Consider the following 57671-nt stretch of genomic DNA (forward strand, 5'->3'; position numbering starts at 1 on the left):
GAACGTAATGACATGGTATCTCTCGCATCCCAGGGCATAAGTGACTCCATAAACGGGTTCTTATGCCTCAGTTGTAAGTGTCTACCATGTCCCCGAACAAGCGTTCACTATGTCTCCGGACCGTACATCCCTCAGGGAGAGGGCCGGGGAGAGGGAGAAAACCGGTCGTTGCCCGGATAAGGCGCCTGCGCCGCATCCGGGGCCAGATCAGTCGTCGGATTGCAACCACCATACCGCTTCAAACGGACGCAGCGTCATCTCACCGGGCGCCGGGGAAATTTCGGCGTAATTACTCATGATCGGCTGCCACTGCCCTGGCATCTCTTTAGGTTGCCACTGCTGGCATTCACGGCTCAGGTTTGCTGCCACCACCAGCGTCTGCCCCAGCCACTGACGGCGATAACACCACAACCATGGGTGCGTGGGCAGCAAATCCTCATAATCGCCCCAGGTCAGGATCGGCTGCTCTTTACGCAAGGCGATCAGACGCAGATAGGTATAGAACACTGAATCCGGATCGTTCATCGCCGCCTGCGCGTTAACTTCGTCTCGGTTTTCACACAGGCCAATCCAGGGTTCACCGGTTGTGAACCCGGCATGTTTCTCGCCCGACCACTGCATTGGCGTGCGGCTGTTATCGCGGGATTTACTGGCCAGAATCGCCAACAGCTCGTCGGCATCGCGCCCGCTGGCCCGCAATTCGGCAAACATATTGTGGCTTTCCACGTCCCGATAATCGGTAATTCGCGTAAAATGCGGATTGGTCATCCCAATCTCTTCGCCCTGGTAAATATAGGGCGTCCCTTGCATACCGTGCAGCACCATCGCCAGCATTTTGGCGGACGGCACCCGCAGTTCGCCTTCATCACCAAAGCGCGACACAATGCGCGGCTGGTCGTGATTACACCAGAACAACGCATTCCATGCGCGATTGTGCATTCCCTGTTGCCAGTGGCTGAACAGCGATTTCAACGCCACGAAATCCGGGCGCGCCAGCTCCCACTTTTTACCGCCGGGATAATCCACTTTCAGATGGTGGAAGTTGAACGTCATCGACAGCTCGCGTCCGTCCAGCGCGGCATATTGCTGGCAATGCTCAAGGGTGGTAGAGGACATTTCGCCTACCGTCATCAGGTTACGCGGCTGGAAAACATCCCGGCTCATCTCCTGCAAGAATTCATGGGCACGCGGTCCGTCCGTATAAAAACGACGGCCATCGCCGTCATGATCGTCCGGGAAATCCTGGTCTTTGGAGATCACATTGATCACGTCCAGTCGCAGGCCGTCGACACCGCGATCGGCCCAGAATTCGCAGACTTTTTTAAGCTCCGCGCGCACCGCCGGGTTTTCCCAGTTCAGATCCGCCTGCTCCGGCGCATAAAGGTGCAGATAGTACTGCTCACTTGCCGCGTGCCAGCGCCAGGCGTTGCCGCCAAACTTTGAGCGCCAGTTATTGGGCACTTCATCCGGTGTGCCATCACGCCATATATAAAAACTGCGGTACGGGCTGGCAGGATCCTGAGACTCACGAAACCAGGCATGCTGCGTGGAGGTGTGGTTAAGCACCATATCCAGCACCAGGCGAATGCCGCGCGCTTTGGCCTGAGCGACCAGCTCATCAAAGTCTTCCAGCGTACCGTAGAGCGGGTCGATTGCGGTGTAATTGGCTACGTCGTAGCCATTATCCACCTGCGGTGAGATATAAAACGGTGTCAGCCAGATGGCATCTACGCCGAGGGTTTTCAGGTAATCGAGGCGCATAATCACGCCGCGTAAATCGCCCGTGCCGCTGCCAGTCGTGTCCTGGAAGCTCTTCGGGTAGATCTGGTAGATGACACCGTTCTGCCACCAGTGAGGAAGGGTATTCATAATGATTTCCTGGTAAAAGCGAAGGGGCGCAATCGCGCCCCAAAAAAGTTACACAATCTGCAGCGTGCCCTGGCGGAACTTACGCTGGTAAACCACCGAGGTCAGTGCCATCGGCACGATAATCGCGACGGCCATCGCCAGTGCGAACACCTGCCAGAAAGAGGGCTGAATGGAGAGGATGCCCGGCAGGCCGCCGACACCGATGCCATTTGCCAGCACGCCGTTCAGGCCACACAACAGCCCGGCAAGACCGGAGCCGACCATCGCGCAGAGCATCGGGAAGCGGTATTTCAGGTTGATACCGTACATTGCCGGTTCGGTCACGCCGAGATAAGCCGCAATGGCTGCCGGGACGGAGATTTCACGTTCGTTCTGTTTACGGCTGACAATAATGATCCCGGTTACCGCTGATGCCTGAGCAATGTTTGAGAGCGCAATCAGTGGCCACACCGGGGTGCCGCCCATGCTCTGAATCATCTGCATGTCGATAGCCAGCGTCGTCTGGTGCACACCGGTAATGACCAGCGGTGCATAGAGAAAGCCAAACAGCGCCGCGCCAATGGGCGCAAAGCTGCCGGTCATCAGGTGGCGTACCGCGAAGGCCACGCCATCGCCGATCATGCGGCCGAACGGGCCAATAAAGGCATGAGCGAGGAACACCGCCAGCAGCAGGGAACAGACCGGTACGACCACCAGATAGAGGTAATCCGGCACCCATCTTTTAAGGCGCGTTTCAATGAGCCCCAACGCCAGACCGGCCAGCAGGGCAGGAATAACCTGTGCCTGATAACCCACTTTGGCGATGCTGAACAGCCCGAAATTCCAGACTTCCGGCACCTGGGAGCCGAGCAGGTATGCGTTCATCAGTTGTGGGGAGACGAGGGTCACGCCCAGCACGATCCCGAGAATCGGCGTGCCGCCCATTTTACGCACCGCCGACCAGCAGATGCCCACCGGCAGATAGAAGAAAATCGCCTCGCCAATCAGCCACAGGAAGTCGTAGACGGTTTTGAGGCCGGGGTACATCTGCGCCAGCGTCTGGCCGTTACTCATCGGCAGATCGCCAATGACGTTACGGAAGCCAAGGATCAAACCGCCGCTGATCAACGCAGGCAAGAGGGGGAAGAAGATCTCGGCAAAGTGTGAGATCAACTGTTCGTGCCATTTCATGTTCTGGCGCGCCGCACGTTTGATCTGTTCTTTATCGGCAGAGGCCTGGCCGATAGCACTGATGAGTGCCTGATACCAGTCGCCCACGTCGGTACCAATAACAACCTGAAACTGCCCGGCGTTGGTAAAGCAGCCTTTGACCATCGGCAGCGTTTCGATGGTTTTTGGGTCGGCTTTGTCCGGTGCGTTCAGGACAAAACGCAGGCGGGTGATGCAATGACTCACCGTAGCGATGTTTTCACGTCCGCCGACCAGTTCAATAAGCCTGGCGAGATCCTCTTGTCTGACTTTGCTCATCGTGATGCCCCACTGAGAGAAATAATGACTGCTGATGAATGTGCGCAAGCATATCCATTGGCTCAATAACTGAAAATGGGAACGTTCCCGAAACCAAGCGAAGATCACAATAAACCGTGCGGGAAGGGGACTCAGGCGAGGTGGGCGGGGATCACAATTTGACGTGGATCGGTGCGGCCATTGACCTGATCGATCAGTTGCGCCGCGGCCTGGCGGCCTGCTTCGGCATAGCCGGGATCAACGGTGACGATCTCCGGGTGGAGAAACTTCATCAGCGGTGTATTCCCCACGCTCGCCAGTTGCAGATTATCAATGCGCTGTTCCTGCAAATATTTGCTGGCTCCCAGGGCAAGGGTGTCCGTTGCACAGAGCAGGGCGCTGGTGTCGGGCGTCAGCACGCTGGCGACGTTATCGTAGCCGTGTTTCATTGCGAGACCCGGCAAAATGAAATTGGGGGTGAGTTGATGGCGCTCGCAAAACGCCAGATAGGCCTCGTGGCGACGCTTGCCCGTGGTGATGTCACTGTGCGGTACGCCAATAAAACTGATGTGGCGATGGCCTTGATCATAGAGATTCTGCATCAGCAGATTTATGGCTCCTTCGTCGTCATAGCAGACGGAGGCGAACCCTTTGGCATCCCGCGCCAGCAGGACCAGCGAGGCGCGCCACGAGGATAACAACTTCTCCGTGACGCCGGTAAAGCCAAACAGCACCACGCCATCAATATTGCGGCGGCGTAGCATATGCAGATGTTCTTCGACCAAATCCGGCGAAAACTGGCTTTCCATCATGATCGGGTCATAACCCTGTTCATAGAAGGTAGGGAGCATGGTCTGGACGGCCAGGTTTTCCGAAAGAGAATCGAGACGGGAGACAATGATGGCCACCACTTTATCGCTCTGACCGCGCATGGCGCGTGCGGAACGGGAAGGTGAAAAACCGTGTTGATTGACCACCGCTTCCACGCGTTCGCGGGTACGTTCACTTACACCGCTTTCATTATTCAGCACGCGAGACACCGTTGATTTCCCAACGCCACTTAAACGCGCAATGTCTTTGATCGTCAGCCGGTTTTGCATGCGTCCTGTCCTGTTCCTCTTCTGGGCGGATAGCAGAATAAAGAAAGTTTGGTGAGTACTCAACCAAACGACAATGGGTAAAGTCTGGTTTACGTTCGGTTTAATTCACCGGAGTTATAATAACGACGCTTGAAATCGTCCCCTTTTCACCCTTACCGGAGGTTTTATGGACCCTGATCCCGCACCTCTCCCGCGACGGAGACACTCTTTCCGGTAAGCCCGCCTTTGCTGCCTTACCGGAAACGTAAGGCAGCGACGCAAAACGTCCCTGCATAACTGAAAACGCCTGCTGGCGCGGATGGCCCGTGCCTGCGGCAATGCACAACATCATTCGTGATATGTCGAGCCAACAAAGCGACATCGCGAAGGATGACGTGTAGTGGCACCCGCGTGATGCGGGGGCAAGGATGACTACTATGTTCAAAAATATCACCCGACTCCTGGCCCGGCTTAACCGCCACTTACCTCGCCGTCTCGTTCAGCGTGACCCGCTGCCTGACGCCGCTAATATTCAACACGTCGAGGTTCCGGCTTCGCTAAGCGATCGCTGCCTGGCGCTGTCGACGATGGAACTCGCCGAACTGTGGCAACAGCTCAACAGCCATCCGGAAGGGCTGAATGAAAAAGAGGTGCAGGACGCGCGGGAAAAACACGGCGTTAACCAGATCCCCGGTCAGCGCCCGGTGCCCTGGTGGGCGCATCTGTGGTCCTGCTATCGCAACCCGTTTAACCTGCTGCTGACCTGTCTGGGCATTTTCTCCTACGCGTCGGAAGATCTGTTTGCCGCCGGGGTGATTGCGCTGATGGTCGCTATCTCGACCTTCCTGAACTTTATTCAGGAAGCGCGTTCCACCAAAGCGGCGGATGCGCTGAAAGCGATGGTGAGCAATACCGCAACGGTGCTGCGTGTAGCCAATGAGCAGGGGGAAACCCGTTGGATGGAGATCCCGCTCGACCAACTGGTACCGGGTGACATCGTGAAGCTGGCGGCGGGAGATATGATCCCGGCTGACCTGCGTGTGGTGCAGGCGCGCGACCTGTTCGTGGCGCAAGCGTCGCTGACCGGTGAATCCCTGCCGGTAGAAAAAGTGGCAAAAACCCGTGCGGCGGATCAGACCAACCCGCTGGAAAGTGACACCCTCTGTTTTATGGGGACCAACGTGGTGAGCGGCACGGCGCAGGCGGTAGTTATCGCCACGGGCGGCAACACCTGGTTTGGGCAACTGGCCGGGCGGGTGAGTGAACAGGAAAGCGAGCCGAATGCGTTCCAGAAAGGCATTGGCCGCGTCAGCATGCTGCTTATCCGCTTTATGATGGTGATGACGCCGGTGGTGCTGCTGATCAACGGCTTCACCAAAGGTGACTGGTGGGAAGCGGCGCTGTTTTCGCTCTCGGTTGCCGTGGGGCTGACGCCGGAAATGCTGCCGATGATCGTCACCTCTACGCTGGCCCGCGGCGCGGTGAAACTGTCAAAACAGAAAGTGATCGTCAAGCATCTGGATGCGATTCAAAACTTTGGCGCCATGGACATCCTGTGTACCGACAAAACCGGTACGTTAACGCAGGATAAAATTGTGCTGGAAAACCACACGGATATCGCCGGTAAAGTCAGCGAACGAGTGCTGCACTGCGCCTGGCTGAACAGCCACTACCAGACCGGGTTGAAAAACCTGCTCGATACGGCGGTGCTGGAAGGGGTGGAAGCAGAAGCGGCCCGGACGCTCTCGACCCGCTGGCAGAAAATTGACGAGATCCCGTTTGATTTCGAGCGTCGTCGCATGTCGGTGGTGGTCGCCGAAACCGCGGATGCCCACCAGTTGATTTGCAAAGGGGCATTGCAGGAAATCCTCAACGTCTGCAGCCAGGTGCGTTACAACGGCGATATCGTGCCGCTGGATGAAACCATGCTGCGCCGTATTCAGCGCGTCACCGAAACGCAGAACCGCCAGGGGCTGCGGGTGGTGGCGGTGGCAACCAAATATCTCCCGGCACGCAGCGGCGATTACCATCGTGTGGACGAATCCGACCTGATTCTGGAAGGCTACATTGCGTTCCTCGATCCGCCGAAAGAGACCACGGCACCGGCGCTGAAAGCGCTGAAAGCCAACGGTGTGACGGTGAAAATTTTGACCGGCGACAGCGAGCTGGTGGCGGCGAAAGTCTGCCTGGAGGTGGGGCTGGATGTCGGCGAGGTGGTGACGGGCAACCAGATTGAGCATCTGGGTGATGACGAACTGGCAGCGCTGGCAAAACGTACCACGTTGTTTGCCCGTCTGACGCCGATGCACAAAGAACGGATTGTGACCGTGCTGCGTCGTGAAGGGCACGTGGTGGGCTTTATGGGGGACGGCATCAACGACGCGCCGGCGCTGCGCGCGGCAGACATTGGCATTTCCGTGGATGGCGCGGTAGATATTGCCCGTGAAGCGGCCGATATCATCCTGCTGGAAAAAAGCCTGATGGTGCTGGAAGAGGGGGTTATTGAAGGGCGTAAAACCTTCGCTAACATGCTGAAATACATAAAAATGACCGCCAGCTCTAACTTTGGTAACGTGTTCAGCGTGTTGGTGGCGAGCGCCTTCCTGCCGTTCCTGCCCATGTTGCCGTTGCACTTGCTGATTCAGAACCTGCTTTATGATGTATCCCAGGTGGCGATTCCGTTTGATAACGTTGATGACGAGCAGATTCGTCAACCGCAGCGCTGGAATCCTGCCGATCTCGGTCGTTTTATGATCTTCTTCGGCCCGATCAGCTCCATTTTCGACATTCTGACCTTCTGCGTCATGTGGTGGGTGTTTAAGGCGAATGTGCCGGAAGCGCAGACCCTGTTCCAGTCGGGCTGGTTTGTGGAAGGGCTGCTGTCACAGACGCTGATTGTGCATATGATCCGTACTCGCCGCGTGCCCTTTATTCAAAGCCGCGCCGCCTGGCCGCTGATCATGATGACGCTGATGGTGATTCTGGTGGGTATCGCGCTGCCGTTCTCGCCGTTGGCAAGCTATCTGCAACTGCAGGCATTGCCGCTCTCTTACTTCCCGTGGCTGATTGCGATCCTGGCCGGATACATGACGCTGACGCAGATGGTGAAAGGGTTCTACAGCCGCCGGTATGGCTGGCAGTAAATTGCTGTAATAATCGACCTGAAGCCGTTTTGTTCAGGTCGATTATCTCAAGATCAGGTGCACGAACAGATATCCCAGTGAGCAGAGGAAAAGAATAATCAGGCACCAGCTTAACTGATAAAAGACATTATCCGCTCCTAAGCCTGAACGTGCGAGGGAGATGTCTCCTTCCTTGATATGTTCTGCAGACAGCGCGCGATAGCGGCGGATGTAACGCAGGCAATAAAGTAAAACAAAGGGAATGACCCAACTGGCAACGGGCTTTGAGAAAATAAAAGCGAGCAGCAAAGTCGAAATCAAGAAGCCCAGAAAGACGTAGGACGCGGTTTTTTCTGCTTGTTTTAACTCACCGCGTATCCGTTGGGCGTGTAATTCTTGCCAGCGTCGAAGCGTGCTCGGGCTGAATCCAAATTTCTCGCACAATACGTTGTTGGGAACCCCATTTTTTGATTGCTGAAGAAAATCAGCAATCTGTTCCTCAGTGAAACGTACTTTTGCCATGATTACCCCTCCATGGCGGCTATCAATATGTATTCAGCGAGATTAGCGGCGTACCACGATGGCTTCAATCGCGATTTTTACCGCCTTTGGCAGATGAGTCACTTTAAGGCATGTATGGGAGACTTTCCCTTGTGTCGTTGCGCTAACCGGGGCTACGTGGTAGGCCGGCATTAATATTTAGTGATGGCTGCTCAGGCAGCCATTATTTTTGCAGTAGAAAGTTTTTCTTTCTTTATATTTACATTTGTCTAAACGTTTTCTGAAATGCGACATTGCTTATGTCTCCTCCCCTTAATTTATTAAATGCCGATGTTAGGATGGTGCTTTAATTATTTTTGGGGATGTTTATGCCCTAATTCAATATATTGTACTATCATACAAGGCGAGGGAAGTAGGTATGGCTGAGCGCAGATGTGCAGTCAATCTGGGAAAAGGTCTCAGAGCTATTACGGTCGGCGCTTTTTTTTATATGTTATATCTGGTTTTCGTTTGCTGGAATACAGTGAATGAGAGTAATGAGCTTATCGCGGTGCAATGGTGCCGTAATGATGATTCAGATGTGCATTATGCTGAGAGTATAGCCAGACATGGTTTATATGTATATCTGGACAGATTATCTGGGAAAATTATTATAAGAGAAATGAGCTATCCTCTTGGCAGCCCGTTTCAATCTTATCGATATGTTTATAGTACAATTGATTACGCTGATGATATCGAGCGGTCCCGAGAGTTGTGGGGGGAAATTGAATGTCTGAATGGAAATAAAGCCATGATTGGATCGTCTGGTTATGTTTTTTCATGGAGGCATAACTGATGAACAGCTTCTTACGGCGTAACAGGTTAAGCATTTTTATTTTATTTAGTATTATATTAATCTGTGTCTTTCTCATTGACTCAACGGAACGATACAATAACCTCGTTAGTTTCAGAACTTATAAAGGCAACGTTTATTCTCTTGAGAAAATAGATGATGAGGATATTAATGCGCTAAAGGTTCATGTTTATAGCTCAAGAGTTAACTGGATTTTAGGACGCGTTTGTTTCTCCAGAAACATAGCATCATACCAAAAAGGTAAAAGGGAACTGTATAGCTGGGAAATTAAACGGCTTGATCTTGAATCCATTACCTTAACAAACAATGGAAGAGAATTAGTTTTTTCAGTTACCGGCTGTTTTTAGTAAAACATAATTCAGGCCGCTGCAAAGACAGGAGCCTCATACTGTTTTGCGGTGTAATGTTATGGCTTCAATCGCGATTTTTACCGCTTTTAGTATGGCAGATGAATCACGCATGAATGCGTCAGAATATCCCCGGTGGCGCTGTCGCGGACCGGGGCTACGATCGATGGTCCGGATAAGGCGCTTGCGCCGCATCCGGGAAAGCCTTAGCGGCGTACTGCGATGGCTTCAATCTCGATTTTCACATCTTTCGGCAGACGCGCCACTTCTACGCACGAACGCGCCGGGAAGGTGGCGTTGTGCTCGGTAAAGAATGCTTCGTAGGTCGCGTTAACGGTAGCGAAGTCATTCAGATCTTTCACAAACACCGTCGTTTTCACAATATCGCCCACTTTAAGGCCTGCGGCTTCCACGATAGCTTTCACATTTTCCAGCGACTGACGCGCCTGGGCAGAAACGTCGTCCGGTACGCTACCGGTTTTCGGATCAACCGGGATCTGACCGGAGGTGATGATCATGCTGCCGAGATCAACACCCTGAACATAAGGTCCGATTGCTGCTGGTGCATTTTCCGTCGCGATAGTTTTGCTCATGATTTCTCCTGAATTACAGCGGTAATAAGGTCGGGGCTCATTATACCCGTCATACTTCAAGTTGCATGCTTGTTGGCCAGGTTTGTTCGCCCCAGTCACTGACTTGAGTACACCCTTGCATCAATTACCCTGCCAGTACCACAGAATGCGAAAACTCTTTTTCACAATATTTGCATTTCAGGGCGATATCGTGTGGGCGTTTCTTCACCGCGAAGCTGGAGGCGACCGGTTCAGCATGGCTAATGCAGTTACTGTTCGGGCAGACCAGCACGCTGTCGATGCGATCCGGCAGATTCGGATGAGACTTACTCACCACTTCATAGTTGTCGATGCGGTTTACCGTCGCCTGCGGGGCATATAGCGCCAGTTGGTTAACCTGCTCATCCGTCAGGAAGGTATTCTCGATTTTGATCAGATCCTTGCGACCCATTTCGCCTGACGGCAGGTTCAGACCAATAGTGATACGCTGTTCAGTTTCCGTCAGCTTGAATAGCGTCAGCAGCTTAAAACCTACCTGTGCCGGAATGTGGTCAATCACCGTACCGCGATTGATCGCTTCAACCTGGAGTTTATTGTCGTGTGTCATTGTCGCTTCCTCCTACAGAGCCAAATCACTATTCAGAACCAGTGCCAGCAGTGCCTGGCGCGCAAAGATGCCGTTACCGGCCTGTTGGAAGTACCAGGCGTGCGGCGTTTTATCCACGTCGGTAGTGATCTCATCAACGCGTGGCAGCGGGTGCAGTACTTTCATGTTGCTGCGTGCGCCGATAAGGTCGCTGGCGCGCAGGATGAACTGGGCTTTGACGTTGGCATATTCTGATGGATCCAGACGCTCTTTCTGCACGCGGGTCATATACAGAATATCGACCTCAGCCATCACCTCTTCGATGCTGGCGTGAATGCTCCACGCCAGTCCTTTCTCATCGAGCATGTCGAGAATGTACTGCGGCATGGCCAGCGCATCCGGGGCGATAAAGTAGAAACGGTTGCCGTTGAACTTCGCCAGCGCCTGAGCCAGCGAGTGCACGGTGCGGCCATATTTCAGGTCACCGACCATCGCGATGTTGAGGTTCTCCAGGCGACCCTGGGTTTCCTGGATGGTGAACAGATCCAGCAGGGTCTGAGTCGGGTGCTGGTTAGCTCCGTCGCCCGCGTTCAGAACAGGAATGCCGCCGGAAAATTCGGTCGCCAGACGGGCGGCGCCTTCCTGTGGGTGGCGCATCACAATCGCGTCCACATAGGTGCTGATAACTGAAATCGTATCCGCCAGCGTTTCGCCCTTCTTGCCGAGCGAGGTGTTGCTGCTGTCAGAAAAGCCCACCACGCTCGCTCCCAGGCGATGCATGGAGGTCTCAAACGACAGGCGGGTACGCGTTGAGGCTTCAAAGAAGCAGCTGGCGATCACTTTGTGCTTGAGTAACTCCGGCTGCGGGTTGGCTTTCAGCCGGGCGGCAGTATTCAGCACCAGTTCAAGTTCTTCGCGGCTGAGATCGTTTATGGAAATGATATGTTTTTGATATAGCGGGTTAGCCATGTTTATCTCCTGACGACTGCGCAAAAAAAAGCCCCTCAATAGAGGGGCTATGGAATGGGGTGGGCAACGGGAAGAAAAACGGCAGGCCTGCGTCCTTTTTCAGACGCCCAGGGACATTATGTCGAACACACTGGACCATGCTTCCTCCCGGCAAATTGTCCGCGATTATACTCAGCTACTTTTCGGTTTCAAGCGATTAATGCAACATTTGCGTCAGGCAATCGGTTTATTTGCATAAAAATGCATATTTAATAAATAAATAATTACTTTGCGGGCGCGTGGATAGTTGCACTGACCATCTGGTGGAATAAACATGCGCAAGCGCAACTCTTCGCTAAATAGGGGTGGTGAGCATCGCCATTTTTCCGTATAAAAGCTAAAAATGAAACGATGTTTTATCTTGAGGAGATAGCTATGATCGTTGGCAATATTCACCACTTACAAAGCTGGTTGCCGGAAGAACTGCGCCAGGCCATTGAACACGTCAAAACCCATGTGACGGATGCCACCCCGACCGGGAAGCATGATATTGACGGTAACAACCTGTTTTATCTTGTTTCTGAAGACATGACTCAGCCGTTTGCCGAGCGTCGCGCGGAATATCACGCCCGTTATCTCGATATCCAGATTGTGCTCAAAGGTCAGGAAGGGATGACATTCAGTACGCTGCCCGCAGGCACGCCGGACACCGACTGGCTGGCAGATAAAGATATCGCGTTCCTGCCGGAAGGCGGCCAGGAAAAAACGGTGGTGCTGAGCGAAGGGGATTTTGTGGTGTTTTACCCAGGCGAAGTCCATAAACCGCTGTGTGCCGTGGGCGCGCCCGCACAGGTGCGTAAAGTGGTTGTGAAGGTTTTAGTAGCCTGACTCGTGTTACCCGTTTCCCCTCATCCCACCAGGGTGAGGGGAGCGATCGCGCGTGGTAACCCGGGAAAACATCCGGCTACCCCTCCACCCTTATCAGAGCTACCCGAACAGCGCACCCAACGAATCTGACTTTCCACTCTCCCTCCCTGCCTGGCTTCCCCTTACCACATCGCATAACGAAAACATGATGGCGATCTCATTAATACGTATTATAACGTATTAATGTTATCCCGAATTCAATATCCCTGCGTCTAACTTATGTGGAGATTTTCAACGTTATGAATATCAAAGAAATTATTGAAAAACTGGCGGGAAATGTTAAAGACAATGGCGGGATTCGCCAGGTGTTTCTGGTGGCATGCGGCGGTTCGCTGGTGGATATGTATCCGGCAAAATACTTCTTCGACAGCGAAGCCACCACGCTGCATGTGGGTATGTACACCGCGAATGAATTTGTTTATGCCACCCCGAAAACCCTCAGTGAAAACTCACTGGTCATTGTCTGTTCGCACGGCGGCAATACGCCGGAATCGGTCGCGGCGGCAAAACTGGCGCGTGCGCACCAGGCGCAAACCGTGACCCTGACCCACAACGAACAGGCGAAGCTTATTCAGCACGCCAGCCATAATATTCTGTATGCCTGGGGCAACGATACCAATGTCGTTGATAACCCGATGGCGATTATCCTCAGCCTGTGCGTCGAGGTACTCAATCAGGTGGAAGGCTATGCGGCTTATGCGGATTTTCAGCAGGGCATGGAACAAATCAACGGCGTTATTGCAAAAGCGCGTCAACAGGTGGCTGACCGCTGCCAGCGCTTTGCTCGTCGTTATCAGGACGAAAAATTGTTTTATATCCTTTCCAGCGGTGCGTCCTATGGCCATGCTTACGGCTTCGCCATCTGTTCGTTAATGGAGATGCAGTGGCTGCACGCCGCGCCCATTCACTCCGGCGAATATTTCCACGGGCCGTTTGAAGTGACCGATAAAGAGACGCCGTTTATCTTACTGATGAACGAAGGTCGCACCCGCGTGATGGATGAGCGGGCTAGCACTTTCCTTTCCACCTACGCAGAAAAAGTGGAAGTGGTCGATGCAAAAGAGCTGGGTATTGGCGTGCTCCCTCCGCGCGTCGTGGAGTTCTTTAACCCGGTGCTGTTCTACAGCATTATGTGTGAATATCGTTCGGCGCTGGCGGATATTCGTCAACACCCGTTGGAAACACGTCGCTATATGGGACAAGTCGCGTATTAAGGAGAACATGATGAAAGTCATAGGCGTTGGCGATAATGTCGTCGATCAATATGCCCATATTCGTACGATGTACCCAGGCGGCAATGCGCTTAATTTTGCAGCTTATGCCTCCATGCTGGGCCATGAAGCGGCGTATCTGGGTATTTTTGGCAATGACAGCGCGGCAAAACATGTTATTTCCGTACTGGACGAACTGGGTGTCAGACATCCGCACTGTTTATATGTCTCCGGGGAGAATGGTTGTGCGCAGCTTAAAATAGAAGATGGCGAGCGAATATTTCTCGGATCAAATGCCGGAGGTATTCGTAAAACAACCTCAATGGATTTTATTTTCCATCATACGGACTATCTGCGGGAATATTCTCTCATTCACAGCGGTTGTTATAGCTATATGGAAGAACAGCTTCCGGCATTACAGCAACTGGGTGTGCCCGTCTCGTATGACTTCTCGGATGATTTTGTACTCGAAGAGGCGTTGCCGCTTTGCCAGTATGTCGACTTTGCCTTTTTCTCCTGCGCTGATTACAGCCTTGAGCAGACGCGAGACATTATTCAGCAGGCGCACAATAGTGGCAGTCGGATTGTCTGTGCCACGCGTGGCAGCGAAGGGGCAATTCTGTTTGATGGCAAGCAGTGGTATCAACAGGCCCCGGAATATGTCACGCCTGTGGATACGATGGGGGCAGGCGACGCGTTTATTACCGCCTTCTTGTGCCATTATCTTGCACAGACAAATACCCCGGATGAAGAAGCGATTCCTGCAAGCCTTAAGCAAGCCGCATTATTTTCGGCGAAAATCTGCCTCAAAGAGGGGGCTTTCGGCTACGGTGTTCGCTATTAAATAACGCTATCTAAATAGGTTTTTATTTCGCTCATTTTATGAGGGGAAGGGGCGCGGTTTTGCGCTTTTTCCCCAATAAGGAAAGAGTTATGCCTGAACATCATACTGCTGATCTTATTCTGCGGTCGGATAATATATTTACTGCCGACAGCGATGAATTATTTTCTGGATATATTGTTATAAACCACGGCGTTATTTCAGCGATACTTGCAAACGATGAAGATATTAGCCCGTGGCGCGGCCCCACTACCCATTTTCGCGATCTCGGCGAGCGGCTAATTTGTCCTGGTTTTTGTGATAATCACACCTTTTTCACGGGGTATATGAGCATGCATCGCGGCGTGGATCTTAGCGCCACGAACACTAGCGCGGCGGCACTATTGCTGCTCAAAAAAGCGGAGCAGGATCTGCCTGCCGGAAAAAGCCTGTACGCGTGGGGCTGGTCTGCGGCGCAGTGGGGAGCGTTACCTGCCAGTACAGAACTTGACGACGCTTTTCCCTGTCGCCCGGTGGTCGCGATTAATAGTGACAAGAGCTATTGCTGGATGAATCAGGCAGCGATCGCTCGCTACGGGTTCACGCCTGACGACTGTAGCGCGGAGTCACGTGTGCACCTGCTTACAGAAATGCTTAACGACGCGGGGCAGGTAAAAGAAGAGTTGCACGCCTTTATGGCGATGCTGGCGACGCGCGGTATAACGGCAATTAAAGATGTCTGTTTTGATGATGCTCCCGCGCTGCTGGACGCCTGGGCCGGGCTTGAGGCGAATGATGAATTGTCACTGCGCGTCAGCCTGGTCAGTGAGCCAGTGGCCAGCGCCGCTAATTTTACTTTTGCCCGCCAGGCGCGTGACCGTTTTCACTCTGACCGGCTGCGTTTTCATGGCTTTAAATTTATGGTGGATGGCGTGATTGCCGATTACACCGGCGACATGTTGCAGCCTTATACCGACCGGCCGCACACGCATAACGAAAAACCGGTGGATTACGCGCTGTTGCGCCAACAGGTGCTGGAAGCCGACCGGCTTGGGTTTAATTGCTGCCTGAACGCCGAAGGGGATGCCGCCATACGTCATTGCATCGATATTTTCGCGGAATGTCACCGCGCCAATCCTCCCCGAGTGCGCCATCACGCCTTAAGCGATCTCGAGTGCCCGCATCCGGACGATATCCCACGTCTTGCCGCACTGGGCCTTTCTGCTGAGGTCTACGCGCAGATACTGCTGCTTAATCAGAGCGCGTCTGACGCCTATATGCGTGAGCGCGGAGGCGAAGCCAGAGAGAGGCAGTTCTTTAACTATGCCGCGCTGTTTAATGCCGGGGTTCTGGTGACCATCGGCACCGATTTGCCGCTGTTTATCCCCAGTATTCCCGATGCGATCTATGCGGCCTGCTGTCGCCATTTTGCCGATGGTTCGCCACCAGAAGGATGGTATCGCGAACACGGAATGACGCGAACACAGCTTCTGAAAGCCTGGACCATCAACGCCGCCGTTCAGCATGGCATGGGGGCACAGACCGGAAGTCTGGCCGTGGGCAAGCGCGCGGATATTGCCGTGTTCGACCGCAACCTGCTCACCTGTGCCGATGATGAAGTGCGTAACGCGCGCGTGGTGCTGACCCTGATGGATGGCCGTACAACACACGATGTTTTATAGACGCCCGCCTTCACGCGCACAGACGACGTGATGACAGGCGATAAAGCAAATTCTTACCGAGGCAGATTATGCGTATTCCAACAATAAAATGGGCCGTACCCCACTGCTACGCTCTGATCTTTTTTATCATTGTCGTGGTTGCCGTTTTAACGTGGTGCATCCCCAGCGGCAGCTTTGACTATCACGCGGTCACTTTACCGGGTGGCGAGACCAAAAACCTGGTGGTGCCCGGCTCTTATCATGTACTTGAAAAAGTCACCGCTGATGGTGACTTACGACAGGGGCTTTCGGCCATTCTTGCCGCTCCCTTAGAAGGCATCATTAAAGCAGCCGATGTGATCGCCTTTGTGCTGATAGTCGGTGGCGCGTTTGGCATTATTATGCGTACCGGCGCCATTGAGCGCGGCCTGCTTGCGCTGGCGCAGCGGCTGGCAGGCAAAGGGATTCTGGTGATTCCGCTGTCGATGACGCTGTTCAGCCTGGGCGGTGCGACTTTCGGCATGAGCGAAGAGGTCATTCCGCTCTATGCCATCTTCATTTCACTGATGTTCGCACTGGGCTATGACTCCCTCACCGCTATTTTGATCTTGTTTCTGGGGACGCAGATTGGCTACGTCGGCGCGATGACCAACCCCTTTTCCGTGCTTATCGCCCAGGGCGTTGCCGGTATTCAGGGCAACCCGCAACTCTGGTTGCGTGCCATTGCCTGGGTGGTTTTTACCGCGATGTCGATTATCTTCACCATGTGGTACGCCCATCGCGTGAAGCGTGATCCGAGCAAATCACCGTCGTATGAAAGCGACTGCCAGAACCGCACGCTGTTTATGGGAGAGCAGACAGGAACGGTACACTTTTCGCTGAGTGACCGGTTGATCATCATCGCCTTTGTACTCGCGCTGGCGGTCATCTCCTGGGGGCTCATCACCCGTGGCTGGTATATGGTGGAGATTGGTACTGTCTTTTTAGCGCTGGGGCTGTTTGCCGGTATCGTCAGCAGAATGTCTGTGAGCGATGTGGCGGAAAGCTTTGTCGATGGCTGCAAAGAGTTTGTCTATGCTGCGGTCGTTATCGGCCTGGCGCGCGGCATTCTGGTGGTGGCGGATAACGGCAAAATCATCGACACCCTGCTGTACGGCCTGTCGGAAATGCTGGATGGCCTGCCGCAGTATGCTTTTACGACGCTGATGCTGGTGAGCCATAACATCATCACCTTCTTCGTGCCGTCCTCTTCAGGGGAAGCGGCGTTAACCATGCCGGTGCTCGCACCGCTGGGCGATCTGGTTAACATCAATAAAGAGGCGATGGTGATGGCCTATCAATTTGGTAACGGGCTGACCAATCTTATTTCGCCCACCGGCGGTGTGCTGCTGGCCGGGTTGTCGATTGCGCGCGTAGGGTTTGGTCAGTGGCTGCGGGTGATTATGCGCCTGTTTCCGCTGCTGTGGATCACCAGCGCCATTTTTGCGGCCATCTCCGCCTGGGTTTAAGCGCGCTATGCGCGCCGGCATAGTTTGCCGTGCGCGCATCGACTATAATCCGGGTTCAAATCATTGGCCCTGTTGGTGAAAACGCGATGTTGAGTAATGGACTGCAACAGCATACCGCTGTCCCGCTATACAGACAGTTGAAGGACAAAATCCTCAGCGATATCTCCTCCGGTAAACTTGCGGAAGGGGCGAAAATACCCACCGAAGTTGAGCTGAGTGAGCTGTATGACATTAGCCGTGTGACGGTGCGTAACGCTATTAAAGAGCTGGTGGACGAAGGCTATCTGGTTAAGAAACAGGGAAAGGGTACCTTTGTTTGTCTGCCGAAGATTGAACGTAAAGTGGTGCATCTGCTGAGCTTTACCGATGCCTGTGACAGCAGCCATCTGACTACCGCCAGCAAGGTGCTGCGTACCGCTATCCTCGACGATTATCACCATGTTCGCGAAGCGCTGCGCTTAGCTGACGACGACTCGTTGCTCTATATTCAACGCCTGCGTCGCGCGGGGGACCATCCTTTGATGCTGGAGAATAACTACTACTCGCTCAAGCGATTTGGTTTTTTACAGCAGGAAGATCTGAGCGGTTCGTTGTATCAGCTTTTACGCGAAAAGTACGCGATTCGCCCGACCCATGCCGGGGAGACCACCGTGGAGATGGTGCGCGCCCACGGCGAGACGGCAACGTTGCTGGAACAGCCGCTCGGAGAGCCGCTGTTTTTAATGAAGACGCTGATTCTGGATGCCGACTACCAGCCTATTCATTACGGCGAGCAGCTTATCGTTGCCGAGCGGTATAAATTCAATTTTTGAGATGCGGGTGTTTTTCCCGGATGCGCTGCGCTCATCCGGGCTACGCCTGAGTGTAGCCACGGTAGGCGTAGCGCGCTGTGTAAATGATTACTGAGCCAGGGTCGCGACCATCACCGCTTTGATGGTGTGCATGCGGTTTTCCGCTTGATCAAACACAATACTGGCCGACGATTCAAATACCTCGTCGGTCACTTCCATTCCGCCGTGCAGACCGAACTCTTCAGCCATCTTCTTGCCAAGCGTCGTCTGGTCGTCATGGAATGCAGGCAGGCAGTGCAGGAACTTCACATCCGGGTTACCGGTCAGCGTCAGCATCTGGCTATTCACCTGATACGGACGCAGCAGGTTAATGCGCTCGGCCCACTTCTCTTTCGCCTCGCCCATTGATACCCACACGTCGGTGTAGATAAAGTCTGCCCCTTTCACCCCTGCGGCGATATCTTCGGTCAGTGTAATATTGCCACCGTTTTTCTCTGCCAGCGCTTTACACTTCGCTACCAGACTGGCTTCCGGCCAGCAGGCTGTCGGGGCGACGAGGCGTAAATCCAGCCCGGTCATCGCCGCCGCTTCCAGCATGGAGTTGCCCATGTTGTTACGCGCGTCGCCTGCATAAACCAGCGTCATTTCATTAAACGCCTTGCCCGGCAGGTGCTCTTGCATGGTCAACAGGTCAGCCAGCAACTGCGTCGGGTGAAACTCATTGGTCAGGCCGTTCCACACCGGAACTCCGGCAAACTGCGCCAGGGTTTCGACGACCTCCTGGCCATAACCGCGATACTGAATACCGTCGTACATTCTGCCCAGTACGCGTGCGGTATCCTTAATTGATTCTTTATGCCCAATCTGACTGCCGCTTGGGCCGAGCCAGGTGACGCGAGCACCCTGATCAAATGCGGCAACTTCGAAAGAGCACCGGGTGCGAGTTGAGTCTTTTTCGAAGATGAGCGCGATGTTTTTGCCGATAAGTTTTTGTTCTTCTTTGCCGTTTTTCTTATCGGCTTTCAGTTTGGCGGCGAGTTGCAGCAGAGCGTTGATTTCAGCAGGGGTAAAATCGAGCAATTTCAAAAAATGTTTCTGGTAAAACGACGACATGGTTCCCTCACCTGGCTAAAGCCACTTATTGAATTAAAATTCAATTTATATGTATGAATATTCATTTGCAAGCCAAATGAATAAATCTTTTCCGCGAGGAGTGGAGGCATTGCCAACGGTATGTGACAATATCTCTATCTGCCACATTATGAGGAATGAGCCATGGCGAACCCGGAACACCTGGAAGAACAGCGCGAAGAGACGCGTCTGATTATTGAAGAATTGCTGGAAGATGGCAGCGATCCTGATGCGCTCTACACCATTGAGCATCACCTGTCGGCAGATGACTTCGAGACGCTGGAAAAAGTGGCCGTCGAAGCGTTTAAACTGGGTTACGAAGTGACCGAGCCGGAAGAGCTGGAGCTGGAAGAGGGCGAAGTCGTTATTTGCTGCGACATTCTGAGCGAATCCGCCCTGAAAGCCGAGCTGATTGACGCGCAGGTGGAACAACTGATTAACCTGGCCGAGAAATTTGACGTCGAATATGACGGTTGGGGCACCTACTACGAAGACCCGAACGGTGAAGACGAAGACGGCGACGAAGATGAATACGAGGATGAAGACGACGACGGCGTACGTCACTAAGTCTTCCCTGTGCGGCAGCTACGGCTGCCGCAGTGCAAGGAACAGCCATGGATTACCCGCAAATACTCTCCCCGGTTTTACACTTTCTGCATTGCCCAACACCTCAGGCCTGGATAGATAAAGCCCGCGATCCGCAAAACCTTCCGCTGTTGCTCACCGATCATATGGTCTGCGAATTGAAAGCCGCGCAAACCGCCATGCTGCTGGTGCGTAAATATGTGGCGGATAAAAGTGGGGCCGATGCGCTACTTGAATGGCTGAAACCCTATGAAGCTTTTACCTTTCGTGAAGGGCCGGAGCCGGACTTTGTAGCGTTGCACAAGCAGATCGCCAAAGGCGCGATGCCGAAAGCGGATGATCCGTGGGGCAGGGCGCTGATCGACAGCATGGTGCTGCTTATCAAAGAAGAGTTGCACCATTTCTGGCAGGTACGCGAAGCTATGCTTGCCCGCAATATTCCTTATGTGAAGATCACTGCCAGCCGCTATGCGAAAGGGATGCTCAAAGGTGTGCGTACCCATGAGCCGCTTACGCTTATCGACAAGCTGATTTGCGGTGCTTATATCGAAGCGCGCTCCTGCGAACGTTTTGCCGCGCTGGCCCCGTATCTGGAAGAGGAATTACAGAAATTCTATCTGTCATTGCTGCGTTCCGAAGCCCGCCACTATCAGGATTATCTTGCGCTGGCACAACAGGTCTCGGAAACGGATATCACGCCACGGGTTCGCTATTTCGGTGAGATTGAAGCCGAACTGATCACCTCGCCGGATCCCGAGTTTCGTTTTCACAGCGGTGTGCCGGGCTGACCTGCCAGAATCCGTAGTTATTTCGCTCGCCAGGTGACAATCCTCGCCGGGCTGGTACAACAATCAGCAAAATGGTTACAAGGAACCTGAAATGAACTGGACGTCTATTCTACTCTCCGCCCTCGTCGCTGGTCTGGCGACAGCACTGACGCAGTATCTGCGCCGGAAAGGGAAAATCGGCGGCATCACCTCGGCGGTGATTGTTGCGGTTGCTATTGTGGTCTGGAACGTGGGCTATCGGCAGTATATTGCACCCTTACTGCAAAATAGCGGTGAGTCGCAAATGGACGTGGCGTTCCGTGCGATAAGCAGCATGCCGACATACCAGGTGTTGCGTGAACAAGAACCGCAGTTGCTGGAAACTATTCGCAGCACGGCGAAAAAAATGGAAAAAGAGGGGAAAACTCCTCAGCAGATTATTGATTATATTCAACCGCAGATCGTCGGGGTACAAATGGTGCGTTTACAAAACGCCCCGGATGAGAACGTGATTGCTTATATGCAGATCAATATGGAGCAAACCGTGGCCATTCAGAAAGTCAGCGATGATAATTGCTTTCGTTTCCTGTTCCCGGCGGTGAAAGGGGGGATCAATCCCGCGAAAATGTTGTCGAGTGATTTCCTGATGAAACGCATGAATATTGATGCCGCGATGATGCGCGCTGCCTACGGCGTCAACCGACACACGGTGACAGATAAAGAGCGCCAGGACGCTCAGCAGCATCTGCAGCCAATTATTGCGGCGCTGGTCAAGAAATACGGTCAGGATATTGAGATCATGCCGGACCCGCGCAAAGGCGTCGGCAAAGAGAAAGTCGCCTGCGACATTGTGCAGGATTTGTGGCGTAATGTGCTGACGTTGCCCCAGGATCAGGCTGCGGGAATGATTCGTCTGATTATGGCGCCGGAGAATCAGTAAAGAAGAGGTTCCGGTCCTTTCCGGTAGAAAAGGAAAGGGCCGGGAACAATTACAGTGTTTTCAGCATTCGCACTTCGCAATCCACATGCCCGGTACAGCCCAGCGGCCCGCTGATATGGCTAAATCCGAGATGCTCATACAGGCCAATCGCCTCTTTTAAGAACGCGGTAGTTTCCAGATAACAACGGGTGAAGCCCTGCGTACGGGCGTGTTCAAGCGCCAGCAGCGCCAGTTTCTTCGCCAGCCCCTGACCGCGCGCGGCAGGCAGGAAATACATTTTTTGCAGTTCGCAGATATCCGGCTCGCTACATTTCAGCGGGGCGACACCGCCGCCGCCCACCACCAGGCCATCCTGTTCCACCACCCAATAGGCGTGCCCCGGCTGGCTGTAGAGTTGGTACAGCTCGTCCAGATTGGGGTCCGCCACGGTATAGCCTTTATCAGCGGTAAGACCGTATTCGGCAGAAACCCGACGAATAACGGAGGCAATCGCGGCATTATCGTCGGCAGTCATCCGGCGTAATGTCACGCTCTGCTTGGCCACAACATTCATACATTCACTCAATAAAATACATTCATTTATACGCGTATTTAATAGCACTCTCTGAAAGTGGCTGCAAGTCGTTTAATTGTGATGTGATTTACAGGGGGATACGTTATCGTAGCGCGCTTCACGGAAGTGATAATCATTATTTATCAAATCAATGTTTATATTTAAGGATGATGTAGTTATGAACGGTGATATCCGTTATACGAATAATTCCCGACAAACATTTATATTTCATGGCAAGGGTCTGGATTATTTTTTAATTTCTCTGGTTAATGTTCTGCTGAGTATCATTACGTTAGGGGGTTATATCCCCTGGGCAGTGGTGCGCTCCCGGCGCTACGTGTACGAAAACATGGAGTTAAACGGTGCACGCTTTGGCTATCATGCAAAGGGTGGCGCACTGTTTATAAGTTGCTGGTTAATGTCGATAATCTTTTTGGTCGTTATCTATACCGCAGAGGTGCTGCATCCATTATTAGGTTATATCGCGATATTTCTCCTTATGTTGGTCATGCCTTTTTTTATGGTGAAAAGCCTGCAATATAATGCGCTGATGACCACATTAAATAATATCCGGTTTGCCTTTCATTGTTCAATGAAAAAAGCCTGGTGGGTAATGATGGGCCTACCGACATTACTGGCTATTTTATTATGCGTGGTTCTCTATGGTATTGGGAGTATGATGTTCAGCGGTTACAATTTTGACAGCTTACTGGCGAAGATTATTACGCTGGCACTGCTCGGAATCGTGGGCATGGGCGTGAGCAATGGCTATGTGTATGCCAAATGGTTATCTCTGATCGGGAAAGGTGGCCAGTTCGGCGTCCATAAATTCGATATTCGTGTCAGCACGAAGTACTGTATTAAAGCCTGCCTCTTCTCATTAGGTATTCTGGTTCCGTTTATGGGGCTCATGTTTTACTTACTTTCGGTCTCCAATAGCAGTATGGCGATGCTGCGTACGATTAACGGCTCGGGGGATGTCGAGCTCTCAGGGTTTCCAGGGCAAATTCTGCTGTGCTACCTGCTCTATATTGGCGGCATTCTGATCTCATCGGCTTATCTCTGGCAGGCCTTCCGCAACCATTTAATAAATGGTTTGACGCTGGCGGAAGGGCGTATTCGTTTTACTTCCACCCTGACGTTCTATGGCGTTGTGGTACAACTGGTTTTGCTGGCCTTCGTCTCGGGGATCACGCTCGGCCTTGCGTATCCGTGGATGAAAATACGTTTTCTCCGTTACCAGGCCCTTCATACCCATGTTGAAGGAGATTTGGACGACGTGGTGTTGACGGATCATAACGAGCAGGTTGAAAAAGGTTTTATCGCCCTGCTTTCCCGTGGCCTGATGCCGATAGCTCCTTTCATATAAAACCAAAAGGCCGGACTCTGCTTCGGCCTTTATTTGCTTTTATCGTCGTTTTCCTGCCATACCATCACTTTTCTGTGCTGACAAGACCAGTAATATTGGGCGCTACATTTTTAGTACAAAGTTTACTAAACTTAATAACGGAAATAAAAATACCGCAATATTTTTATGGCTTAATTAGCGTTGTTTCTGATTTACGATAAGGATTGTTATGACTTTTGAAAATGGTGGTGCTGCGGCGACGCCTTCCCGGAATTTTGTGTTCCAGGGCAGTGGCGCGGGATATTTCTGGATCTGGCTGGTAAACGTTTTACTCACCATCGTCACCCTCGGGTTGTTTCTGCCCTGGGCGCTGGTGCGTGCCCGCCGTTATTTTTATGAGAATACCGATCTGGAAGGGGCGCGTTTTTCTTACCACGCCACTGGCCGTTCAGTATTTGTAGGCTGGCTGTGCCTCATGGTGCTGTATATCATATTCCTGATTAACATGGCGCATAATAACGTGGTGTTATCCCTATGTATGATAGGGCTGTTTTTACTTTTCTTCCCATGGCTGGTCACGCAGGGCCTGCGTTATCAATTCCTGATGACGGAAATTAATAATGTGCGCTTTAGCTTTTACGCCAGCCCGCTGCGCGCCTGGTGGGTCATGCTGGGCTGCCCGTTGTTAATTATGACGGTCTCTGTGGTGGTGTTTTCGCTGTTTATGTCGAGCACTCTCAGCATGGGTTCCTATACCGCGATTATTGTGGGTATTGGCGTTGGTACGCTGGCGTTGCTGCTGGGTTCCGCCATTATGCAGGGGGTTTATACCGCCCAGTGGTATGGCATGCTGGTGAATAATCTGCAGTACGGTACGCAGAAATTTGCCGCAACCTACTCCATCAAGAAGTGCATCTGGATAGCGCTGTTTTCCATGCTGCTGCTCTTCCCGTTCCTGGCACTGGCGTTGTTTATCATCGTGCCGGCCTTCTTTACGCTGATGCAATATTCCCAGGCGGTGGGCGATAGCCCGGAACAACTGGCGATGTTAGCCGGGCCATTCTACGGCAAAATCGCGCTGGCCTATCTGGTTTACCTGTTCGGTATTATTGTCTGCTTTATCTATGCCTTCGTGAAAATGCGTAATTATATTTACGGGCAGGTCACGCTGGCCGGGCATATTCGCTTCTCATCGACTGTGACTATTGGGCGCGTGCTGTGGTTGTCTATCAGCAATACGCTGGTGTGCATGATTACGCTTTTCCTGGCATATCCATGGGCGAAAGTCCGCTTTACCCGCTATGTGCTGGAAAATACTCATGTTCACGGTGAATTGCAGAACCTGACGCTGGAAAACCACGGTCAGCAACCGGCAAAAGATCCGGCGAACCTGCTGGCGCGCGGGTTGTCGTTCTTCCCGGCGGTGTTTTAAGTCAGACGTTCCCGGATGCGTGATGCTGTTTGTAGCCCCGGTAAGCGCAGCGCCACCGGGGATTACCTGAGAGTTTCCCCCCTGAATTGTGGGACAAAAAAAGCCGGGCTATCGAAGCCCGGCTTTTTCATGTGCAGCCTGATTACAGCGCGCTAATAACGGCCTGCTGTTCAATCAGCTTGGTTTTGGCCTCTGCATAGCCGTCCAGCTTCTCACGCTCTTTGGCAATCACCGCTTCCGGTGCGCGCGCCACAAAACCTTCGTTGGACAGTTTGCTTTCGATACGGCCAATTTCCGCGTCGATCTTCGCCACTTCTTTCGCCAGACGCGCCAGCTCGTCTTCTTTGTTAATCAGACCTGCCATGGGGATCAGCAGCTCCGCGCCATCGATAATCTTGGTCACGGAAACCGGACCTTTATCATCGGCTGGCAGAACCGTGATGCTTTCCAGACGCGCCAGATTCAGCAGGAAGCTGCGGTTGTCATTCACGCGACGCTCTGCATCTTTACTGCAACCACGCAGCAGCAGCTCCAGCGGTTTGCCCGGGGAGATATTCATTTCGGCACGGATATTACGTACCGCCACGATCGCCTGTTTCAGCCATTCGGTATCTGCCAGCGCCGCTTCATCAACCTGAGACGCATCGTACTGCGGGATAGGCTGCAGCATGATAGTGTCGGCAGTAATGCCTTTCAGCACTTTCACGCGCTGCCAGATGGTTTCCGTGATAAACGGAATGATTGGGTGCGCCAGACGCAGCAGCGCTTCCAGCACGTTCACCAGCGTGTTACGCGTGCCGCGCAACTCTGCCTCAGAACCGCCGCTCATCACCGGCTTGGTCAGCTCCAGATACCAGTCACAGAACTGGTTCCAGGTGAATTCATACAGGATGCCCGCGGCGATATCGAAGCGGAAGTTATCCAGCGCTTCACGGTATGCTTTCACGGTCTGGTTGAATTCCGCCAGGATCCAACGGTCCGCCAGCGACAGTACCATCTCGCCGCCGTTGAAGCCGCAATCCTGGTCTTCGGTATTCATCAGCACGAAACGGCTGGCGTTCCACAGCTTGTTACAGAAGTTGCGGTAACCTTCCAGACGCTTCATATCCCAATTGATGTCGCGACCGGTCGAGGCCAGCGCGGCCAGGGTGAAGCGCAAGGCGTCGGTGCCGTGCGGCTCAATGCCGTTCGGGAACTGCTTCTCGGTGCGCTTGCGGATTTTTTCCGCCAGTTGCGGCTGCATCATGTTGCCGGTACGTTTCTCCAGCAGATCCGCCAGAGAGATACCGTCCACCATATCCAACGGGTCAATAACGTTACCCTTGGATTTGGACATCTTCTGGCCTTCGTCATCACGAATCAGACCGGTCATGTAGACGGTATGGAACGGCACCTGCGGCTTGCCGTTTTCATCTTTGATGAAGTGCATGGTCATCATGATCATGCGGGCAATCCAGAAGAAGATGATGTCGAAGCCAGAGACCATCACGGTGCTCGGGTGGAATTGACGCAGCGCATCGGTATTTTCCGGCCAGCCGAGGGTAGAGAAGGTCCACAGGGCAGAGGAGAACCAGGTGTCCAGCACGTCTTCATCCTGGCGCAGGGCAACATCGGCGCCCAGGTTATTTTCCTGGCGCACTTCGGCTTCGTTACGACCCACATAGACATTGCCGTTGTTGTCGTACCACGCCGGGATGCGGTGGCCCCACCATAGCTGACGGGAGATACACCAGTCCTGAATATCGCGCATCCAGGAGAAGTACATGTTTTCGTACTGCTTCGGCACAAACTGGATCTCGCCATTCTCAACCGCTTCAACCGCCGGTTTCGCCAGCACATCGGCACGTACATACCACTGGTCGGTCAGCATCGGTTCGATAACTACGCCGCCACGGTCGCCGTAAGGCACGGTCAGGTCGTGTGGTTTGATCTCTTCCAACAGGCCCAGCATGTCAACGGCAGCAACGATGGCTTTACGCGCCGCAAAGCGTTCCAGTTTCTGGAACTCCGCCGGGATTTCATTTGAGTAGACGTCGGATTCGTTGCCTTTGGTGTCGTACACTTCCGCCGTTTCGCGGATATCGCCATCAAAGGTCAGAATGTTGATCATCGGAAGCTGATGACGACGGCCCACTTCGTAGTCATTAAAGTCGTGCGCCGGGGTGATTTTCACGCAGCCGGTGCCTTTTTCCATGTCGGCGTGTTCGTCGCCCACGATCGGAATACGGCGGTTCACCAGCGGCAGAACCACATATTTACCAATCAGGTCTTTGTAACGCGGGTCTTCCGGGTTCACCGCCACGCCGGTATCGCCCAGCAGGGTTTCCGGACGGGTGGTGGCGACAACCAGATAATCTTTGCCGTCGGCGGTTTTCGCGCCGTCAGCCAGCGGGTAGCGAATGTGCCACATGGACCCTTTGGACTCGCGGTTTTCCACTTCGAGGTCGGAAATCGCGGTGCGCAGTTTCGGGTCCCAGTTCACCAGGCGCTTACCACGGTAAATCAGATCTTCTTTGTACAGGCGGACAAAGACTTCTTTCACGGCGTTGGAGAGGCCTTCGTCCATGGTGAAGCGCTCGCGCTCCCAATCCACGGAGTTGCCCAGACGGCGCATCTGGCGGGTAATGGTGCCGCCGGATTCTGCCTTCCACTGCCAGATTTTTTCGATAAAGGCGTCGCGGCCATAATCGTGGCGGGTTTTACCTTCTTCGGCGGCAATCTTACGCTCAACCACCATCTGGGTTGCGATACCCGCGTGGTCGGTACCGGCCTGCCACAGGGTGTTTTTGCCCTGCATGCGCTGGTAGCGAATCATGGTATCCATGATGGTCTGCTGGAAGGCGTGACCCATGTGCAAACTGCCGGTGACGTTCGGCGGAGGGATCATGATGCAGAAGCTTTCCTGGCTTTCATCGCCATTCGGTTTGAAGTAGCCCTGCTTTTCCCAATGCTCGTAAAGCGGCTGTTCGATCTCTTGGGGGTTGTATGTCTTTTCCATTATTTCCAGGTTGCCGTGTTCAGGTTGAAACCAGCCATGCGATAGGCTTTATAGCGTTCGCGAGCCAGTTGTTTCAAAGAATCTTCGTAAGGAACGAAGTCTATCACTTCTGTGAAAGCGGTGGCAAAATCTGCAAAGTTTGTCCGCAAACTGATGAGAATATCGCGCGGGCTGCCGTTGCGCTTTTGCGGCCAGGCTATCTCAACAGGCGCACCGCCTCTGGGGCCTTCTCCGGCGAGGTTATGCGGTACAAAACTCTCCGGCGGCCTTGCCCACAGCGCTTCATCCAGTCGCAGCGCCTGCTGCTCGTCTTCACAGGCAATCAGCACGCGTTTGCCATTGCGCCAACGTTCTGCGGCAACCTCACACACCAGTTGTTCCACGGCGCTCAGGCCGTCGACGGTGGTCTCATTGTCCAGAAGATAAAACGTGGCGTTCTTCATGATATGGGGCTTCTTGTGGTGAATTTAAATCGTACACCCTCACCCGGGCATTCGCCCTCAAGAGAGGGCGAATGCCATCCCCACGCCCCTTAGGGGAGAGGGGACGGGTGAGAGGATTTCGCTTACTCTTCGCCAGTAAACCCGGCGCGGTTCAGCAGGAACTGCGACAGCATAGCCACCGGACGACCGGTTGCGCCTTTGGCTTTACCGGAACGCCACGCGGTACCGGCGATGTCCAGATGCGCCCAGTTGTACTTACGGGCAAAGCGGGAAAGGAAGCACCCTGCGGTAATCGCGCCGCCCGGACGACCGCCAATGTTCGCCATATCGGCAAAATTGGAATCCAGTTGCTCGTAGTACTCATCACCCAACGGCAGACGCCATGCGCGGTCACCCGCCTGCTCGGATGCGCCGATCAGCTCGTGCGCCAGCGGGTTATGGTTCGACATCAGCCCGGTGATGTGATGGCCGAGGGCAATCACGCATGCGCCTGTCAGGGTCGCCACATCGATAACCGCTTCCGGCTCGAAGCGCTCAACATAGGTGAGCACGTCGCACAGCACCAGGCGGCCTTCAGCATCGGTGTTCAGCACTTCAACGGTCTGGCCGGACATGGTGGTCAGCACGTCGCCCGGACGATAAGCGCGCCCGCCTGGCATGTTTTCGCAGCCCGCCAGCACGCCGATGACGTTAATCGGCAGTTGCAGTTCGGCCACCATGCGCATCACGCCGTACACTGCCGCCGCGCCGCACATGTCGTACTTCATCTCGTCCATCCCTTCGGACGGCTTAATAGAGATACCGCCGGAGTCGAAGGTCAGGCCTTTGCCGACCAGGACAATCGGACGCACGTCTTCCGACGGGTTACCTTTATATTCGATAACCGACATCAGCGATTCGTTTTGTGAGCCTGCGCCAACCGCGAGGTAAGAGTGCATCCCCAGTTCGCGCATCTGCTGCTCACCGATTACGCGGGTGATGACATTTTTGCTGTATGAGTCCGCCAGTTGACGCGCCTGAGAAGCCAGATAGGCCGCATTACAGATGTTCGGCGGCATGTTGCCGAGATCTTTCGCCGCTTTGATGCCCGCAGCAATCGCCAGACCGTGCTGGATTGCGCGCTCGCCGCTGGTCAGTTCCCGACGGGTTGGCACGTTGAAGACCATTTTACGCAGCGGGCGACGCGGCTCGCTCTTGTTGGTTTTCAACTGGTCAAAGCTGTACAGAGATTCTTTTGCTGTTTCGACCGCCTGGCGAACTTTCCAGTAGGTATTGCGACCTTTAACGTGTAGCTCGGTCAGGAAGCAAACGGCTTCCATTGAACCAGTATCATTCAGGGTATTAATGGTTTTCTGAATGACCTGCTTATACTGGCGTTCATCCAGTTCGCGTTCTTTGCCGCAACCAATCAACAGAATACGTTCGGAGAGGACATTTGGAACGTGGTGCAGCAGCAGGGTCTGGCCCGGTTTGCCTTCCAGTTCGCCACGGCGCAGCAGTGCGCTGATATAGCCGTCACTGATCTTGTCGAGTTGCTCGGCAATCGGAGAGAGACGGCGCGGCTCAAAAACACCCACAACGATGCAGGCACTCCGCTGTTTCTCCGGGCTACCGCTTTTTACACTGAACTCCATGCACTATACTCCTGAATCTTAAAGACAACAGCAGGGGCTACAGATATACTCGACCTCTTTCAAACCGCAGATGCGTTGGCTTGCGCCTGCTTACCCCAGCCACTTACTGAACGTAAGTTCCGGGGCTTCACAGTCTCGCCGCCTTTCTGCAACTCGAAATCCATTGAGTATATAATTGCAAGCTTTCGTAACTCATGTCCGCTGTTGCGGTGACTTCGTGTTAATCTTAACGATACTTAGGTTTCGGCACGTCAGATACGGGTCGGATACGTTTTACCGCTGAGTATATTAATCTTAGCGATGATTTCGACGACTCAAGAGAATAAATGACGTTTAAGCCACGAAACAAGCGATTTTCCAGTAAAAAGACTGGTTTTTACGGGCGTAATATAAAGTGATAATCATAAGATATCTTGCGCGGGAGACGCTAAAAAGCCAGTTTGCGATCCTCTTCATCCTGCTTCTGATCTTTTTCTGTCAGAAACTGGTAAGGATCCTCGGCGCAGCGGTCGACGGCGAAATCCCCACGAACCTGGTACTGTCGCTACTGGGCCTCGGTGTGCCAGAGATGGCGCAACTTATCCTGCCGCTCAGTCTGTTCCTCGGTCTGCTGATGACGCTGGGCAAACTTTATACCGAGAGTGAAATTACCGTCATGCACGCCTGCGGCCTGAGCCGGGCGGTGCTGGTCAAAGCGGCGATGATTCTGGCGCTGTTCACCGGTGCGCTGGCGGCGGCAAACGTCATGTGGCTTAGCCCCTGGTCATCGCGCCATCAGGAATCGGTGCTGGCTGACGCCAAAGCCAACCCTGGCATGGCCGCACTGGCGCAAGGGCAGTTCCAGCCAGCTTCTGACGGTAACTCGGTGCTGTTTATCGAAAGCGTGGAAGGCAGCAAATTCCACGATGTCTTCCTGGCGCAGATTCGCACGAAAGGCAATTCCCGCCCCTCTGTGGTGGTAGCGGATTCCGGCCATCTTGCACAATTGAAAGATGGTTCTCAGGTCGTAACCCTGAACACCGGCACCCGCTTTGAAGGGACGGCGCTGTTGCGTGATTTCCGCGTTACTGATTTCAAAGATTATCAGGCGATTATCGGCCACCAGGCGGTGACGCTGGACCCGGACGATACCGAGCAGATGGGGCTTGATACGCTGTGGCGCACGGATACCCCACGCGCTAAGGCCGAGTTACACTGGCGTCTGACTCTGATATTCACCGTATTTATGATGGCGCTGATGGTCGTGCCGCTGAGCGTGGTGAACCCGCGCCAGGGACGCGTGCTGTCGATGCTGCCCGCCATGCTGTTGTATCTGGTGTTCTTCCTGCTACAAACTTCCCTGCGATCCAATGCCGCAAAAGGCAAAATCGATCCGATGATTTGGATGTGGGCGGTTAACCTGGCGTACCTGGCGTTGGCGATGGGTCTGAACTTGTGGGACACGGTACCGATGCGTCGGATTCGCGCCCGTGTGATGGGCAGAGGAGCGGTATAATGCAGGCGTTTGGCGTACTTGACCGCTATATCGGCAAAACCATTTTTACCACCATCATGATGACGCTATTCATGCTGGTGTCGCTCTCCGGCATCATCAAATTTGTCGACCAGTTGAAAAAGGCCGGGCAGGGCAGCTATGACGCGATGGGGGCGGGGCTTTATACCATCCTCAGCGTGCCGAAAGATATTCAGATTTTCTTCCCGATGGCGGCATTGCTTGGCGCGCTCCTGGGGCTGGGGATGTTGGCCCAGCGTAGTGAACTGGTGGTGATGCAGGCTTCGGGTTACACCCGTATGCAGGTGGCGCTGTCAGTGATGAAAACGGCCATCCCGCTGGTGCTGTTAACCATGGCGATTGGCGAATGGGTGGCGCCGCAGGGCGAGCAAATGGCGCGTAACCAGCGCGCACAGTCAATGTATGGCGGTTCGCTGCTCTCCACCCAGCAAGGGTTGTGGGCGAAAGATGGCGAGACGTTTGTCTATATCGAGCGGGTGAAGGGTGATGATGAGTTGGGTGGGGTGAGTATTTACTCCTTCAACGCTCAGCGTCGTTTGCAGTCCGTTCGCTATGCCGCTTTAGCGAAGTTCGATAAAGACACTAAGCTGTGGCGGTTGTCGCAGGTGGATGAATCCAACCTGACCGACCCGAAACAAGTGACCGGTACACAGACGCTGACCGGTACCTGGAAGACCAACCTCACGCCGGACAAACTGGGCGTGGTGGCGCTGGACCCTGACGCACTGTCGATTAGCGGTCTGCACAACTATGTGAAGTACCTGAAATCAAGCGGCCAGGATGCCGGGCGTTATCAACTCCAGATGTGGAGCAAAATTTTCCAGCCGCTTTCCGTGGCGGTGATGATGCTGATGGCGCTGTCGTTTATCTTTGGCCCGCTGCGTAGCGTGCCGATGGGCGTGCGCGTGGTGACGGGTATCAGCTTCGGCTTTGTATTCTACCTGCTGGACCAGATTTTCGGCCCGCTGACGCTGGTATACGGCATTCCGCCGATTATTGGCGCGTTGCTGCCAAGCACTTCGTTCTTCCTGATTAGCCTCTGGCTGCTGATGCGTAAGAATTAGGTTTCTGTTCTGCTCCCGGATGTGGCTTCGCCTTATCCGGGCTGCTTTCTCTCTCTCCCTGTGGGAGAGAGCGCCTGGCCGCACTAAACTCACCCTATTTCATCGACACACTTTCCCTTATCCTGGCTACGCTTTCCTTACGGTTCTCAAAAAATTCAGGAAGCTATGTCCAGATTCTTCTTTAATGACCGAAAACAATTGGTCAATGACGCCATTGAAGGAATGGTGATTTCCGCTCCCCACGGCAATTTAGTTCGCCTCGACATCGACCCCGCTATTCGTATTGTTGCCCGCGCCGACTGGGATAAATCCCGCGTTGCAGTGATCTCCGGCGGCGGCTCCGGCCATGAACCCGCCCACGCTGGCTTTGTAGGTAAGGGAATGCTCACTGCCGCCGTCTGTGGCGACGTGTTTGCCTCGCCGAGCGTTGATGCTGTGCTCAACGCGATCGTCGCCGTCACCGGTGACCGGGGCTGCCTGCTGATCGTTAAAAACTACACCGGCGACCGCCTTAACTTCGGCCTCGCGGCAGAAAAAGCCAAACGCTACGGGCTGAAAGTAGAGATGGTGATCGTCGCCGATGACATCGCCCTGCCGGACAATAAACAACCGCGCGGTATCGCCGGAACGGCGCTGGTGCATAAAATCGCAGGTTACGCCGCCGAGCAGGGTAAATCCTTAAGCGAAGTGCGCGACATCGCCCGACAGGCCAGTGAGAGTGTCTGGAGCCTGGGGCTGGCGATGGAGACCTGCAACCTGCCGGGAAGCAGCGATGAAGACGACCGTATCCAGCATGGGCAGGTCGAACTGGGGCTCGGCATTCACGGCGAGCCGGGCGCGAGCACGGTGGACTCGCATAACAGCCAGAAGTTGATTGAGACGCTGGTTGCACCGCTGAAAGCACAGGCCGGGGATGACCGCGTTGCGGTGTTAATCAACAACCTGGGCGGTGTATCAGCGCTCGAAATGGCCCTGCTCACCAAAGAGCTGGCACACTCGGCGCTAAAAGATCAGATTGCGTATCTGATTGGCCCCGCGCCGCTGGTCAGTTCCCTGGATATGAAAGGCTTTTCCCTCTCGCTGTTACGTCTGAACGAGACATTTGAGAAAGCCATTAATGCCGATGTACAGCCCGTCGGCTGGCAAAAACCGGTGCCTTTTGCGCCGATGAAAACCCAGCGCCACAACCCGGTTTACAACCAACTGGAAATCGAACCGTCGGAAAACCCACAGGTAAAAACGCTGGTCTCGACGGCGGCGCGGACGCTTGTCGATCTCGAAAATCGCCTGAATGCGCTGGATGCCAAAGTGGGCGATGGCGATACCGGCTCGACGTTCGCCGAAGGGGCGCGGGAAATTATCCATTTGCTGGAGCAGGGCGAATTGCCGCTGAATAACACCGCGCAGTTGCTGCAACTGGTGGGCGAGCGGCTGGCAACAGTAATGGGCGGCTCCAGCGGCGTGCTGATGTCCATCTTCTTTACCGCCGCAGGTCAGGCTGTGCATGATGGTAAATCTTTGCCAGAGGCGTTGCTCCGTGGGCTACACCAGATGAAACATTATGGCGGGGCGGACTTAGGTGACCGGACGCTTATCGACGCGTTGCAACCGGCGCTGGAAGCCTTGCGCGATAGCGGGCTGGATGCCGCTGCGTCTGCCGCAAAAGCGGGTGCCGCCAAAACCGCGACCATGCAGACCGCTGGCGCGGGCCGTTCGTCTTATGTGAACAGTGAGAGTCTGGAAGGCGTCACCGACCCCGGTGCAGTGGCAATTGCGGACGTGTTTGCGGCGCTGGCGAAGGGGTAAGCCGTTTCCTGGATGCGCTGCGCTTATCCGGGCCACGCCTGGCTTCTGATGCAAATATGAGTGAGGGCTTTCTCCCTCTCTCTGTGAGAGAGGGCAGGAGTGAGGGCAGCAGGCCGCACAGCGCCATTAGCCGGATGTGCTGCCGTCTGGCTCCCGATGCAAATATGAGTGCGGGTTTACTCCCTCTCCCCGTGGGAGAGGGCAGGGGTGAGGGCACATTAGAAATCCGCTTTCAACACCACGCGGTAACGCGCCTTCCCGTCACGCACATGCTGCAACGCCTCGTTAATCTGCGACATCGGGAACATCTCGGTAGTCGGTGCCACCTTCGCCCGCCCGGCAAACTTCATCAGCTTACGCAGCTCGAACGGCGTACCGGTCGCGGAACCGGACACACTTCTGTCGCCGCCAATCAGCGTAAAGGCCGGGACTTCCAGCGGTTTCAGCACTGCGCCGACGGTATGGAACGCGCCGCCGTGGGCCAGCGCTTCAAAATACGGCTGCCACTGCAAATCAACGTTCACGGTGTTGATAATCAAATCAAACTGGCCCGCCAGCGCTTTTAAGGCCTCCGGATCGCGGCTGTTCACCACATAATCCGCGCCCATCAGGCGGACTTCGGCCTCTTTCGCCGGGTTCGAACTGAACGCCGTCACCTCACAGCCCATCGCGCGCAGCAGTTTGATGGCGATATGGCCCAGCCCACCAATCCCAATGACCCCGACACGGCTGGTAGCGGTGATATGGTGCATCAGCAGCGGTTTAAACACGGTAATGCCACCGCAGAGCAGCGGCCCGGCGGTCTCGACATCGATGGTATCCGGCAGCGGGATCACCCATTGCCAGCCCGCGCGGATTTTGTCGGCAAAGCCGCCGCGGTTAAGGATGGTTGGCACTGCGCCTTCCTGGCAGTTGATATTGTCGCCGTTGATACAGGCGTCGCAGTGACCGCAGCTTTTCGCCGTCCAGCCAATGCCCACGCGCTGACCGACTTTCAGCCCTTTGTTTTGCGCGGCACTACCCAGCGCCACCACGCGACCAATCACTTCATGCCCGGCGACCAGCGGATATTGAGAGAAGCCCCACTCGTTGTCGATCATCGACAAATCCGAGTGGCAGATCCCGCAATAATCCACTTGTACTTCCACATCTTCCTGACCCAATTCCCCCGCGTCGTACTCAAACAGCTCCAGGTCTGCCCCGGCTTCTTTAGCGGCATAGCTTTTGATAATCGACATCGCCTTTCCTCATGATGGTGTGAGATTTGAGTGTAGAGGATAGTCAGAGTAGTGGAGTTAATCTTTGCGTAACAAGGCGTTAAGCCAGGTTTCCGCACGATCCGGGCGTTTATCCTGCGTCGTCCACATCGACACCACCTGAACATCCGGTAATGGGCTGACCAGCGCGGTCAGGCCTGCTTCGGTTAAGTCGCTGAAATGACGACCTTCTTTCTCTCTTTCCTGTTCGCCATATTTGAACGAGACGTACCAGATTCCGCCGGGTTTCAGCGCCTGCGCCAGCGTAGACATCACCTGCGGTAAAGCGTGTGCTTCCACGTGTAGCAGGGACGCGCAGCACCAGATGCCGTCGTAACGGTCAGTGGCATCGACATCGCTGAATGTCATTTGCTTAACCGCCAGCCCGCTATGCTGCGATGCCATGCGAACCATCTCGGAGGACGCATCAAAGGCCTCGACCTGATAACCCATCTCCAGAAACGCACGGCTGTCGCGCCCGGAACCGCATCCGGCGTCCAGCACGCGCGCGCCAGGGGTAAGGTGCACGGTAAAAGGGGCGTAGAGCGATGACATATCGACGCCGATGGTGTCGGCAAAGAATGCCTGTGCATGGTTTTGATAGTAGTTAATGGTCATCAGAAAGTATCCGGCCCGGCGGCCTTTGGCTCCCATTCGTGGAATAAGTTTACGCGAGCAGTGTTCCAGACATTTGACAGGAAATCATGCCGTTTTACGGTGCTCGCCCCGGTCTGGCGCATCAGGGTTTCGCGCAGCGGGAGGTGGCTGGTAATGAAGTACTCGTTGCGATCGTGCAGGCGCTGCAGCAGTTTCAATGAGGGGACATGGGCAAATTTCCCCTGTTTACCCCGGTTACAACATTTACAGGCCAGCACCAGGTTCCAGACGCCATTCACATTCCTCACCTGGTCTTTGAGCATCCACGGAATAAAGTGATCGACATCGGCCAGGTTTGCGTCGCCGGTTTCTACGCTTACAGGCGCGAAGCAGTAAAAGCAGCGGCCTTTCTGATAGCCGTTGAGGCTGTCGCGACAACTGGTGATATCGACACGGCGGTTATTCTGGATGCTGAACAGCATGTTGTCCTGTTCGTCATGCTCCACGGCAATGAGGTTGCGCGACACGCCCATCGCCCAGCCTTGCTCGACCAGGTTCCAGCGGGCGTCCGTCTCCAGCTTAAGGTTTTGATACTGCATACCTTCCGTGAGCTGATGAAAATTTGTCGTCAGGCGTATGCCTTTGTGGGTTTTACGCTCGTCGATAAAAAAGCGTTTTTCGATTTCGCCCTGATTGACGTTGTGAAACGCATTGAGCACAACATTAAAGCCGTTTCGCAGCGTCGCTTCTGTCAGCGCATTCTGGTCGATTTCCCCGGCATTAAACTGGCGACAGGCATCCAGATACTGACTTCTGGTGGAGGTGATTTGCTTTGGTGCCTGCGCCAGGTGGCGACACAGATGCTGGCTGAACGGGACAGCGAGATCTTCGAGCAGGATGAGGTCGCTGCCGTCGCGTTTCACGTCGTACATCGCATGGGCCAGCGCGAATTTGTAGGAAGCGACATTTTTGCCAAAGAGGATTATGCCGCGCCAGTAGTTCTCCAGCGTGGGCTCAACCTGATAGAAACGCATGCCTTGTCCTGATCTATGGATATGAGGAATGGGTAAAACCCGTAACAGGATCAGATAACAAGACGCGATAAATGTAAACCGCCGCCGTCACGTTGCAGCGTTTTGCGAGAAGCGTTCCAGATAGTGGGGGAGTGCGGTGGAGATGTGTCGATTTTTTCGGCATTTAGACGCGACAAGGCGGGGGAATGCTTGCGCCGGGATCTGCAACAGGTATAATGCAACCCGCTATCAGCATCCCCTTCAGTGCCGAAGTGGCGAAATCGGTAGACGCAGTTGATTCAAAATCAACCGTAGAAATACGTGCCGGTTCGAGTCCGGCCTTCGGCACCAAAAACGATTGTGATAATCGGAAAACCTACAACAATCAGTATGTTGTACAATGAAGCTGGATGTTGACGGCAACTACAAAATGGCCGCATCTCCGGCTTTTTTTGTTTATAAAGCCTCGGGTTGGATCTTTTCACTCACTCCCTGTTTTGTCAATCTCTCTCCACGCAACTTCTGAGCATCTCGACATTGTGTTCAATATAGCTGAGCGTCACCTTAATATCGCGGTGGCCGAGTAGTTTCTGCGTGACATACAAATTTTGCTCCGGTTTCTGCATCAATTCTGTGGCAACGGTATGACGGTAGCGATGTGATGAAAAACGGCTGTGACAGGCATCGCTGAGTTTGGCAAAGAAATAACTCACCTTATTTTCTGTCATTGGTTTACCCTGGCGCAGCGTCCTCCGACTGAACCGATTGATGTTGAACAACTGATCGTCAGCCCGTATTCCCTTTGTTTTCTCTTCTTCAAGCAGATGCTCCAGATAGGGCCGTAACCGGGAGGCGATAGGAACAACGTGTTCATCATGGCTTTTGCTGCCTTCGCTCTGAATAAACAGCGTGTCATGGACCAAATCGATATCCCTGACCCCCAGGTGAATAAGCTGATTCAGACGGATAGCTGTGTAGTTGAAGGTTTCAACCACGGTCAGCCAAAACCATGCCGGATATAAAGGCGAACGATAGCCGCGCTGCATTTTCTCCCGTTCGATAAATTGGTTCAGTACTTTGCGGGATGCGACGATTTGCTCGCGGGTCAGGGTTTTCTTTTTCTTACGAGATTCCCGCAGCGATGTTTTCTGGAATGGATTGATGAACTGCTCCAGTAGCCCCTGTTCAATGGCGAAGTTATACAAGGCTCGCATATGGCGCATATAGTGGTTCCAGCTCACCGGCTTGATACAGCGCACATTTAGCAGGTAGTGACGCCACTCCAGCACCATATGCGACGTCAATTCGGCGGGTAACACGTTGCGCCAGTGAGTGAACTGGTTTACTGCCGTGCGATAACAGCTCTGGGTGTCAGGTCGCAATAAGCGGGCAAAAAAATACTCTTCCAGGATCTGTTCAAAGGTCATTTGAGTGACTTCCTTCATTGAGCAAGAGATGAGGGTTATTAAAGGGAACGTCATCTCCAAAAAGCGGCGTGGGATCGTCAAGCAGATATCCCTTCAGACGTGAACAACGGCGAGGGCCGACAACGGCGCAGTGCCAGATGTTGAGGCCGTTTTTTTGTTTTCGGTGAAGATTCAGGTTCTGGAACTTCTTCTGTACCTCCCGCCAGTATTCTTCAGGGACATTCTGACCGCAGGTGCTAAGCCAGAGTTTGAAAATTCCGGGCGTCATCAGAAACACCGATCCGGCGACGGTATGGATTCGGGCGTTAGGTTCATTGACTTCCAGATGTTGAGCCTGAACATTACGAACCAGCCACTGCCAGAAGGCTTCTCCTGAAAGTGGGGTATCGTTCTGTTCGGGTTGGGGGAATGGTTGTTCCACAGTGATATCCGTTGCAATCACTGTTTCTGTCGCATTCTGGACTTCCGCTATCGGCGTAACGGTTCCACTGAAGGTTGTGGGCCGCTGTTGTGGATCTTCCCAAATTAGTAAAGGGGAAAAGCGTAACAGCGTGAGTTCACTGCTCCAGCCGCCACTGGCCTCAATCCGGCAATGCCAGATGGCTTTATCCTCACAGGGAATGAGCAACTGGTGTGCCTGCATCTCATCGAACAGCCGCACGTTATGCTGCGGTACGGCGTCAATACCCTGGCGCAGCAACCAGCCACGCACGGCATCGGCAGCGTTCTTGCTGACCAGCCACAGCGCTTCTTCCGTCAGCCAGCCGTCAGAGCCGCAGTTCGGGTTGTTGAGTCGGAATTCATTTGTCAGCAGGTCGCGCAGGGCGGCGATGATTTGCTGCGGCAGCGAGGTTTGTGGGCGATGGATAGCCTTGACCGGATCGCCGCCGAGATTAAACGCCACCGACGCCCGGTCGGCTTTCTGCACCAGTTCACCCGCCAGCCCGGCATACTGATACTGTCCGTTCAGGCAGTGCAGCAGAATGGATAATGCAGCTGCATCGGCGGCGAGCCAGTCAAAGCTTTCCGGTGGGAGTAGTTGGGTGAGCAGAAGAGCTGCCGCAGCCGGATGGCGCAGATAATCACGTTGCGGCAGATAGCGAAACCGATAAGACTGGGTCAGTGGGCCATGCCACGGAAACCAGCGTTTCCCGCTGACATCTTCCACCTCAATATCGGTGATAAGTTTGCCCAGATCGTGCAGCAACGCGGCGTAGATGATAACGGTGGTCCAGCGTTCGGACTGCGCCTCCTGATCTTCCGGCGCTGCATCAGGCGGGAAAAGATAACTCTGCCGCAGTCGTGCGGCATAGCAGGCAGCTTCGAGACTGTGATCGAGCAGGCCACCTGCGTGGGCGTGGTGGTGGTTTTCCGAGGCAGGGAACAACTGCGCCAGTTCTGCGAAGCGGTGGGTTGGTATCAGCCAGAAGCGTTCAAATAGTGAGGCAGGAAGCGCGGTGCTCTGGCGAATAAACTGGATCAGCTGTTGGCGGGTAGTTTCAGCCAGTAGCGTTTGCGCAGATTCAGGATGCAGCCATCCCTCCGCGACGCTCGGTTTGCCGTCGGATGGTATGGTCTCTGGTTTTTTGCGAGTCAGCCATATCCGCATAATGGCCTTTTTCCCCTTTTCCGGGTAAGCCCGTTACCCCTTCACTCTCTTCCCCTTAACCTTTTGCATTTTGCCTTTTGGTGCTGTCATATTTGGGGCGAAATTGTTTATTAGGCTGCGCAAATTTATTGGAGTGGAGAAAAACGGCAGAGCAGGGATGCTCCACCGTTGATATGAAGGTCATGCGCTCAGCGCTATCCCTGTCGTTCTGCGCTGTTCCAGAGCAGAGGAATGTTGATGCCATGATAAAACCGCCCGGATAAGGCATTCATCGGCACCACCGGTTCCCCTTCCCGCCACGGGCGAACCCAGGGGATCACGCCTTTCTCCAGCGCGGCGATAATTTCATCGATGACTTTCTGGTAAAGATCGTTGCTTCTGTTCATAAGCGTAACCTCATGATAAAGAAGCCGGGTACAGCGCTCCCGGTCGGGAGTCGCCCGGCACGGGGAGTGAAGGATGCTGAGGCAATCAGCAGGTATGAAGGGCAGTAACCAGCAGGTGGTTATCTTCAAGCGTTAAGCGCAGCGGCGTCATCAGCGGTACATTGCTGCTGCCGTCAGAAGGCAAACAGTACAGACCGAAATTAATACTCTTACGATCCGGGCCTGCGCTTTTGAATGTCAGCATGGTGGCGACAATCAGGTTTTCGAGACGGTCGTCTTCCTGAGAGGGATCGGGTGGAAAACTGACTACCTTTTCCCAAGCTTCGGTTGAGACAGACAGCGATAAGGATTTTGCTTCAGGGCAAGATGAAGTTGGCATAGCGTTTCTCCAGTGATGAAAGCAGAGAAACACCGCCCGGCAGGGAGGGATTCCCTGCATGGTGGGGTAGAGGATGTATCAGGCGCTAAGCGCTGTCCGCGAGGATGATACGGAGCGGACGAAAAGGCGAGCCTCACCGGGTAGGGTGGCAACCTGAAGGCTCTGGTTGCGGGTCAAACTTCGTACAGATTAATATGGTATCAATAATAATCAAGATTCTGGTTTCTCAGGGCGAGAGTTGGTCTGGAATCTACTTTGGTGCGCAGGGTTTATCCGCTATAGGGGGCAAAGGAAATTTATCCTCTGTAGGGGATAAAGCATATTGGGCAATCGATGATACCTGCGAAGCTCACGGTCTCAGGCTTTGAAGATCTGCCTACGATGCCAGCCGACATATTGTTCAGTGGGCCACAGCGATTTGTCATGAGGAAGATGCAACTGCTGGGCGTTGCGTTGCCAGAACAGGTTATCCACCACCGGGCTACGACTGACGCCGCCGGAGATGCGAATGATAAGGTTTTCATCCAGCCCGAACGCGCCCATATCAAAAGCATCATGGTGCAGTGAACACAACGCCAGACCGTTGTTTACAACACACGGTCCGCCATAGGTTTTCCAGTGGATATGGGCTGCTTGAATACCAACCAGCGCACCATCGAGTCGTAGATCGTAACCGCAGAAAGCACATCGCGAGTGGTAAGCCCGGAGGACGATATCTCTGAAGCGCGGATCGCGGTTCTTCGAACGATCGATAAAATCCAGACCCAGTTGGTTGGCGAGGATCCGCTGGATACTTTCAGGAAAGCGATCTATCAGGATCTGTTGGGCTAGTTGGTCGATTACTTCAGGGTGTGCAATTAACTGTTGATAAGCGGCTTCATCAAAGCCACCCGCTACCTGGTTATCAATCAGCTCTTTCTTTGTCGGCTGGGTGTTGCCTTTACGGGGTTTACAGCCTTCTGCGTTGGTGATTTCCCAGAAGCCGTCAGTTCTGAGTCTCCAGAAGGGCATATTGGGATAGTCAGTGCGTCGCTTGGGGCCAAACTCTTTTAGTAGACGAGTAAGTGGTTCGTGGATCTCTAGAGCGTAGTTGAACAGGCGCGGGTGGCCTGCTTTGTACTGCGACAGCACATACAACAGCAGCAACGGTTTATGCGGAGCACATACGTCTCCATGACGCCATACAGAAACGTTGGAAATGGCTGATTGCAGCGTTTCGACAGATATCATAGGAATTAATTTGGTAATGGGCTGACTAATATGAAAAATTCACAATGTAGTTACTGAATATCGTGAATTTTTCATATTCTAGATTTAAATAATCTTTTCAAGATGCTCACAGAATTTTGAAAAAATAGGCTTATCTTCTTCGAACCACATAATACCTACATCTCGATCTGTACATAGATACTCTTGCAACCATGGAACGTATTTAGGCTCGTGGGGGTAGACAAGGCATAGATTAACGTCATAGCCAATGATGTTTTGATATCGATATCTGTATTCATATAATTGGCTGATCCCCTTTCTGGTTTGACTTAAAAGGTTTTTATCATCAATGCTCTTTACTTCAAATAAGAATTTTTTATTGTTTTTTAATTTGGCATATAAATCAATATGTTCATTTTCAAGAGATGTAGCACCTTTTGATACTAAATAATCGTTAAGTTTTTCAAGTAATATTTTGTGTGTGAGATTTGCTCTTTGGCGTCGAATTCTTGTCAATTCAGGGTCTACATATACCTTGTTTTTGTAGTTGTTTTGCTTTGTCGAAATAGATTTATTTATTTCTCTGAGCTCATATAGCTTATCAGAGGAGATAATTTCAACCATTTTTCCTTTTTCGGTAAAATCTGCTAAATCACTAGTAACAACATTGTTTTCGTGTGTTAGTTTAAAAATTGTCTCTTGGTCAAGAGTTTTTAAAGCATCATAATAATTAGACCATGAACAAGTTCGAAGTTCGTTGTGTAAATCAACCTCATTTTCAACGTTGTCAAATCCATTGAACTGAATACTAATATTATTAATTGTGGATATTTTATCGAAAATTAATTCTTTCTCGGCTTTAGTTATTGGTGCTCTTAACTTTATTCGAGAACGTTCAACTTCAAAAAGATCTGTATGTTTCAAAATATGAAAGCGGCTTTCATATTTCCCTTGGAATTTAATGCCTTGATCTCTTATTAAATACAACTTTTCTTGTATCAATGATTCATCAGGAGATGCATTAGTATTTATATCTTTATCATTTGCCAGAATAAATATTTCCTCATAAGATACACTGGCTTCAAAAATATCGATATTATTTACTATAGAATCAGCATGAATAGCTTTACATATCAGTCTTAAAGGCGATAAATGAATGTTATCTCTAATAAAACTAAGAGTTCTTTCCTTGGTGTTTGCCTGGATTCTCAGGTTAGAGCTCCCTGAGCTATAAGCTACTCCCATTCCATTAGGATATTGGAATATTGATAGCTGTATTAATAAAAAGGCCGATACATTTGGTTCTTCATTAACTAAGAATCGTTTAGCAGAATTACTTAGATAAATATGCCAAACTCCATTTACAATACTAAGGCGATATAGACCTAAATAAGCTGGATATGCACTTATTTCATCCCTGAATTTTGAAGGGTCACGAGCAACCTTAGTTGCTCTTGGACTGATTTTTAGCAACTCTTGTTCGATAGCCAACCTATCGTAAGGATGACCATCGAATTTATTAAAAATTGTGGCTATATCTATTAATTTTTCTGGCCAATCATCACCACTCGAATGTATCTTGTGGCTGAAGAGATCCGTTATTAGCATTTTGGAAAAACCCCAAATCAAGAATGTCTATGAAATCATCAATATTTCGTTCTGTATCGATAGAGAACATTTCTTTTGCAACATGATTTGCTATTAATGCACCAAACAATGGCGGGACAGCATTCCCAACTTGTCGGATTATATGACGTCCAGTACCAAAAAATTCCCACCAGTCAGGGAATGTTTGGATTCTTGCACTTTCTCTTGGTGTTACTTCACGAGGTTCAAAAGGATGAACATGTCCTTTTCCACCACCAGCATCCGAGCCAACAATAATTGTATAGCTAGGTTTATCTGGATCTAATTTATTAATTCTAGTTTTGTGATCTCTCTCTCCGTATATTAAGGATTTATATCTATCTATAATTAACTGGCTATGTTTTCTTCCAACATGTCCATTAACATAGGGCGCAGCTTTCCAATCTGTTATAGGTGTAGGTAATCCTGTTAATACCTGTTGTACAGTATTAAATGCTTTAAAATCTAATGGTAAGGCTTTTTCCTGAGCATGGGTTGGTACCATTGGAGGTATTGTTTTACCGTCTAATGAACCTATGAAAAATATTCTTTTCCTAAATTGTGGAATGCCGTATTCAGCAACTTCATATTCATGTGCTGATATTTTGTATTTCCCATCCATTGAAAGGACTTTAGCTAGCTCCTTATATAGTTCACCACCATGGATGCTTTTTAGCCCAGCAACATTTTCAAATAGAAACCCTCTTGGGTTTAATTCTTTTATTAATCTTACATATTCGAAAACTAAGTTTCCTCGTGGATCATCAAGACCTTTACGCCGTCCAAAGACCGAAAACGATTGGCATGGCGGCCCACCAATCACAAAATCAATCTCTTGATCTCCGATGATTCCTTTAATCGCTTTTTTATCAATTTTTCTAACATCTTCACATAAAACAGGATGCTCTTTCACATAACTTTTTTTCCCCTGATTAAGCTTTAATGTTTCGCAGGAGTGAGCATCAATATCTGAAGATAAAATAATATTATACCCAGCGGCAGAGAATCCGAGGTCTAGACCACCACCACCAGAAAAGAAACCTAATGTATTGATATTTAACATTTATTTAATCTCGTTAAGCATAGCTTTGTTGCACATGTTATCATATTTTTTATGCTGTGTATATATACAGTTGTTTTGTTCAGATAACCATTGCGTTTTTTGTGTACAAACTGGACTGGTTGGAGTTTTGGTTTGCCAAGAAGCCTGCTTGGCTAATTGAAGTTGCTTGTTGCAACAAAACAATAATATATGTCAATCTCTTTTATCCTCTAAATTCACATTTGCGGCTAATAACAAAATGTAATTCGGGAACATTCTTAAGATCTAGTCTCAATGCTTCCCTGTCTACTGCCGCTAGATTCGTCCATTTGGCATTTTTTGATTTATCTGTAACCATCTGACTTAAATTCGGCTCGTGTGTGACGAAAAAGCTATTGTGCCAATAAGAAATATAACTCTTTGAATTCTCGATGTTTAAAATACCCAGCATGAGCTAGTAATTCACTAGAATGTTAAAATCTATAATATTAGGCGATAAATCAGTAAGGCCATAGCTACCGCACCAGCTATGTTCTTAGCCGGGATAAAATTGAACTGCGCATTTTGTGCGCCAAAGCACATCATCACAGTTGTTAGTTGTTGAAGACGAGAGTCTAATTTGACCAGCCTACTTGCTACAACAATTTTCCCCCAGCTTTGCCTCCACTATCCTGAGCCACCTTAACCCCACCCGCTAGCGCCCCATTCACCGCCACGCCAACCCTCACCCCAGCCCACGTCATCGCCCCCAGCCAAAATGTTGGCAGCACCAGAAACATCGACCCCATCACCAGATTGATAATCACGTCATCCTGCGTATTCTGGATCCCGGCCAGATTCCAGCTACTGCGAGTATCACTGCTGTAAAGCACACCCAGCAGCCAGCTATCTAGCCACCGCGCCAGTTCCCACCAGAAGGTGAGGAAGAACAGCGCGAACTGCACAAACGTCAGCGTCATCACCACCTTCACGTCCCACGCTGAGCAGAGTGTTACCAGCGGAATACAGATCACCAGCGCCATTTGCAGCAGCGCCTGTACCATCGGTAGTGCCTGGCGCACGCTGTCGAACGCAGGGAACGCGGCTATGCTGTCGAGAATATTCCCAGCGCTGGATGCCAGCCGGGTGTCGGCATTGGCGACAGTACCATCAACATTGCCGGCATAGCCTGGATAAACGCGCCCGTTCTGTGATACCTGCATATTTCGTTCACTAACCAGCGAGCGCAGCACGGCTTCTTCGTATACTGCCTGTGACTGACCGAGCTTTTTAAACGCCGTCCAGATATCCGGGGCCGGGAGTTGCAGTAGCCGGGCTTTTAGACCAACGGTGTCGTCGGACCACCACTGCTTACAGGTGGGATAGCCGTCCGCACCCGTATCGGCCAGCCCGGCGTCGCGTGATGCGCTGTACGGCCAGGCGCTGTGTGGTGAAAGTGCATGGTCGGTATCGTAGTAACCAGCCGTGTTGAGAAAATACGATGATCCCACCCAGGCTGTATCGTCACTGGTGTCATCGTCCAGCTCTGCGGCGCGGAATTTCAGGCGGGCGCGGGAAGGGGCATAACACTCCTCAACGAAATCCCGCAGTTCCTGTGCCAGTGCTGGATCCTTAATGCGGGTGTGCTGCACCTCAAAACGGATCTGACGCAGATCCGGCTGGCAGGGAAGGGCGGCAACCGTTGCGCTGGTGATGCCTTTGCTGATCACATGAATAAAGTACCACCAGACCGGGACGGCGGCGGTTTTACCGCCCAGTGAGTTAATAATTGGCTGATAGCCGGTATCGGCGGGTTGAATCGCCACGGGTTTAACAGACACCTCGGAGTCATTTAAGATGACTTAAAGAGAGGTGCCCATGAGCGGTAAGCGTTATCCTCAAGCGTTTAAAATTGAAGCAGTCAAACAGGTTTTTGATTGTGGTTATTCTGTTTCCAGCGTTGTAACACGCCTCGATATCACCGCCCACAGCCTTTACGCCTGGATAAAGAAGTTCGGTCCGGATTCTTCCACTAATAAAGAACAGTCAGATGCTCAGGCTGAGATCCATTGTCTCCAGAAAGAGCAGAAGCGGGTTACCGACAAACGGGACATATTACAAAAGCCGCGGCGTACTTCGCGAAGCTGTATGACTGAGGTATGCCTTCATCCGTGACAATACCTGTTGCTGGCTTGTTCGCCTGCTCTGTTGGGTGCTGGACGCTCATCCCAGTCGTGGCTTCAGCAGCCGTATTCACAACGCCATCAGGTAGACCTGAGACTGTCATTAAACCGGATGATAAATGACATTGTCCTGAATGCATTGTTGATGGCTGTATAGCGGCGTAATCCGCAAAAACAGGTACTGATTCACTCGCATCAGGGCAGTCAGTACACAAGCCATGAGTGGCAGTCGTTCCTGAAATCACACGGCCTGGAGGGCAGCATGAGCCGTCGCGGTAACTGCCACGATAATGCGGTTGCAGAAAGCTTTTTCCAGTTGCTGAAGCGTGAACGGATAAAGAAAAAGATCTATGGAACGCGGGAAGAAGCCCGCAGCGTCGGCATGGTTCGAGCGATCATATGTCACCGACAGAATATTAAAACAAGTATTATCAAATGGTTAGGGTGTCTTCATTACCCGTGGCAATTCAATTTACTGACAACTAACTAATTCCAGAAAGTCTCGGTCGTATCATGGCGAGGTACGCCCCTGTAAAACACTGTCATCCCCTAACCGTGCCAGCCTTAACGCTGGCACGTCGTTAAACAAGGCCACAAATTTAGCCCGCTGAACCCGGTTATATCGTCCTTCTGACCCGATTGCCTCTCCCACATCCCCCCATTACATCCCGTTGCCGCCCATTTTGTGATCAAGCCTCAAAAAAGCGCAGTCTCCCCGTCTCTCTGATTTACCTCTGTGCAACACCTGGATTACAGTGAATCAAATAATAAGAACGTTGTTCTATAATGTAGAACGACTTCCAAAAAGATGTCACCAGCCGTTCTTTGAACATGGTTGACCGGGAGAATACGACAATGTCCATCGACACTATTTTTACGCCGCAGGATGAACAATTCTATGCGGTGAAAACCCACGCTGCGGGGCCGCAGGGCGCGCTGCCGCTCACCCCGCAAATGCTGCTCGAATCCCCCAGCGGCAACCTGTTCGGCATGACGCAAAATGCCGGTATGGGCTGGGATGCCAACAAACTCACCGGCAGAGAAGTCCTGCTGATCGGCACCCAGGGCGGCATCCGTCACTCGGACGGTCGCCCCATTGCGCTGGGTTATCACACCGGGCACTGGGAGATCGGCCTGCAAATGTCGGCGGCTGCAAAAGAGATCACCCGCCTGAGCGGCATCCCGTTCGCCGCCTTTGTCAGCGACCCGTGCGATGGCCGCTCCCAGGGCACCCATGGCATGTTCGACTCCTTGCCGTACCGTAACGATGCGGCCATCGTTTTTCGCCGCCTGATCCGCTCGCTGCCGACGCGCCGGGCGGTGATCGGCGTCGCCACCTGCGATAAAGGTCTGCCCGCGACGATGATCGCGCTGGCGTCAATGCACGATCTGCCGGTGATCCTCGTGCCGGGCGGGGCGACCCTGCCGCCCACCTTCGGCGAAGACGCCGGAAAGGTACAGACCATCGGCGCGCGTTACGCCAACAACGAACTGAGTCTCAAAGAGGCCTCCGAGCTGGGCTGTCGCGCCTGTGCGTCCCCCGGCGGCGGCTGCCAGTTCCTCGGCACCGCGGGCACCTCGCAGGTGGTGGCCGAAGCGTTAGGGCTGGCGCTGCCGCACTCGGCGCTCGCGCCATCGGGCCAGGACGTCTGGCTGGAAATTGCCCGCCAGTCGGCGCGTGCGGTTATGGCGCTGGATGAGAAGGGCATTACCGCCCGCGACATCCTCACTGACAAAGCCATCGAAAACGCGATGGTGGTGCACGCGGCCTTTGGCGGCTCCACCAACCTGTTGCTGCATATCCCCGCCATCGCCCATGCGGCCAAATGCCGTATGCCGGACGTGGCGCAGTGGAGCGCCATCAACCGCAAAGTGCCGCGCCTGGTGAGTGTGCTGCCCAACGGGCCGGACTATCACCCGACGGTGCGCGCGTTCCTTGCGGGCGGCGTACCGGAAGTGATGCTCCACCTGCGTCGGCTGGGGCTGCTGCATGAAGATGTGATGACAGTCACCGGGCAGACGCTGGGCGAAAACCTCGACTGGTGGGAGCACTCCGAGCGCCGCGCGAAGTTCCGCCAGTGCCTGCGCGAGCAGGACGGTGTGGAGCCGGATGAGGTGATCCTCTCGCCGGAAGGGGCGAAAGCCAAAGGGATGACCTCCACGGTGGCCTTCCCGGTGGGCAACATAGCGCCGGATGGCTCGGTCATTAAAGCCACGGCCATCGATCCGTCAGTGGTGGACGACGACGGCGTCTATCGCCATACCGGCGAGGCGCGGGTCTTTGTCTCGGAAGAGGCGGCCATCAAAGCCATCAAGCAGGGGCAGATCAAGCAGGGCGATATCATGGTCATTATCGGTGGCGGGCCCTCCGGCACCGGCATGGAAGAGACCTACCAGCTCACCTCGGCGCTGAAACATATCTCGTGGGGGAAAACCGTGTCGCTGATTACCGATGCGCGTTTCTCCGGTGTCTCGACCGGGGCCTGCCTGGGGCACGTTGCGCCGGAAGCGCTGGCGGGCGGGCCGATTGGCAAGCTCCGCAGCGGCGATCTGATCGAGATTATTGTCGATCGCCTGTCACTGGCAGGAAGCGTGAACTTTATCGGCACAGCGGAGGCGCGCCTGAAGCCGGAAGAGGGCGCAGTGGTACTGGCAGAGCGCGAGCTGCATCCGGAACTGAAAGCGCATGACTTCCTGCCTGACGACACCCGCCTGTGGGCGGCGCTCCAGGCGGTGAGCGGTGGCACCTGGAAAGGGTGCGTGTACGACACGGATAAGATTATTGAGGTGATCAATGCCGGTAAAAAAGCGCTGGGTCTTTAAATAATTAAACGAATTTTCCGGGCCGCCGAATAAATGTTTCGGCGGCTAAAAAATATTACGAAATAAAGTATCCCTCACGGGAGAAATAACTGTTTCTGTTACCAGATAAAATGTATCGCTATCACAGAAGCTAAAATACATAATTGCGAAAGCAAAATTGATAATTGTTGCTGCATATATTCCTTCCTAGAATCAAATCCGCACTGAACATCTAATAAACGTACGAATAAAGGGTGTATTCCTCGCAAAATGCACTGCACGCATTTTATTTTGTAGGTCCCGGCCATTCGCAATCCATCCCTCTCATATGACTGGAGGTAGACATGCAATTAACGATGAAAGATAAAATCGGCTACGGGCTGGGGGATACCGCTTGCGGTTTTGTCTGGCAGGCCACCATGTTTTTGCTGGCGTACTTTTATACCGACGTCTTTGGCCTGTCCGCGGGTGTCATGGGCACGCTGTTTTTGATTTCGCGCGTGCTGGATGCGGTAACCGACCCGCTGATGGGGCTGGTGGTTGACCGTACACGTACCCGCTACGGCCAGTTCCGCCCGTATCTGCTGTGGGGCGCGATCCCGTTTGGTATCGTCTGCGTATTAACGTTCTATACGCCGGATTTCTCCGCACAGGGGAAAATTATCTACGCCTCGATTACCTATATTTTACTGACGCTGGTATATACCTTCGTTAACGTTCCCTATTGCGCCATGCCTGGCGTTATTACCTCTGATCCTAAAGAGCGCCACGCGTTACAATCCTGGCGCTTTTTCCTCGCCGCTGCCGGTTCATTAGCCATCAGCGGTATTGCCCTGCCGCTGGTAAATATTATCGGCAAAGGCAATGAGCAGGTGGGCTATTTTGGCGCGATGTGCGTGCTGGGTATTTGCGGTGTTATCTTGTTGTTTGTCTGCTTCTTTACCACCAAAGAACGTTATACCTTCGACGTCCAGCCGGGCGCTTCCGTTAAGAAAGACCTGAAACTCTTAATGGGTAATAGTCAGTGGCGAATTATGTGCGCCTTTAAAATGATGGCGACTGGCTCCAACGTGGTGCGCGGTGGCGCGACGCTCTATTTTGTGAAATACGTAATGGACCATCCGGAGCTGGCAACGCAGTTCCTGCTTTACGGAAGCCTGGCGACCATGTTCGGCTCCCTGTGCTCATCTCGCCTGCTCGGGCGCTTCGACCGTGTTACCTCATTCAAGTGGATCATTGGTATTTATTCCCTGATCAGTCTGAGCATTTTCTTTATTCCTTCAGACAATATCGCGCTGATTTTCGCGCTCAATATTCTGTTCCTGTTTGTCTTTAACACCACCACGCCGCTGCAATGGCTGATGGCCTCCGATGTGGTCGATTATGAAGAGAGCCGCAGCGGGCGCCGCCTCGACGGGCTGGTCTTCTCTACCTATCTGTTCAGCCTGAAAATCGGCCTGGCGATTGGCGGCGCGCTGGTGGGCTGGATCCTTGCGTTCTCCAGCTACTCGGCAAGCAACGCCGTACAGCCGGATAACGTCCTGACCACCATCAAAATCCTCTTCTGCATTGTGCCGGTGGTGCTCTATGTCGGCATGTTTACGCTGCTGTCGTTCTACAAACTGAGCAGCAAACGGGTGGAAGAGATCAGCCAGCAACTGCAACGTCAACGCGCTGCGCACCCTGCAACGCAGCCTGCCGATGCCGCGGCGGCGGTGAACTGAGGAGAGAACCATGTACCAGATTGAAAACCCGATCCTGACCGGCTTCAACCCGGACCCGTCACTGTGCCGCGTGGGCGAGGATTACTACATCGCCACCTCCACGTTTGAGTGGTTCCCCGGCGTACGTATTTACCACTCTCGCGACCTGAAAAACTGGTCGCTGGTGAGTACACCGCTCGACAGCGTGGCGCTGCTGGATATGAAAGGCAACCCGGACTCCGGCGGCATCTGGGCACCCTGCCTGAGCTACGCCGATGGCAAGTTCTGGCTGCTCTATACCGACGTGAAAATTGTTGATTCGCCGTGGAAAAATGGCCGCAACTTCCTGGTCACCGCCCCCTCGGTGGAGGGGCCGTGGAGCGATCCCATTCCCATGGGCAACGGCGGGTTCGACCCGTCGCTGTTCCACGATACGGACGGGCGCAAATATTACATCTATCGTCCGTGGGGGCCGCGCCATCACAGCAACCCCCATAACACCATTGTGATGCAGGAATTTTTTGCCGACACACACTCTCTCTCGCCGCAGCGTTCCACGCTCTTCACCGGTACGCCGTTGGGTTATACCGAAGGGGCGCATCTTTATCGCCGCGATGGCTACTACTATCTGCTGGTGGCGGAAGGGGGTACCAGCTACGAACATGCGGTGGTGGTGTTACGGGCGAAGGACATTACCGGGCCTTATGAGTTGCACCCGGACGTCACGATGATGACGAGCTGGCACCTGCCGGAAAATCCGCTGCAAAAAAGTGGTCACGGCTCGCTGCTGGAGACCCATACCGGCGAATGGTATATGGCATACCTGACCAGCCGGCCTCTGCATCTGCCGGGCATTCCACGGCTGGCGGCTGGCGGGCGCGGATACTGTCCGCTCGGGCGCGAGACGGGGATAACCCGCATCGAATGGCGTGATGGCTGGCCTTACGTTGAGGGGGGCAAACATGCGGCGCTGACGGTGCCGGGGCCCCGGATGACGGAGCAGCCTGGCGCAGGCACAGGCGCATGGCGCACAGACTTCGACAGCGAACGGCTCGACCCGGAATTGCAAACGCTGCGTATTCCGTTTGATGAGCAGTTAGGTTCGCTCACTGCCCGTCCCGGCTTTTTGCGCCTCTACGGCAATGACTCGCTCAACTCCACCTTTACCCAGTCAACGGTGGCCCGCCGCTGGCAGCATTTCCGTTTTCGCGCCGAAACGCAGATGGCCTTTTCGCCGCGCCACTTCCAGCAGAGTGCCGGGCTGACCTGCTATTACAACAGCAAAAACTGGTCGTACTGTTTTATGGACTATGAGGAGGGGCGCGGGCGGACGCTGAAAATTATCCGGCTCGACCATAACGTGGCCCACTGGCACCTGTACGATAAGCCCATTGAGGTGCCGGAGAGTGTGGAGTACGTCTGGCTGCGGGTGGATGTCGATCAGCTTGAGTACCATTACAGCTATTCATTTGATGGGGAAAACTGGCAGGCCATTCCGCTGACCTTTGAGGCGTGGAAGCTATCGGATGACTATATTGGCGGCCGGGGCTTCTTTACCGGGGCGTTTGTTGGCCTGCACTGCGAGGATATCAGCGGCGACGGTTGCCATGCTGATTTCGCCTCGTTCACCTATCAGCCCGAGGCGTAGCAGGATGGCGGGCTAGCGTTCGCGGTAGCCCAGCGTTTTTGACAGCCCCAGCCCGGCCTCCATCAGTTTCTGACGGCAGGCGGCCAGTTGGTCGTCGTTAACCCGCGAGGTGAGGGTGGAGAGGCTGAGCGCGGCGATAACCCGCGATTCGTGGTTCCATACCGGCACCGCGATGCAGCGCACGCCCGGCTCGTTCTCTTCGTTATCGAGTGCGTAATGGTTGTGGCGGGTTTGTGCCAGCGCGGTCAGCAGCGCGTCGCGATCGGTCAGGGTGGCTGGCGTAAAGCGCGTGAACGCATACCCGTCCAGTATGGCGTTAAGTTCCTCGTCCCCAAGCCAGGCCAGCAGTACTTTGCCAATGGCCGTGGCGTGTACCGGCAGGCGGCGGCCAATGCGTGAATAGGCGATGGCCGCCTGCTTACCTTCGATTTTTTCTATGTAAACGCCTTCGTTGCCGTCCAGAATCCCCAGGTGGGTCGTCTGCCCCGTCTCCTGGGAAAGGGCGGAAAGCCAGCTTTTTGCTTTCTGGCGAATGTCCATGGTGCCCACGACAAAGTGGCCGCGCTCCACCAGTTTCATCCCCAGACAATATTTGTCGTTATCCGGGTTCTGATCGATATAGCCATGAAGTTGAAGCGTTTTGAGCAGCGAGTGAAGGGTGCTTTTGCTTAATCCCATCTGTTTGCTTATCTCGGTGATTTTGAGTTCCGTCGCCTGATCGTTAAACAGGTCGAGGATCTGCAAAGCACGTTCAACAGACTGAATTATCGGCATAATTTTTACCATTCACGAGGAATTCTCTGCGTGTGACCGTACTATTTTCACCAGGGAAAAGCAATGGCGGGGGCTAGTGTTATCAAAACGGCTACAGTGTGCTGTTCCTCCCTTGCTGCCAGTGGGCGAGCGGGCTATCAGCGCACGGCGATAGCTCAGGGTTTTAACCTGGTCGCCGACTTGCCAGGTAATCCCCACCTGCGCGGGTGGGGATTGCTTAACACCAATTATTGGTTGTCCAACTGTGCGCGGACATTGCTCAGACCGGTACGGTTAATGCGATAGGGCTGACCATTTACCGAGCGGATGAGTTTTTTGCTTCTCAGTTTCCTGAAGACGGCGAGCGTGCAGTCGCTGAGCAATAGCCCTTCACGGGTATAACACTCAACGGCGGTGACGCGCCCGGAGGTGTCGCGGGTATGAACGATACGTCCGCCTTTGGCAAGGACGTGCAGGGTACGTTGTTCCTGACGGGAAATATTCATGCTGAAAATGCCTGTAATCATCTTGTGCAAAACCTGCCAACACCCTGGGGTGTTAGCGCGAGTGTTTAGCGCAGTGATAACCAGCCCGGCCGCACGGGTCGGAAAGCTGATTATCAGATGGTTGCATTCTCCAGCATCGAAGCCTCGGTATTCGCTAAGAAATATTTATCTAGTCAATGTTAACACGCAACATCTATAAGGGAATTATTTTGCTTAAGGAGTGTGATCTGTGTGGGTACTCAGTGGCACGCTTTTTTTCACTCTGTGCGCAAGGCGACGTTATGGACAATCGGGTCGTTGCGAAGGCACGCAATGCTTATGAAATGTTCATTTATAAGACAATACTTAAGACAGAGATGCATATGGCCTTACACAGCACGTCGGCGGACTGAAGGAGTATGCGAATGAAAAGACAAGACCTGAACGCAGTGAAGAATTTTGATTTTTTGGCACGCAGTTTTGCCCGTATGTATGCGATGGGCCAGCCAGTTGATATTGATGCCGTTACCGGCAATATGACCGAAGAGCAGAAACAGTGGTTCCAGGAACATTACGACCATTATTGCAAACAGGCGCAGCGCGCCAGAGTGAAGGAACTGCAATAGCGATATCCACAACGGGCCTGACGGCCCGTTGCGTTTTCTGGCTTAGGGGGGTTCTTGCGGTCTGTTGCCACTTCTCCTCTCTGCCTGTCACATTTCTTTGAAAACCAGATGCCGTGATTATCAACTGAGATCGTGCAAGGACTTATTGAGCGGCGGTGTTAACGTCATGTCGCTGAATTTCACCGCTAATCCTTGCCGTTCCGGGGTACAGCACATCACCCCGACCTTCACTTTTCCGGCGGGAAAAGGGCACAAACGCAGCAACGGCCAGCTCAGACCATCCGTCGTATATTGCAGACGCAGGGCGTCATCTTTACGCGTCAGACGCAGCCAGAATTCGCGCGGGTTGCCCGGAAAAATCCCCGTCGCCCAGTCGGAATAGTCCAGTGTCAGCACGCTACCGATAGCGGGGGCGCCATCGTTGAATTCAATACCCGCCTTCAGCCAGTGGCGGTTATCGGTCATCAACATAATGCCCGCCTGGTCATAAAGGGTGGTGAATTCCGCACAGATTTTGACCTGAAAAGTAAAATCCTCAGCGACCTCTTTGGCGAACAGATGACCGGAGAAGCGCTCGAAACCGTACCAGGTTTTGTGCCAGAAATCGGTGTGTTCATCGGTGACGACCGACAGGACACCCTCTTCATATTGCCATTGGGCAGGTTCGTTAACCCATTGAAACTCCTCGTACATGACGCTTCCCCTTTGTCTTTTGCGTGTTATACCGGCCCCTGCGCTTTGTCTGCCCAGGCCGGCATGGCCGTCAGATAGCGCACCGCGCGCTTGCGTGACTCTTCCGGCCCGACGTGTTGCCATGAATCAAGATAGCCTGCAAGTCCGGCTACCGCCTCCTCCCAGGATTTAAGATTGCCTTCGCTGTCGGTGCAATACTTGCAGTATTTGTCGCTCGGCCCCAGGGCATCAGGGGCGGAAAGCGGCATTCCGCAGGAATGGCAGCACGCTTCATGTTGGGACATAGGACACTCCTTGTTTGATGAGATGAACAATAAATGTACATGCTTTCGCCAGAGCAGAAGTGCCGCACGATCATATAACCACAAATAAAAAGTGGATTTTAAGTTGTGCTATGCGTGATCCTGCTTACGTCTAACCCTTGACCACCGACAAAGTAAATCCCGCCGATCCCTCACATAATCACGCCCGCTTATCATTCCACAGGTGTGACCCCATGGCTTACCAACTAAACCTTAACTGGCCTGAATTTTTAGAGAAATACTGGCAGAAAAAGCCGGTTGTATTGAAAAACGCGTTTGCGAACTTTGTTGATCCGATCACCCCAGATGAGCTGGCAGGCCTGGCGATGGAAGTGGAAGTCGACAGCCGCCTCGTCAGCCATTTCAACGGTGAATGGCAAGCCAGTAACGGCCCGTTCGAACATTTCGATGGCCTGGGGGAAACCGGTTGGTCGCTGCTGGCGCAGGCGGTAAACCACTGGCATGCGCCGTCTGCTGAGCTGGTTAAACCGTTCCGTGCGATCCCGGAGTGGCGCTTTGACGATCTGATGATCTCTTTTTCCGTACCGGGTGGCGGCGTTGGCCCGCATATCGACTGGTACGATGTTTTCATTATCCAGGGGATGGGCAGCCGCCGCTGGCGCGTAGGGGATAAATTGCCCCTGAAAGAGTTCTGTCCGCATCCGGCGCTGCTCCACGTTGAGCCGTTTGAGCCGATTATTGATGAAGATCTGGCGCCGGGCGATATTCTCTATATTCCGCCGGGATTCCCGCACGACGGTATTACCCACGAGACCGCGTTTAACTATTCCATCGGTTTTCGTGGGCCGAATGGCCGCGATCTGATCAGCAGCTTTGCTGATTATGCGGTTGATAAAGATCTGGGCGGCGATCACTACACCGATCCGGATTTAACCTGCCGTGAAAATCCGGGGCGGGTTGAAGAGTACGAGCTGGAGCGTCTGCGCGGCATGATGATCGAGATGATCAATCAGCCGGAGGATTTCAAGCAGTGGTTTGGCCGTTTTATCACTACACCGCGCCATGAGCTGGATATCGCCCCGGCCGAACCGCCGTATGAGCCGCAGGAAGTGCTGGAGGCATTGCAGGAAGGCCAGGTGCTGACGCGTCTGGGCGGGCTGCGCGTGTTCCAGGTTAGCGACTGTTTCTTCGTGAATAGCGAGCGTTTCGATACCGTTGCGCCGAAAGCCGCAGAAGCGCTGTGCCGCCATTTGTTGATCGGTAAAGAGGAACTGGGGGAGGCGTTGAATAACTCAACCTTTATTACCGAGCTGACCGGGCTGGTGAACCAGGGCTACTGGTATTTCGACGAATAATCGCCATCTCGGATGCGGTCTCATGTCCGGGCCACGGTCCTGATCCCCTCTCCCGGTGGGAGAGGGGCAGGGTGAGGGCAAACTAGCGGTACACCGGCAACAGATGAAAGCTGGAAAGCACGTGAATAATGGCGTTACCCGCGCCGAAACACAGAATCAATATAATCATCGCCTTACCGCCC

Annotated in this window: 50 protein-coding genes, 1 tRNA gene and 4 pseudogenes (1 of these 55 running past the window's edge); 26 read left to right on the forward strand and 29 right to left on the reverse strand. The window is 53.2% G+C overall.

The genetic code is table 11. From position 1 onward, the window contains the following. Positions 1-207: 207 nt before the first annotated feature. From treC to treR, 3 genes are all read right to left on the reverse strand, one after another. Complete coding sequence (treC, locus tag ABU190_RS23440) at positions 208-1869, reverse strand: alpha,alpha-phosphotrehalase (protein ID WP_354692509.1); 1662 nt, start codon at positions 1867-1869, stop codon at positions 208-210. Between the two features lie 48 nt (positions 1870-1917). Further along, positions 1918-3336 (reverse strand): PTS trehalose transporter subunit IIBC, encoded by a 1419-nt coding sequence (gene treB / locus ABU190_RS23445; RefSeq protein ID WP_354692510.1) that lies wholly within the window; start codon positions 3334-3336, stop codon positions 1918-1920. 131 nt (positions 3337-3467) lie between these two features. Further along, entirely contained in the window at positions 3468-4415 is a 948-nt protein-coding gene (gene treR / locus ABU190_RS23450) for a trehalose operon repressor TreR (protein ID WP_039077734.1), read from the reverse strand. Positions 4416-4581: 166 nt separating this feature from the next. Between treR and mgtL the strand changes: the two genes are divergently transcribed. Then, positions 4582-4632: a mgtA regulatory leader peptide MgtL gene (gene mgtL / locus ABU190_RS23455; protein ID WP_222557130.1), complete on the forward strand. Its 51-nt coding sequence runs from the start codon at positions 4582-4584 to the stop codon at positions 4630-4632. Positions 4633-4831: 199 nt separating this feature from the next. Next, positions 4832-7537, forward strand: coding sequence for a magnesium-translocating P-type ATPase (mgtA, locus tag ABU190_RS23460; RefSeq protein WP_354692511.1), 2706 nt, complete (start codon positions 4832-4834; stop codon positions 7535-7537). 42 nt (positions 7538-7579) lie between these two features. On the opposite strand, the gene ABU190_RS23465 is transcribed toward mgtA, so the two are convergent. Further along, positions 7580-8038 (reverse strand): transposase, encoded by a 459-nt coding sequence (locus tag ABU190_RS23465; RefSeq protein ID WP_354692512.1) that lies wholly within the window; start codon positions 8036-8038, stop codon positions 7580-7582. Between the two features lie 397 nt (positions 8039-8435). Between ABU190_RS23465 and ABU190_RS23470 the strand changes: the two genes are divergently transcribed. After that, a complete protein-coding gene (locus ABU190_RS23470) occupies positions 8436-8852 on the forward strand; it encodes a hypothetical protein (RefSeq protein WP_354692513.1) in 417 nt (138 codons plus the stop codon). Positions 8853-9423: 571 nt separating this feature from the next. Here the strand turns inward: ABU190_RS23470 and ridA are convergent. The 4 genes and pseudogenes from ridA to ABU190_RS23490 form a co-directional block, all read right to left on the reverse strand. Then, positions 9424-9810, reverse strand: a complete 387-nt coding sequence (gene ridA / locus ABU190_RS23475; RefSeq protein WP_012134342.1) for a 2-iminobutanoate/2-iminopropanoate deaminase — start codon at positions 9808-9810, stop codon at positions 9424-9426. Between the two features lie 124 nt (positions 9811-9934). After that, entirely contained in the window at positions 9935-10396 is a 462-nt protein-coding gene (gene pyrI / locus ABU190_RS23480; RefSeq protein WP_039077731.1) for an aspartate carbamoyltransferase regulatory subunit, read from the reverse strand. A gap of 12 nt (positions 10397-10408) precedes the next feature. Further along, positions 10409-11344, reverse strand: a complete 936-nt coding sequence (gene pyrB, locus ABU190_RS23485) for an aspartate carbamoyltransferase (RefSeq protein ID WP_354692514.1) — start codon at positions 11342-11344, stop codon at positions 10409-10411. Positions 11345-11379: 35 nt separating this feature from the next. Then, positions 11380-11483 (reverse strand): annotated as a pseudogene (locus ABU190_RS23490) (pyrBI operon leader peptide). Here ABU190_RS23490 and ABU190_RS23495 point away from each other — a divergent pair. From ABU190_RS23495 to ABU190_RS23525, 7 genes and pseudogenes are all read left to right on the forward strand, one after another. Further along, a pseudogene (locus ABU190_RS23495) lies at positions 11463-11546 on the forward strand (hypothetical protein); the annotation flags it as partial. The pseudogenes ABU190_RS23490 and ABU190_RS23495 sit on opposite strands and share 21 nt — an antisense overlap. Positions 11547-11758: 212 nt before the next feature. Then, positions 11759-12211, forward strand: coding sequence for a YhcH/YjgK/YiaL family protein (locus ABU190_RS23500; protein WP_354692515.1), 453 nt, complete (start codon positions 11759-11761; stop codon positions 12209-12211). Positions 12212-12489: 278 nt separating this feature from the next. Further along, positions 12490-13464 carry an SIS domain-containing protein gene (locus ABU190_RS23505; RefSeq protein WP_354692516.1) on the forward strand — a complete coding sequence of 325 codons (975 nt, stop codon included), beginning with the start codon at positions 12490-12492 and terminating at the stop codon, positions 13462-13464. Positions 13465-13474: 10 nt separating this feature from the next. Beyond that, positions 13475-14305 carry a fructoselysine 6-kinase gene (locus tag ABU190_RS23510; protein WP_039077726.1) on the forward strand — a complete coding sequence of 277 codons (831 nt, stop codon included), beginning with the start codon at positions 13475-13477 and terminating at the stop codon, positions 14303-14305. A gap of 89 nt (positions 14306-14394) precedes the next feature. Further along, positions 14395-15963, forward strand: coding sequence for an amidohydrolase family protein (locus tag ABU190_RS23515; RefSeq protein WP_354692517.1), 1569 nt, complete (start codon positions 14395-14397; stop codon positions 15961-15963). A 68-nt stretch (positions 15964-16031) separates the two neighbouring features. Continuing rightward, positions 16032-17450, forward strand: coding sequence for a YfcC family protein (locus ABU190_RS23520; protein WP_354692518.1), 1419 nt, complete (start codon positions 16032-16034; stop codon positions 17448-17450). An 86-nt stretch (positions 17451-17536) separates the two neighbouring features. Then, positions 17537-18262, forward strand: coding sequence for a GntR family transcriptional regulator (locus ABU190_RS23525; protein ID WP_039077723.1), 726 nt, complete (start codon positions 17537-17539; stop codon positions 18260-18262). A gap of 87 nt (positions 18263-18349) precedes the next feature. On the opposite strand, the gene argF is transcribed toward ABU190_RS23525, so the two are convergent. Beyond that, positions 18350-19354 (reverse strand): ornithine carbamoyltransferase, encoded by a 1005-nt coding sequence (argF, locus tag ABU190_RS23530; protein WP_354692519.1) that lies wholly within the window; start codon positions 19352-19354, stop codon positions 18350-18352. Between the two features lie 162 nt (positions 19355-19516). Here argF and rraB point away from each other — a divergent pair, with 162 nt between their 5' ends. From rraB to ABU190_RS23545, 3 genes are all read left to right on the forward strand, one after another. After that, the gene (rraB, locus tag ABU190_RS23535; RefSeq protein ID WP_039077721.1) at positions 19517-19939 is read left to right on the forward strand and encodes a ribonuclease E inhibitor RraB; all 423 of its coding nucleotides are present in this window, start codon (positions 19517-19519) and stop codon (positions 19937-19939) included. 47 nt (positions 19940-19986) lie between these two features. After that, the gene (gene miaE / locus ABU190_RS23540; RefSeq protein WP_354692520.1) at positions 19987-20745 is read left to right on the forward strand and encodes a tRNA isopentenyl-2-thiomethyl-A-37 hydroxylase MiaE; all 759 of its coding nucleotides are present in this window, start codon (positions 19987-19989) and stop codon (positions 20743-20745) included. A 91-nt stretch (positions 20746-20836) separates the two neighbouring features. Further along, a complete protein-coding gene (locus ABU190_RS23545; RefSeq protein WP_039077719.1) occupies positions 20837-21664 on the forward strand; it encodes a hypothetical protein in 828 nt (275 codons plus the stop codon). Between the two features lie 49 nt (positions 21665-21713). On the opposite strand, the gene ABU190_RS23550 is transcribed toward ABU190_RS23545, so the two are convergent. Further along, positions 21714-22217, reverse strand: coding sequence for a GNAT family N-acetyltransferase (locus ABU190_RS23550; RefSeq protein WP_354692521.1), 504 nt, complete (start codon positions 22215-22217; stop codon positions 21714-21716). Positions 22218-22395: 178 nt separating this feature from the next. Between ABU190_RS23550 and ABU190_RS23555 the strand changes: the two genes are divergently transcribed. Further along, the gene (locus tag ABU190_RS23555) at positions 22396-23586 is read left to right on the forward strand and encodes a DUF898 family protein (RefSeq protein WP_354692522.1); all 1191 of its coding nucleotides are present in this window, start codon (positions 22396-22398) and stop codon (positions 23584-23586) included. A gap of 208 nt (positions 23587-23794) precedes the next feature. Then, positions 23795-24997 (forward strand): DUF898 family protein, encoded by a 1203-nt coding sequence (locus tag ABU190_RS23560; protein WP_039077716.1) that lies wholly within the window; start codon positions 23795-23797, stop codon positions 24995-24997. Between the two features lie 142 nt (positions 24998-25139). Here ABU190_RS23560 and ABU190_RS23565 read toward each other — a convergent pair whose 3' ends face one another. The 3 genes from ABU190_RS23565 to pepA all read right to left on the reverse strand — a co-directional run bounded on the left by ABU190_RS23565 (position 25140) and on the right by pepA (position 30072). Next, positions 25140-27995: a valine--tRNA ligase gene (locus ABU190_RS23565; RefSeq protein ID WP_354692523.1), complete on the reverse strand. Its 2856-nt coding sequence runs from the start codon at positions 27993-27995 to the stop codon at positions 25140-25142. Then, on the reverse strand, positions 27995-28438 hold the full coding sequence (gene holC / locus ABU190_RS23570) for a DNA polymerase III subunit chi (protein ID WP_039076903.1): 444 nt from the start codon (positions 28436-28438) through the stop codon (positions 27995-27997). The genes ABU190_RS23565 and holC overlap by 1 nt, the downstream gene beginning before the upstream one ends. Positions 28439-28560: 122 nt before the next feature. Beyond that, positions 28561-30072, reverse strand: coding sequence for a leucyl aminopeptidase (gene pepA, locus ABU190_RS23575; RefSeq protein WP_039076902.1), 1512 nt, complete (start codon positions 30070-30072; stop codon positions 28561-28563). Between the two features lie 279 nt (positions 30073-30351). Here pepA and ABU190_RS23580 point away from each other — a divergent pair, with 279 nt between their 5' ends. The 4 genes from ABU190_RS23580 to ABU190_RS23595 all read left to right on the forward strand — a co-directional run bounded on the left by ABU190_RS23580 (position 30352) and on the right by ABU190_RS23595 (position 34455). Continuing rightward, positions 30352-30402: a hypothetical protein gene (locus tag ABU190_RS23580; RefSeq protein WP_216637209.1), complete on the forward strand. Its 51-nt coding sequence runs from the start codon at positions 30352-30354 to the stop codon at positions 30400-30402. A 64-nt stretch (positions 30403-30466) separates the two neighbouring features. Then, positions 30467-31567, forward strand: coding sequence for an LPS export ABC transporter permease LptF (gene lptF / locus ABU190_RS23585; protein WP_039076901.1), 1101 nt, complete (start codon positions 30467-30469; stop codon positions 31565-31567). Then, the gene (lptG, locus tag ABU190_RS23590; protein ID WP_354692524.1) at positions 31567-32649 is read left to right on the forward strand and encodes an LPS export ABC transporter permease LptG; all 1083 of its coding nucleotides are present in this window, start codon (positions 31567-31569) and stop codon (positions 32647-32649) included. The genes lptF and lptG overlap by 1 nt, the downstream gene beginning before the upstream one ends. Positions 32650-32814: 165 nt before the next feature. Next, positions 32815-34455 carry a dihydroxyacetone kinase subunit DhaK gene (locus ABU190_RS23595; RefSeq protein ID WP_354692525.1) on the forward strand — a complete coding sequence of 547 codons (1641 nt, stop codon included), beginning with the start codon at positions 32815-32817 and terminating at the stop codon, positions 34453-34455. 218 nt (positions 34456-34673) lie between these two features. Here the strand turns inward: ABU190_RS23595 and ABU190_RS23600 are convergent, their stop codons facing one another. Genes ABU190_RS23600 through ABU190_RS23610 form a run of 3 tightly spaced genes read right to left on the reverse strand, consistent with a single transcriptional unit; the run spans position 34674 to position 37342 of the window. After that, positions 34674-35693 (reverse strand): NAD(P)-dependent alcohol dehydrogenase, encoded by a 1020-nt coding sequence (locus ABU190_RS23600; protein ID WP_039076898.1) that lies wholly within the window; start codon positions 35691-35693, stop codon positions 34674-34676. A 57-nt stretch (positions 35694-35750) separates the two neighbouring features. Further along, on the reverse strand, positions 35751-36329 hold the full coding sequence (locus ABU190_RS23605) for a class I SAM-dependent methyltransferase (protein ID WP_354692526.1): 579 nt from the start codon (positions 36327-36329) through the stop codon (positions 35751-35753). After that, positions 36329-37342 (reverse strand): HNH endonuclease, encoded by a 1014-nt coding sequence (locus tag ABU190_RS23610; RefSeq protein WP_354692527.1) that lies wholly within the window; start codon positions 37340-37342, stop codon positions 36329-36331. Before ABU190_RS23610 ends, ABU190_RS23605 begins: the two co-directional genes overlap by 1 nt. 245 nt (positions 37343-37587) lie before the next feature. Here ABU190_RS23610 and ABU190_RS23615 point away from each other — a divergent pair. Beyond that, positions 37588-37672, forward strand: a tRNA-Leu gene (locus tag ABU190_RS23615). Positions 37673-37821: 149 nt separating this feature from the next. Here the strand turns inward: ABU190_RS23615 and ABU190_RS23620 are convergent. The 8 genes and pseudogenes from ABU190_RS23620 to ABU190_RS23655 form a co-directional block, all read right to left on the reverse strand. After that, positions 37822-38748, reverse strand: coding sequence for a tyrosine-type recombinase/integrase (locus ABU190_RS23620; RefSeq protein WP_354692528.1), 927 nt, complete (start codon positions 38746-38748; stop codon positions 37822-37824). After that, the gene (gene mobH / locus ABU190_RS23625) at positions 38738-40357 is read right to left on the reverse strand and encodes a MobH family relaxase (RefSeq protein ID WP_354692529.1); all 1620 of its coding nucleotides are present in this window, start codon (positions 40355-40357) and stop codon (positions 38738-38740) included. The genes ABU190_RS23620 and mobH overlap by 11 nt, the downstream gene beginning before the upstream one ends. A gap of 197 nt (positions 40358-40554) precedes the next feature. Next, positions 40555-40743: pseudogene (locus ABU190_RS23630) on the reverse strand (ArdC family protein); the annotation flags it as partial. A gap of 85 nt (positions 40744-40828) precedes the next feature. After that, positions 40829-41122 carry a hypothetical protein gene (locus ABU190_RS23635; RefSeq protein WP_063390048.1) on the reverse strand — a complete coding sequence of 98 codons (294 nt, stop codon included), beginning with the start codon at positions 41120-41122 and terminating at the stop codon, positions 40829-40831. 357 nt (positions 41123-41479) lie between these two features. After that, on the reverse strand, positions 41480-42352 hold the full coding sequence (locus ABU190_RS23640) for a phosphorothioated DNA-binding restriction endonuclease (RefSeq protein ID WP_354692530.1): 873 nt from the start codon (positions 42350-42352) through the stop codon (positions 41480-41482). A gap of 84 nt (positions 42353-42436) precedes the next feature. Beyond that, a complete protein-coding gene (locus tag ABU190_RS23645; protein ID WP_286464439.1) occupies positions 42437-43939 on the reverse strand; it encodes a hypothetical protein in 1503 nt (500 codons plus the stop codon). Next, the gene (locus ABU190_RS23650; RefSeq protein WP_354692531.1) at positions 43893-45020 is read right to left on the reverse strand and encodes a DNA cytosine methyltransferase; all 1128 of its coding nucleotides are present in this window, start codon (positions 45018-45020) and stop codon (positions 43893-43895) included. The genes ABU190_RS23645 and ABU190_RS23650 overlap by 47 nt, the downstream gene beginning before the upstream one ends. A gap of 614 nt (positions 45021-45634) precedes the next feature. Further along, positions 45635-46819 (reverse strand): conjugal transfer protein TraG N-terminal domain-containing protein, encoded by a 1185-nt coding sequence (locus ABU190_RS23655; protein WP_354692532.1) that lies wholly within the window; start codon positions 46817-46819, stop codon positions 45635-45637. Positions 46820-46856: 37 nt separating this feature from the next. Here ABU190_RS23655 and ABU190_RS23660 point away from each other — a divergent pair. The 4 genes and pseudogenes from ABU190_RS23660 to ABU190_RS23675 all read left to right on the forward strand — a co-directional run bounded on the left by ABU190_RS23660 (position 46857) and on the right by ABU190_RS23675 (position 53314). Then, positions 46857-47581 (forward strand): annotated as a pseudogene (locus ABU190_RS23660) (transposase). A 435-nt stretch (positions 47582-48016) separates the two neighbouring features. Further along, positions 48017-49984 carry a YjhG/YagF family D-xylonate dehydratase gene (locus ABU190_RS23665; protein WP_354692533.1) on the forward strand — a complete coding sequence of 656 codons (1968 nt, stop codon included), beginning with the start codon at positions 48017-48019 and terminating at the stop codon, positions 49982-49984. A gap of 323 nt (positions 49985-50307) precedes the next feature. Then, complete coding sequence (locus ABU190_RS23670; protein WP_039076889.1) at positions 50308-51687, forward strand: glycoside-pentoside-hexuronide (GPH):cation symporter; 1380 nt, start codon at positions 50308-50310, stop codon at positions 51685-51687. 10 nt (positions 51688-51697) lie between these two features. Then, a complete protein-coding gene (locus tag ABU190_RS23675; RefSeq protein ID WP_354692534.1) occupies positions 51698-53314 on the forward strand; it encodes a glycoside hydrolase family 43 protein in 1617 nt (538 codons plus the stop codon). A 12-nt stretch (positions 53315-53326) separates the two neighbouring features. Here ABU190_RS23675 and ABU190_RS23680 read toward each other — a convergent pair whose 3' ends face one another. Both ABU190_RS23680 and ABU190_RS23685 read right to left on the reverse strand, forming a co-directional pair. Then, positions 53327-54088: an IclR family transcriptional regulator gene (locus tag ABU190_RS23680; RefSeq protein WP_193795009.1), complete on the reverse strand. Its 762-nt coding sequence runs from the start codon at positions 54086-54088 to the stop codon at positions 53327-53329. Between the two features lie 227 nt (positions 54089-54315). Next, positions 54316-54573, reverse strand: coding sequence for a YjhX family toxin (locus tag ABU190_RS23685; RefSeq protein ID WP_039076906.1), 258 nt, complete (start codon positions 54571-54573; stop codon positions 54316-54318). Positions 54574-54977: 404 nt separating this feature from the next. Between ABU190_RS23685 and glgS the strand changes: the two genes are divergently transcribed. Beyond that, a complete protein-coding gene (gene glgS / locus ABU190_RS23690) occupies positions 54978-55178 on the forward strand; it encodes a cell surface composition regulator GlgS (RefSeq protein WP_039076887.1) in 201 nt (66 codons plus the stop codon). Between the two features lie 120 nt (positions 55179-55298). Here glgS and ABU190_RS23695 read toward each other — a convergent pair whose 3' ends face one another. Both ABU190_RS23695 and ABU190_RS23700 read right to left on the reverse strand, forming a co-directional pair. Continuing rightward, positions 55299-55871 (reverse strand): DUF1349 domain-containing protein, encoded by a 573-nt coding sequence (locus ABU190_RS23695; protein ID WP_354692535.1) that lies wholly within the window; start codon positions 55869-55871, stop codon positions 55299-55301. Between the two features lie 26 nt (positions 55872-55897). Next, positions 55898-56155, reverse strand: a complete 258-nt coding sequence (locus tag ABU190_RS23700; protein ID WP_125125408.1) for a zinc ribbon domain-containing protein — start codon at positions 56153-56155, stop codon at positions 55898-55900. 212 nt (positions 56156-56367) lie between these two features. Here ABU190_RS23700 and ABU190_RS23705 point away from each other — a divergent pair, with 212 nt between their 5' ends. Then, complete coding sequence (locus tag ABU190_RS23705; protein ID WP_354692536.1) at positions 56368-57489, forward strand: cupin domain-containing protein; 1122 nt, start codon at positions 56368-56370, stop codon at positions 57487-57489. Positions 57490-57571: 82 nt separating this feature from the next. Here the strand turns inward: ABU190_RS23705 and mtr are convergent, their stop codons facing one another. After that, positions 57572-57671, reverse strand: the 3' portion of a protein-coding gene (gene mtr / locus ABU190_RS23710) for a tryptophan permease (RefSeq protein ID WP_354692537.1). The gene runs 1145 nt beyond the window's last position; 100 of the gene's 1245 nt are visible here — the last part of the coding sequence; the start codon falls outside the window, past its right edge; its stop codon occupies positions 57572-57574.

The sequence above is a fragment of the Phytobacter sp. RSE-02 genome (genome assembly GCF_040578655.1).
GTDB classification, from domain to species: domain Bacteria; phylum Pseudomonadota; class Gammaproteobacteria; order Enterobacterales; family Enterobacteriaceae; genus Phytobacter; species Phytobacter diazotrophicus.

Bases quoted from the DNA above. Each gene is read 5' to 3' on its own strand.
- ABU190_RS23510 (WP_039077726.1), top strand. From the start codon at position 13,475: ATGAAAGTCATAGGCGTTGGCGATAATGTCGTCGATCAATATGCCCAT.
- lptG (WP_354692524.1), top strand. From the start codon at position 31,567: ATGCAGGCGTTTGGCGTACTTGACCGCTATATCGGCAAAACCATTTTT.
- ABU190_RS23685 (WP_039076906.1), bottom strand. From the start codon at position 54,573: ATGAATATTTCCCGTCAGGAACAACGTACCCTGCACGTCCTTGCCAAA.
- ABU190_RS23700 (WP_125125408.1), bottom strand. From the start codon at position 56,155: ATGTCCCAACATGAAGCGTGCTGCCATTCCTGCGGAATGCCGCTTTCC.
- ABU190_RS23605 (WP_354692526.1), bottom strand. From the start codon at position 36,329: ATGACCATTAACTACTATCAAAACCATGCACAGGCATTCTTTGCCGAC.
- miaE (WP_354692520.1), top strand. From the start codon at position 19,987: ATGGATTACCCGCAAATACTCTCCCCGGTTTTACACTTTCTGCATTGC.
- ABU190_RS23505 (WP_354692516.1), top strand. From the start codon at position 12,490: ATGAATATCAAAGAAATTATTGAAAAACTGGCGGGAAATGTTAAAGAC.
- ABU190_RS23680 (WP_193795009.1), bottom strand. From the start codon at position 54,088: ATGCCGATAATTCAGTCTGTTGAACGTGCTTTGCAGATCCTCGACCTG.
- ABU190_RS23675 (WP_354692534.1), top strand. From the start codon at position 51,698: ATGTACCAGATTGAAAACCCGATCCTGACCGGCTTCAACCCGGACCCG.
- treB (WP_354692510.1), bottom strand. From the start codon at position 3,336: ATGAGCAAAGTCAGACAAGAGGATCTCGCCAGGCTTATTGAACTGGTC.
- treR (WP_039077734.1), bottom strand. From the start codon at position 4,415: ATGCAAAACCGGCTGACGATCAAAGACATTGCGCGTTTAAGTGGCGTT.
- rraB (WP_039077721.1), top strand. From the start codon at position 19,517: ATGGCGAACCCGGAACACCTGGAAGAACAGCGCGAAGAGACGCGTCTG.
- ABU190_RS23645 (WP_286464439.1), bottom strand. From the start codon at position 43,939: ATGCTAATAACGGATCTCTTCAGCCACAAGATACATTCGAGTGGTGAT.
- ABU190_RS23670 (WP_039076889.1), top strand. From the start codon at position 50,308: ATGCAATTAACGATGAAAGATAAAATCGGCTACGGGCTGGGGGATACC.
- ABU190_RS23705 (WP_354692536.1), top strand. From the start codon at position 56,368: ATGGCTTACCAACTAAACCTTAACTGGCCTGAATTTTTAGAGAAATAC.
- pyrB (WP_354692514.1), bottom strand. From the start codon at position 11,344: ATGGCTAACCCGCTATATCAAAAACATATCATTTCCATAAACGATCTC.
- ridA (WP_012134342.1), bottom strand. From the start codon at position 9,810: ATGAGCAAAACTATCGCGACGGAAAATGCACCAGCAGCAATCGGACCT.
- ABU190_RS23555 (WP_354692522.1), top strand. From the start codon at position 22,396: ATGAACGGTGATATCCGTTATACGAATAATTCCCGACAAACATTTATA.
- ABU190_RS23550 (WP_354692521.1), bottom strand. From the start codon at position 22,217: ATGAATGTTGTGGCCAAGCAGAGCGTGACATTACGCCGGATGACTGCC.
- ABU190_RS23525 (WP_039077723.1), top strand. From the start codon at position 17,537: ATGTTGAGTAATGGACTGCAACAGCATACCGCTGTCCCGCTATACAGA.
- ABU190_RS23470 (WP_354692513.1), top strand. From the start codon at position 8,436: ATGGCTGAGCGCAGATGTGCAGTCAATCTGGGAAAAGGTCTCAGAGCT.
- ABU190_RS23545 (WP_039077719.1), top strand. From the start codon at position 20,837: ATGAACTGGACGTCTATTCTACTCTCCGCCCTCGTCGCTGGTCTGGCG.
- ABU190_RS23520 (WP_354692518.1), top strand. From the start codon at position 16,032: ATGCGTATTCCAACAATAAAATGGGCCGTACCCCACTGCTACGCTCTG.
- ABU190_RS23500 (WP_354692515.1), top strand. From the start codon at position 11,759: ATGATCGTTGGCAATATTCACCACTTACAAAGCTGGTTGCCGGAAGAA.
- pyrI (WP_039077731.1), bottom strand. From the start codon at position 10,396: ATGACACACGACAATAAACTCCAGGTTGAAGCGATCAATCGCGGTACG.
- ABU190_RS23665 (WP_354692533.1), top strand. From the start codon at position 48,017: ATGTCCATCGACACTATTTTTACGCCGCAGGATGAACAATTCTATGCG.
- argF (WP_354692519.1), bottom strand. From the start codon at position 19,354: ATGTCGTCGTTTTACCAGAAACATTTTTTGAAATTGCTCGATTTTACC.
- treC (WP_354692509.1), bottom strand. From the start codon at position 1,869: ATGAATACCCTTCCTCACTGGTGGCAGAACGGTGTCATCTACCAGATC.
- mobH (WP_354692529.1), bottom strand. From the start codon at position 40,357: ATGCGGATATGGCTGACTCGCAAAAAACCAGAGACCATACCATCCGAC.
- ABU190_RS23595 (WP_354692525.1), top strand. From the start codon at position 32,815: ATGTCCAGATTCTTCTTTAATGACCGAAAACAATTGGTCAATGACGCC.
- pepA (WP_039076902.1), bottom strand. From the start codon at position 30,072: ATGGAGTTCAGTGTAAAAAGCGGTAGCCCGGAGAAACAGCGGAGTGCC.
- ABU190_RS23695 (WP_354692535.1), bottom strand. From the start codon at position 55,871: ATGTACGAGGAGTTTCAATGGGTTAACGAACCTGCCCAATGGCAATAT.
- ABU190_RS23610 (WP_354692527.1), bottom strand. From the start codon at position 37,342: ATGCGTTTCTATCAGGTTGAGCCCACGCTGGAGAACTACTGGCGCGGC.
- glgS (WP_039076887.1), top strand. From the start codon at position 54,978: ATGAAAAGACAAGACCTGAACGCAGTGAAGAATTTTGATTTTTTGGCA.
- ABU190_RS23640 (WP_354692530.1), bottom strand. From the start codon at position 42,352: ATGATATCTGTCGAAACGCTGCAATCAGCCATTTCCAACGTTTCTGTA.
- ABU190_RS23465 (WP_354692512.1), bottom strand. From the start codon at position 8,038: ATGGCAAAAGTACGTTTCACTGAGGAACAGATTGCTGATTTTCTTCAG.
- ABU190_RS23620 (WP_354692528.1), bottom strand. From the start codon at position 38,748: ATGACCTTTGAACAGATCCTGGAAGAGTATTTTTTTGCCCGCTTATTG.
- ABU190_RS23560 (WP_039077716.1), top strand. From the start codon at position 23,795: ATGACTTTTGAAAATGGTGGTGCTGCGGCGACGCCTTCCCGGAATTTT.
- ABU190_RS23600 (WP_039076898.1), bottom strand. From the start codon at position 35,693: ATGTCGATTATCAAAAGCTATGCCGCTAAAGAAGCCGGGGCAGACCTG.
- ABU190_RS23635 (WP_063390048.1), bottom strand. From the start codon at position 41,122: ATGCCAACTTCATCTTGCCCTGAAGCAAAATCCTTATCGCTGTCTGTC.
- ABU190_RS23565 (WP_354692523.1), bottom strand. From the start codon at position 27,995: ATGGAAAAGACATACAACCCCCAAGAGATCGAACAGCCGCTTTACGAG.
- mgtA (WP_354692511.1), top strand. From the start codon at position 4,832: ATGTTCAAAAATATCACCCGACTCCTGGCCCGGCTTAACCGCCACTTA.
- ABU190_RS23515 (WP_354692517.1), top strand. From the start codon at position 14,395: ATGCCTGAACATCATACTGCTGATCTTATTCTGCGGTCGGATAATATA.
- ABU190_RS23650 (WP_354692531.1), bottom strand. From the start codon at position 45,020: ATGTTAAATATCAATACATTAGGTTTCTTTTCTGGTGGTGGTGGTCTA.
- holC (WP_039076903.1), bottom strand. From the start codon at position 28,438: ATGAAGAACGCCACGTTTTATCTTCTGGACAATGAGACCACCGTCGAC.